The organism is Paenibacillus sp. FSL M7-1414, from assembly GCF_038003195.1.
In the GTDB taxonomy this organism is placed as follows: domain Bacteria; phylum Bacillota; class Bacilli; order Paenibacillales; family Paenibacillaceae; genus Paenibacillus; species Paenibacillus amylolyticus.
Genome location: NZ_JBBOOS010000001.1, coordinates 4,844,407 through 4,902,077 on the forward strand (window position 1 = coordinate 4,844,407; position 57,671 = coordinate 4,902,077).

At 46.5% G+C, this 57,671-nt stretch carries 50 protein-coding genes and 1 other annotated feature (2 of these 51 only partly in view); of the genes, 5 read left to right on the plus strand and 45 right to left on the minus strand.

Annotated features, from left to right (window positions below):
* The 4 genes from MHH92_RS21115 to MHH92_RS21130 form a co-directional block, all read right to left on the minus strand.
* Positions 1–197, minus strand: partial view of an exonuclease SbcCD subunit D gene (locus MHH92_RS21115; RefSeq protein ID WP_340906090.1) — the start only. It extends 988 nt beyond the left edge of the window; 197 of the gene's 1,185 nt are visible here — the first part of the coding sequence; it begins with the start codon at positions 195–197; the stop codon falls past the left edge of the window.
* A 59-nt stretch (positions 198–256) separates the two neighbouring features.
* Positions 257–4,684, minus strand: coding sequence for a helicase-exonuclease AddAB subunit AddA (gene addA / locus MHH92_RS21120; protein WP_340906092.1), 4,428 nt, complete (start codon positions 4,682–4,684; stop codon positions 257–259).
* Entirely contained in the window at positions 4,681–8,184 is a 3,504-nt protein-coding gene (addB, locus tag MHH92_RS21125; RefSeq protein ID WP_253502012.1) for a helicase-exonuclease AddAB subunit AddB, read from the minus strand. The genes addA and addB overlap by 4 nt, the downstream gene beginning before the upstream one ends.
* 203 nt (positions 8,185–8,387) lie before the next feature.
* Positions 8,388–9,764, minus strand: coding sequence for a class I SAM-dependent rRNA methyltransferase (locus tag MHH92_RS21130; protein WP_340906096.1), 1,377 nt, complete (start codon positions 9,762–9,764; stop codon positions 8,388–8,390).
* A gap of 697 nt (positions 9,765–10,461) precedes the next feature.
* Between MHH92_RS21130 and MHH92_RS21135 the strand changes: the two genes are divergently transcribed.
* Complete coding sequence (locus MHH92_RS21135) at positions 10,462–11,463, plus strand: Na/Pi cotransporter family protein (RefSeq protein WP_340906098.1); 1,002 nt, start codon at positions 10,462–10,464, stop codon at positions 11,461–11,463.
* Positions 11,464–11,520: 57 nt separating this feature from the next.
* Here MHH92_RS21135 and MHH92_RS21140 read toward each other — a convergent pair whose 3' ends face one another.
* The 18 genes from MHH92_RS21140 to gpr all read right to left on the minus strand — a co-directional run bounded on the left by MHH92_RS21140 (position 11,521) and on the right by gpr (position 29,469).
* Entirely contained in the window at positions 11,521–11,955 is a 435-nt protein-coding gene (locus MHH92_RS21140; RefSeq protein ID WP_253502020.1) for an NUDIX hydrolase, read from the minus strand.
* A 113-nt stretch (positions 11,956–12,068) separates the two neighbouring features.
* On the minus strand, positions 12,069–13,415 hold the full coding sequence (mtaB, locus tag MHH92_RS21145) for a tRNA (N(6)-L-threonylcarbamoyladenosine(37)-C(2))-methylthiotransferase MtaB (RefSeq protein ID WP_047843791.1): 1,347 nt from the start codon (positions 13,413–13,415) through the stop codon (positions 12,069–12,071).
* Between the two features lie 2 nt (positions 13,416–13,417).
* Positions 13,418–14,182, minus strand: a complete 765-nt coding sequence (locus tag MHH92_RS21150; RefSeq protein WP_036668571.1) for a 16S rRNA (uracil(1498)-N(3))-methyltransferase — start codon at positions 14,180–14,182, stop codon at positions 13,418–13,420.
* Positions 14,183–14,319: 137 nt separating this feature from the next.
* Positions 14,320–15,000 carry a site-2 protease family protein gene (locus tag MHH92_RS21155; RefSeq protein ID WP_253502023.1) on the minus strand — a complete coding sequence of 227 codons (681 nt, stop codon included), beginning with the start codon at positions 14,998–15,000 and terminating at the stop codon, positions 14,320–14,322.
* A gap of 3 nt (positions 15,001–15,003) precedes the next feature.
* Positions 15,004–15,969, minus strand: a complete 966-nt coding sequence (prmA, locus tag MHH92_RS21160; protein WP_253502026.1) for a 50S ribosomal protein L11 methyltransferase — start codon at positions 15,967–15,969, stop codon at positions 15,004–15,006.
* A gap of 190 nt (positions 15,970–16,159) precedes the next feature.
* Positions 16,160–16,552: a hypothetical protein gene (locus tag MHH92_RS21165; RefSeq protein ID WP_253502029.1), complete on the minus strand. Its 393-nt coding sequence runs from the start codon at positions 16,550–16,552 to the stop codon at positions 16,160–16,162.
* A complete protein-coding gene (locus tag MHH92_RS21170; protein ID WP_017687220.1) occupies positions 16,545–16,724 on the minus strand; it encodes a YfhD family protein in 180 nt (59 codons plus the stop codon). The genes MHH92_RS21165 and MHH92_RS21170 overlap by 8 nt, the downstream gene beginning before the upstream one ends.
* Before the next feature lie 258 nt (positions 16,725–16,982).
* Positions 16,983–17,351, minus strand: a complete 369-nt coding sequence (locus tag MHH92_RS21175) for a hypothetical protein (RefSeq protein ID WP_017687219.1) — start codon at positions 17,349–17,351, stop codon at positions 16,983–16,985.
* A 240-nt stretch (positions 17,352–17,591) separates the two neighbouring features.
* Positions 17,592–18,716, minus strand: a complete 1,125-nt coding sequence (gene dnaJ, locus MHH92_RS21180; RefSeq protein ID WP_036615086.1) for a molecular chaperone DnaJ — start codon at positions 18,714–18,716, stop codon at positions 17,592–17,594.
* A 129-nt stretch (positions 18,717–18,845) separates the two neighbouring features.
* Positions 18,846–20,693, minus strand: a complete 1,848-nt coding sequence (gene dnaK / locus MHH92_RS21185) for a molecular chaperone DnaK (protein WP_340906103.1) — start codon at positions 20,691–20,693, stop codon at positions 18,846–18,848.
* A 161-nt stretch (positions 20,694–20,854) separates the two neighbouring features.
* Positions 20,855–21,418, minus strand: a complete 564-nt coding sequence (gene grpE / locus MHH92_RS21190; protein WP_036668567.1) for a nucleotide exchange factor GrpE — start codon at positions 21,416–21,418, stop codon at positions 20,855–20,857.
* 44 nt (positions 21,419–21,462) lie between these two features.
* Positions 21,463–22,494, minus strand: coding sequence for a heat-inducible transcriptional repressor HrcA (gene hrcA, locus MHH92_RS21195; RefSeq protein ID WP_036615092.1), 1,032 nt, complete (start codon positions 22,492–22,494; stop codon positions 21,463–21,465).
* 254 nt (positions 22,495–22,748) lie between these two features.
* The gene (locus MHH92_RS21200) at positions 22,749–23,219 is read right to left on the minus strand and encodes an N-acetyltransferase (RefSeq protein WP_017687214.1); all 471 of its coding nucleotides are present in this window, start codon (positions 23,217–23,219) and stop codon (positions 22,749–22,751) included.
* A 118-nt stretch (positions 23,220–23,337) separates the two neighbouring features.
* Positions 23,338–24,522, minus strand: a complete 1,185-nt coding sequence (gene hemW, locus MHH92_RS21205; RefSeq protein ID WP_253502032.1) for a radical SAM family heme chaperone HemW — start codon at positions 24,520–24,522, stop codon at positions 23,338–23,340.
* A gap of 129 nt (positions 24,523–24,651) precedes the next feature.
* Positions 24,652–26,466, minus strand: coding sequence for a translation elongation factor 4 (gene lepA, locus MHH92_RS21210; RefSeq protein WP_036615097.1), 1,815 nt, complete (start codon positions 26,464–26,466; stop codon positions 24,652–24,654).
* A gap of 145 nt (positions 26,467–26,611) precedes the next feature.
* Entirely contained in the window at positions 26,612–26,971 is a 360-nt protein-coding gene (locus MHH92_RS21215) for a hypothetical protein (RefSeq protein WP_036615099.1), read from the minus strand.
* 54 nt (positions 26,972–27,025) lie between these two features.
* Positions 27,026–28,321: a stage II sporulation protein P gene (locus tag MHH92_RS21220; protein WP_338588009.1), complete on the minus strand. Its 1,296-nt coding sequence runs from the start codon at positions 28,319–28,321 to the stop codon at positions 27,026–27,028.
* Positions 28,322–28,467: 146 nt separating this feature from the next.
* Entirely contained in the window at positions 28,468–29,469 is a 1,002-nt protein-coding gene (gene gpr, locus MHH92_RS21225) for a GPR endopeptidase (RefSeq protein ID WP_091013937.1), read from the minus strand.
* A gap of 175 nt (positions 29,470–29,644) precedes the next feature.
* Between gpr and rpsT the strand changes: the two genes are divergently transcribed.
* Positions 29,645–29,917 (plus strand): 30S ribosomal protein S20, encoded by a 273-nt coding sequence (gene rpsT, locus MHH92_RS21230; RefSeq protein WP_024628504.1) that lies wholly within the window; start codon positions 29,645–29,647, stop codon positions 29,915–29,917.
* 187 nt (positions 29,918–30,104) lie between these two features.
* Here the strand turns inward: rpsT and holA are convergent, their stop codons facing one another.
* The 3 genes from holA to MHH92_RS21245 all read right to left on the minus strand — a co-directional run bounded on the left by holA (position 30,105) and on the right by MHH92_RS21245 (position 33,207).
* On the minus strand, positions 30,105–31,121 hold the full coding sequence (gene holA / locus MHH92_RS21235) for a DNA polymerase III subunit delta (protein WP_036668560.1): 1,017 nt from the start codon (positions 31,119–31,121) through the stop codon (positions 30,105–30,107).
* 257 nt (positions 31,122–31,378) lie between these two features.
* Positions 31,379–32,662, minus strand: a complete 1,284-nt coding sequence (locus tag MHH92_RS21240) for an anti-sigma factor family protein (RefSeq protein WP_340906111.1) — start codon at positions 32,660–32,662, stop codon at positions 31,379–31,381.
* On the minus strand, positions 32,659–33,207 hold the full coding sequence (locus MHH92_RS21245; protein ID WP_017687205.1) for an RNA polymerase sigma factor: 549 nt from the start codon (positions 33,205–33,207) through the stop codon (positions 32,659–32,661). Before MHH92_RS21245 ends, MHH92_RS21240 begins: the two co-directional genes overlap by 4 nt.
* A 351-nt stretch (positions 33,208–33,558) precedes the next feature.
* On the opposite strand from MHH92_RS21245, the gene MHH92_RS21250 reads away from it, so the two are divergent.
* Entirely contained in the window at positions 33,559–33,861 is a 303-nt protein-coding gene (locus tag MHH92_RS21250; RefSeq protein WP_076211684.1) for a hypothetical protein, read from the plus strand.
* Between the two features lie 136 nt (positions 33,862–33,997).
* On the opposite strand, the gene MHH92_RS21255 is transcribed toward MHH92_RS21250, so the two are convergent.
* From MHH92_RS21255 to MHH92_RS21280, 6 genes are all read right to left on the minus strand, one after another.
* Positions 33,998–36,016, minus strand: a complete 2,019-nt coding sequence (locus tag MHH92_RS21255) for a copper amine oxidase N-terminal domain-containing protein (protein WP_340906112.1) — start codon at positions 36,014–36,016, stop codon at positions 33,998–34,000.
* A gap of 797 nt (positions 36,017–36,813) precedes the next feature.
* A complete protein-coding gene (locus MHH92_RS21260; RefSeq protein WP_340906113.1) occupies positions 36,814–38,253 on the minus strand; it encodes a polysaccharide deacetylase family protein in 1,440 nt (479 codons plus the stop codon).
* A gap of 52 nt (positions 38,254–38,305) precedes the next feature.
* Entirely contained in the window at positions 38,306–38,452 is a 147-nt protein-coding gene (locus MHH92_RS21265) for a hypothetical protein (protein WP_340906114.1), read from the minus strand.
* A gap of 542 nt (positions 38,453–38,994) precedes the next feature.
* Positions 38,995–39,771, minus strand: a complete 777-nt coding sequence (locus tag MHH92_RS21270) for a DUF3298 and DUF4163 domain-containing protein (protein WP_051447377.1) — start codon at positions 39,769–39,771, stop codon at positions 38,995–38,997.
* A gap of 169 nt (positions 39,772–39,940) precedes the next feature.
* The gene (locus MHH92_RS21275; RefSeq protein ID WP_340906115.1) at positions 39,941–40,831 is read right to left on the minus strand and encodes a DUF3298 and DUF4163 domain-containing protein; all 891 of its coding nucleotides are present in this window, start codon (positions 40,829–40,831) and stop codon (positions 39,941–39,943) included.
* Positions 40,828–41,340 carry an RNA polymerase sigma factor gene (locus tag MHH92_RS21280; protein WP_036615117.1) on the minus strand — a complete coding sequence of 171 codons (513 nt, stop codon included), beginning with the start codon at positions 41,338–41,340 and terminating at the stop codon, positions 40,828–40,830. The genes MHH92_RS21275 and MHH92_RS21280 overlap by 4 nt, the downstream gene beginning before the upstream one ends.
* 620 nt (positions 41,341–41,960) lie before the next feature.
* Between MHH92_RS21280 and MHH92_RS21285 the strand changes: the two genes are divergently transcribed.
* The gene (locus MHH92_RS21285; RefSeq protein ID WP_340906116.1) at positions 41,961–42,413 is read left to right on the plus strand and encodes a hypothetical protein; all 453 of its coding nucleotides are present in this window, start codon (positions 41,961–41,963) and stop codon (positions 42,411–42,413) included.
* Between the two features lie 15 nt (positions 42,414–42,428).
* Here the strand turns inward: MHH92_RS21285 and MHH92_RS21290 are convergent, their stop codons facing one another.
* From MHH92_RS21290 to MHH92_RS21300, 3 genes are all read right to left on the minus strand, one after another.
* Positions 42,429–45,299, minus strand: coding sequence for a ComEC/Rec2 family competence protein (locus tag MHH92_RS21290; RefSeq protein WP_340906118.1), 2,871 nt, complete (start codon positions 45,297–45,299; stop codon positions 42,429–42,431).
* Between the two features lie 102 nt (positions 45,300–45,401).
* Positions 45,402–45,920 (minus strand): deoxycytidylate deaminase, encoded by a 519-nt coding sequence (locus MHH92_RS21295; RefSeq protein ID WP_017687196.1) that lies wholly within the window; start codon positions 45,918–45,920, stop codon positions 45,402–45,404.
* A gap of 39 nt (positions 45,921–45,959) precedes the next feature.
* On the minus strand, positions 45,960–46,508 hold the full coding sequence (locus tag MHH92_RS21300) for a ComEA family DNA-binding protein (protein ID WP_340906119.1): 549 nt from the start codon (positions 46,506–46,508) through the stop codon (positions 45,960–45,962).
* Positions 46,509–46,693: 185 nt separating this feature from the next.
* On the opposite strand from MHH92_RS21300, the gene comER reads away from it, so the two are divergent.
* The gene (comER, locus tag MHH92_RS21305) at positions 46,694–47,539 is read left to right on the plus strand and encodes a late competence protein ComER (RefSeq protein ID WP_036668550.1); all 846 of its coding nucleotides are present in this window, start codon (positions 46,694–46,696) and stop codon (positions 47,537–47,539) included.
* Here the strand turns inward: comER and leuS are convergent.
* The 11 genes from leuS to MHH92_RS21360 all read right to left on the minus strand — a co-directional run.
* Positions 47,520–49,964, minus strand: a complete 2,445-nt coding sequence (leuS, locus tag MHH92_RS21310) for a leucine--tRNA ligase (protein WP_340906121.1) — start codon at positions 49,962–49,964, stop codon at positions 47,520–47,522. The two genes, comER and leuS, sit on opposite strands and share 20 nt — an antisense overlap.
* Before the next feature lie 78 nt (positions 49,965–50,042).
* Positions 50,043–50,312 (minus strand) — a binding site (T-box leader).
* Positions 50,313–50,424: 112 nt separating this feature from the next.
* A complete protein-coding gene (locus tag MHH92_RS21315) occupies positions 50,425–51,381 on the minus strand; it encodes a phosphotransferase family protein (RefSeq protein ID WP_340906122.1) in 957 nt (318 codons plus the stop codon).
* Between the two features lie 221 nt (positions 51,382–51,602).
* Positions 51,603–52,373, minus strand: a complete 771-nt coding sequence (locus MHH92_RS21320) for a class I SAM-dependent DNA methyltransferase (protein ID WP_076328124.1) — start codon at positions 52,371–52,373, stop codon at positions 51,603–51,605.
* Positions 52,374–52,502: 129 nt separating this feature from the next.
* Positions 52,503–53,408: a CvfB family protein gene (locus tag MHH92_RS21325; RefSeq protein WP_036668546.1), complete on the minus strand. Its 906-nt coding sequence runs from the start codon at positions 53,406–53,408 to the stop codon at positions 52,503–52,505.
* The gene (gene rsfS / locus MHH92_RS21330) at positions 53,405–53,752 is read right to left on the minus strand and encodes a ribosome silencing factor (protein WP_340906123.1); all 348 of its coding nucleotides are present in this window, start codon (positions 53,750–53,752) and stop codon (positions 53,405–53,407) included. The genes MHH92_RS21325 and rsfS overlap by 4 nt, the downstream gene beginning before the upstream one ends.
* A 17-nt stretch (positions 53,753–53,769) precedes the next feature.
* Positions 53,770–54,336 (minus strand): bis(5'-nucleosyl)-tetraphosphatase (symmetrical) YqeK, encoded by a 567-nt coding sequence (yqeK, locus tag MHH92_RS21335; protein WP_340906124.1) that lies wholly within the window; start codon positions 54,334–54,336, stop codon positions 53,770–53,772.
* Complete coding sequence (locus MHH92_RS21340) at positions 54,320–54,910, minus strand: nicotinate-nucleotide adenylyltransferase (RefSeq protein WP_074095918.1); 591 nt, start codon at positions 54,908–54,910, stop codon at positions 54,320–54,322. The genes yqeK and MHH92_RS21340 overlap by 17 nt, the downstream gene beginning before the upstream one ends.
* 15 nt (positions 54,911–54,925) lie before the next feature.
* Positions 54,926–55,219 carry a ribosome assembly RNA-binding protein YhbY gene (gene yhbY / locus MHH92_RS21345; RefSeq protein ID WP_017687186.1) on the minus strand — a complete coding sequence of 98 codons (294 nt, stop codon included), beginning with the start codon at positions 55,217–55,219 and terminating at the stop codon, positions 54,926–54,928.
* 82 nt (positions 55,220–55,301) lie between these two features.
* Positions 55,302–56,171 (minus strand): shikimate dehydrogenase, encoded by an 870-nt coding sequence (gene aroE / locus MHH92_RS21350; protein ID WP_340906129.1) that lies wholly within the window; start codon positions 56,169–56,171, stop codon positions 55,302–55,304.
* A 42-nt stretch (positions 56,172–56,213) separates the two neighbouring features.
* On the minus strand, positions 56,214–57,341 hold the full coding sequence (yqeH, locus tag MHH92_RS21355) for a ribosome biogenesis GTPase YqeH (RefSeq protein WP_017687184.1): 1,128 nt from the start codon (positions 57,339–57,341) through the stop codon (positions 56,214–56,216).
* Positions 57,338–57,671: the 3' portion of a YqeG family HAD IIIA-type phosphatase gene (locus MHH92_RS21360; RefSeq protein ID WP_036668542.1), read on the minus strand. It continues 194 nt past the right edge of the window; the window shows 334 of its 528 coding nt (coding positions 195–528); its start codon lies beyond the right edge, outside the window; its stop codon occupies positions 57,338–57,340. The genes yqeH and MHH92_RS21360 overlap by 4 nt, the downstream gene beginning before the upstream one ends.

Here is a 57,671-nt window from a genome sequence, read left to right on the forward strand (position 1 = left end):
GCTTCATAAAAAAGCTGTTCCGCCGCTGCGGGAGGATTCACCGAATCATACACATCTCCGGCCATCAATATGGCATCCGCCTGCTGCTCATCAGCGACCCTGACGAGTTCATCAACGAAATCTTCCTGTTCACGCAGTCGGCTTCGTCCTTCCAGCGTTTTTCCCAAATGCCAGTCCCCTGTATGCAAAATACGCATTGTCCGTTCCACCCCTCTCCCATATGAAATCCATGGTTTTGAATTCCGATCCAGTTCCTTTACAATTCCACTGCATGTCCACCATCAAAAAAGTACAGCCATTTCCGGTCAACTTTCCGACCTAATATATCTTCAATAGCCCGTCCATACAGCTCCAGCTGGAAGCGATAATTTTTGGTGAGTTCATCCAAACCACCACGATGCTCCAATACCTGATCCGTCTTGTAATCAAGCAAGACAAGCTCGCCGTCCACCTCATACAGACAATCGATAATCCCCTGTACAAGCACGGTTTCATTTTCAATCGTTGCCTGCATTTTGTTATCTTCTTTTAGCATCTGTATATCTGAGTTCGCCGCCCGTTCATGTAGCCATTCCACAGGAGACTGATGTGCCGGAAGTCCATACACAAAAGGAATTTCCCGTTTCACCCACGCTGCACGCAATAATTCTTTCCCTGGTTCTGTATTGAAAAATCCGGCCAGTTCTTCAGGTTCGATAGCCGCAGCATGATGGGGTAGTAAAATCTGAAGCTTAATCAACCGCTCAATCGTCTGTTCAATAAGCTGTGAATCAACGGATGATCCATCTATAGGAAGATGCTGCATCAATGTATGATACACGTTCCCCCGTTCTGCCCCTGTCAGCTGCGTTGTCTCCATGAATTTCGGACGACGCAGGTGCAGTTTGAAAGACGTACCCGCAGATCCCGCATCCGAAACGTTCACCGTAAGGTTTGAATCTGACTTTAACCCAGCCTCATGCTTGATAGATTCACTGGATGCATCACGATGAGCATGGCTTGTTTCATCCTTGATGTTATTGATTCCTGAGGTGTTATAATCCAATGATTTCTCGGACTGCTCTCCCAGTTCCTCCATCACCTCTACGGACTGGATGTCCTGCATCGCAAGTAACGTTTTCAACTCCGTGACAGATGTACTGGCTGCTACTTGAGTTGCTGCTTCATAGGGGTATGTCCATGAAAGCCGTTGATCAACCTCGTTGATCAGCCGTGCCTCCTCTTGTTGAAGATCTACTGTAGCTGCACCTTCATCTCCAATGTTTTGGTTAGCCGTGACTTGTGCACTCTTCGTCAGTTCTTCTACTGTTGAGGATGTAACCAACTTCACAGGCTGAACGGCTTTTAGTGCAGCAATTCGTTCTTTCCGTACCTCAGTCATCCCGTCTTCTTCTCCGAGTGTCTGATCCACTACATGATCACGGGATACCTGATCGGCGGAAATAATAGAGACCGCCCATCGTGATTGATCATCTGCAAGACAAGCTGAGAACGAATCATTGCTTCCAGCAAGTTCACGCAGCACACCCGCATCTGGATGTCTAATCAGGGATGGCCCAATCCAGTCCAGGTAACTCCGTCCTGCAGCCAGCAGATAGTCTGGCAATGCCAGTTCAGGACTATCCTTGACCTGAGACCACGCGAGCGCTTTTTTCGCGGCATCTTTTACAGTACCCAGCAGAATCATTTTCTCTTTGGGACGGGTCAACGCAACATACAGCACACGCATCTCTTCAGCAAGCAATTCAAATTGCGCACGACGACGAATCGCCAGATTGGCTAATGTAGGATAGGCAACCCGGTTCTCACGATCCACAAACCTCGGACCAAATCCCAATTCCTTATGCATTAAAAACGGTGCGTTCAAGTCCTGCTGATTAAACATCTTGGATATGCCACCGACAAAAACAATTGGAAACTCCAAACCCTTACTCCGGTGAATCGTCATGATACGTACGGCGTTGTCCTGCTCACCAGAGCTACTTGCTACAGTCCCGAGGTCTCCCCCGTTTTCCCTCAGTCTGGAAACATAGGTCAGGAAACGGAACAAGCCGCGATTCGCAGTTGATTCCTCATATTGTCGTGCGCGATCGTACAATGCCTTAAGATTACTTTGCCGTTGCAGTCCTCCTGGAAGACCACCAACCCAGTCCAAATAACCGGTTTCCCGATACATACGCCAGATCAGTTCACTTAAACTGCCTTGTCTTGCCTCAAGTCTCCACTGCTCCAATTGACGCATAAAACGAATTAACTTTTGCTGCAACTCCGAGCCTGAGATCTCCGTTATGCCCGGATCCTCACTTGCATGTCCCGCAACACCAGCATCTTGCATTCCATCTGTATGCAATGTATGCACATCGGATTCATAGACATCATCCAGGATCTCTGCCTCGACTGAAGCTGCTGTCTCCCGCTGTCCCTCTTCCATCTCTGCCCAGGCTTCTGGCCACTGTAACTGGACGATATTGGAATCAGGATGATTATCCTGCCGGGATTGTTGTACAGCATTAGTGGAGGAATCGCTCCAATCTCCCGCAGCCGATATAACCGCATCATAGAATGATTGTCTTTTGTCACCAAGCCGAATCTGTGCCAGTTCCTCTTCATCCAGTCCAACAATCGGGGAACGAAGCACGGAAGCGAGTGGAATATCCTGCCTTGGATTATCAACAAGCTGAAGCAGAGACATCATGATTTCCACTTCTGTAGCCTGAAAATAACCCTTGCTCTGTTCTCCTCCAGCAGGAATTCCCTGCTGTCTGAACTCCTCTATCATGAGCGGAGCCCACATCAAGGTCGAACGCAGCAAGATGACCATGTCACCGTAACGTGCTGGGCGCATCGTTTGCAGAGCTTTGTCATATACATTGAGGGCAGGTTTGTCCGTGTCTCCAACCATCTCCCGAATACGCCTTGCGATTGCCCTCGCTTCCAACTGGGCTGTTTCAAGTTCGGCACTCTCCAGTTCTGCGGAGACCGATGCATCCCCATTCTCATCCGTACTCTCTGTCAGATCAGGACCACCACCCTGACGATCGATCAGCATGAGTTCAGGTGTATACGCCTCATCACCAAGTGTTTCTGACGGGAACGTAGCCCCATATGCCAGTTGAGCTCGTTCATCGTAAGCAATCTCTGCCACACCTTCGTTCATGAGTTGCCGGAATATCATATTGACTGAATGCACGACTTCTGCTCGACTACGGAAATTACGCGCAAGATCAATACGTTGACCGGTTCGATTCAGACGATCTTCCACCATTCCGTCCTCACGTGTGCTCGCTCCATACTGGCGATACTTGTTCATAAATAGACCCGGCTCAGCCAACCGGAAACGGTAGATACTCTGTTTGACATCACCGACCATGAATCGGTTACCCGGGTTTTCTCTGGAGATCAGTTTCACGATATCTTCCTGAACCGTATTGGTATCCTGATATTCATCAAGCAACACTTCATCGAATCGCGAACGGTACTCCATAGCCGCATCGGAAGGCATCGACAGTTCAGGCGTTGAATCCTCATGTCGCAAAATGTGAAGACAGTAATGCTCCAGATCACTGAAGTCAACTTGCCCACGTTCCTGTTTGGCCTGTCGATAACGTTCTCCAAATGTACTAACCAACCTCGACAACTCCTGCATGAGTGGTGCCGCTTGCTCCAACTCCTGCCAGAACGCAAACGCACTTCTTCCGAACAATGAACCTTTCAGGTCGGTAACTGCCTTTTTCGCGGCCTCACGGAGTTCCTTCACCTGATCCTGTAAAGCCGGGTCCGTCTGATCTTTTTTGCAGGGTTTCAGTTTGCCAAATGTAGCGGGTTGAAACACTTCAGGCAACCTTTCCCATGGCATAACCTGGGCCGCAGACAGCAGCTCTTCTACCATCACCAGGTCTTCTTTTAACGTTTCTGCATAAGGTGCCGGACCTTCAGGCTGCATGGAAATATGAATGCCTTGACGGAGCAGTCCTGCTGCACCACTCAAAGCAAGAGCCGCATCACGCAAAATACTCTGAACCCATGCTGAATGTCCAAGTGCCTCTACACTTTCCACCTGAAAAGCAGATGCCATCTCCGAGAGCCAATGATCCGGCCAGGAATGACTGCGGGAGAAATCATACAAACGTTGCACCAGTCGATGCATCGCATCATCGTTTCGTTCTCCACTGAACCAGTCCACTAATTCGCGGAATGTACTCCCTTCATCTTCTTCGCCATACTTTTCCTCAAATAGTTCTTCAAGCAGTTCCTGCCGCATGATTTCCGCTTCATTTTCATTCAGGATACGAAAAGCCGGGTTCAACGGAATTTGCTGATAATAACGGCGAATGACTTCCATACAGAATGAATGCAGCGTTGTAATAGATGCCCGTCCAAGCAGCGACAGCTGCTTACGCAGATGCTCTTCTCCAGGCTGTTCTTCCATCGCACGTTCCAACGCTTCCCGAATCCGTTGTTTCATCTCGGCGGCGGCCGCTTTGGTAAACGTAGCTACAAGTAAACGATCCACACTGAATCCTTGGGAGGGATCTGCGATCTTGCGAATAATTCGTTCAACCAGTACGGCTGTCTTGCCTGATCCCGCCGCTGCGGCAACCAGAATGTCTTCTCCGCTTTCCGAGATGGCACTCCACTGGTCATCACTCCAGAAGCTTCCTTCCGGTTTTGGCATATTCGTCATGATGTTTCCCCTCCCTTGGTGTGAGATAACATATCCCAGATTTGCTGTTTGCCCGGTTTGGACAACAGGTTATACTCATTTCCTTCTATATTCTCATCAAACTGACAAACAGGCTTATATGGACAGAACGTACACGCCACTTCCTGCTGAATACGATAAGGCTCAATGGCCACATCCCCATCCGTAATCCGGGTACCAATCTCGCGGATATTACTGCGAACTGAAGCAAGCAGCGTATCCCATTGCTCTGGCGTAGCTACAGCGGCGCTGCTATAAAAGCTTCCGTCCGCCTTAAGGGCAACTGGAATAATTGCTGAATACCCCTTATCCAGGGTGTTGTCCATTTGAGCGATTGCGTCCCGATCCGCCAGCAGCAAACCTTTCATTTTGAACCGTTTCAGCAGTTCTTGTCCTGCCTGCTCTGATGTCATGCCGTTTGCGGATTGCAACAGCGGGTTATGCACATGGAAATACAACGTTCCTCCCGGCATCGCCGTTTCCCCAAGCCATTCTTCGGCAGCACTAAGCAGCACCTCCAGATAGGTGAGCATTTGCAATGACAGACCATAGTACACTTCATGTAACTTGAGGTCCGTCTGGCTTGATTTATAGTCAATGACACGCAGGAGCAGACCATTCTCTCCTTCTGCGACATCTACACGGTCAATTCGACCCACGATCTCCATCACACACCCGTTCTCCAGTTCAAAACGTAGTGGCGGCAGTGTTTTATCTGGTCCAAAATCAAGCTCCAATCCAATCGGTTCAAAACTTCCACGTCTGGACTGTTCACCAAGAATAACGGATGCCCGGCTAACAATGTCCTTCAATTTGCGGAAAATATAACCGTATCGCTTGGTGCTTAGCAAAATCTCCCCTTGCAGCTGTGGTGCAATCTGCTCCACCGTTTGCTCGGCTTCCTGACGGCATTGGTCTGGAGTCAAACTGCCCCAACTACGATTTTCTTCGCGCAACCGCATAGCCAGCTGGCTTAGCGCAGCATGAAACAGCTGTCCGATATCAGGAGCCTGAAGGCGATACAATTGCCGTTCTTTGAGGCGCAGCCCATGCGAAGCAAAATGGGAGAACGGACAAGCGACGAACCGCTCCATTCGCGAGACACTCGTCCTCACCTCTGTACCATACAGTCTGCGACTGGTAACTGTACGTAGTGGTAATGCCCGATTACGATAAAAGATCGATCCCATCAACCGCTCCAGCTGAGGTCTGCTTGTCTCTCTAGATACATGCCAATTGTAGACTGCCCACCACATTTCAGGGATGTCTTCTCCGCGGCGCCATTTGCGCAATTGTCCAATGAGCGTTGACAGACTCTGACCCGGATGGGTGACATAGGACCAATGCGCTTCTTCCGAGTTCGCAACCGGCGGTTGAGCGAGCAATGGCTGTTCTTGTAAACCAAACATTTTCCGTACATGGCGGACAATCTCGGAAGGGAGCAGTGTTTTCCCCTCATCATCAGCAACCGGGTAACTCAGCCACAACTGGCTGCTTGCCGCTGTAAGTGCCGTATAGATCAGGAAACGTTCATCCAGCATCTGCCTTGTTGCACCTGGTCCAAGCGCCACGCCTCTTTCCGTCAGTAACGCTCTCTCCAGTTCCGTTAATACACCATCATCCTGAGGTACGGCGGGTAATTCACCATCAACGGCGCCAAGGATAAATACGTATTTGATGTCCTGAAGTCGTGTACGGTCCATAGAACCAACCAATACCTGATCAAGTGCTGGTGGTACCAGACCCAGCTTCAGTTCCGTCAATCCGGTCTCAATCATCCCGGCAAACAGCGTGATATCCAGCCGTTCATTCCCCATCATATCGACCATCTGATCCAATAAATCCAGCACAGCTCCCCACATCTGCCGATGTTCTCTCGACCGTTCGGGGTCACCTTGAGCCTTAGCTTCAGCAGACATGTTCTCCAGCTTCCATGGGATCTCAGCATCTTCCAGCAATCTGTATAGTGCCTCGCACTGGGCTTTGGCTGTCTTTGCCTTTTTCATTCGTTTCTCAAAAACACCCAAAGAATCTGTAATGACCGTTCGGCAGCTCTCCATTAAAGAAAGCATCTGGTCACGTCCTCGACTACGGCCATCCTGACCGTTGTCTTCGAGCGTCAGGTTTGGTACATACTTCCACGGTTTGCCGTCAGTCCAGCGATACCCGTGAATACCACAAGCCAGTACATAATTCTCAAGCTGGTCCATATCTTCACGAGTGATGGAACCATCACGCGGAAGCAGCAGATCCGTTTTGACACAGCGAAATACATCCTCGTAACGCCAGTGGCGCCGAACAATATCCAGTGCGGAACGGATAAACTCGGATAATGGATGATGAAGTTCATTTCTTCTGCGGTCCAGAAAGACGGGTACGTCATAATCCCTGAATAACGGTTCAGCTATATCAGCGTAGGTATCCAACTGCCGGACAAGTACTGCCATATCCCGATAACGCGCACCTTCGTTTTGTGCCAGGCGCCGCATCTCACGCAGTGCTCCCTCCATCTCAGCTCGTCTGTTCTCCGCTGCAACCAGTCGGATTCCGGAATCAAGGCCTTCACTTTTCCAACGAATTCGGCGGTCGAAACCAGCCTCCAGATGAGCAAGTCCCGGACGATCCTTATATCTCGGTGGAATCTCCGAATCTAGCACGGTTATATCGCTCGGTACACCCAGTTCGTCAGCCATCCCTTTGAGACGCGCGTAGGCACTTGCCGTAGGATAGAACAGTTCCAGTTCTCCAGGCAGTGCGCCGTGATCATAAGGACGATCCAATGTCAGTGCAATGGTCACGGAAGAGGACTGCAACATCAGCCGACCGATCACACTCATCTCCTGTGGTGTGAATCCCTGAAAACCATCAATCCAGATCTGGGCATCCTGCAGCAATGCACTTTCCGACAAACGATCTGTCAGCTCGGTCAACGTGTCTTCATCATCAATATATAAATTGGTCAATTCCTGTTCATAGTCACGATATATCAGATTCAAGTCATGCAACTTGTCCTCCAGAATCGGCGAAGTCGATGAGGTAATCCCTCCAGACAACCCTTCTTCCAGCAATGATGGATCAACTTCATAACGTTTAAATTCACTATATAAATCATTTAATTCGCCTATAAAACCCAGCTGGCTGCCGGATGCACCAAACAGCTTCAATTCTTCCTTACGGCGCTGGATGACCTTGTAGAGCAGCATCTTTTTGCCCTCGGCTCCAATCGGAATACGAGCAGAACCACCTGCTTCCTGCATTACACGATAGGCTAAACGGCGAAAGCCGAGCACTTCTGCACGCATGGTACCTTTAATTGCTCCAGAAGACACCAATGCCTGCTCTGTTCGAAAAGAACTCTGTTCGGGAACGAGCAAAATCAAAGGTGTGCCTTGTGGTTCTTGTTGAAGCAGGGATGTAATTTCCCGGGTAATCAGCGAGCTTTTGCCGCTGCCTGCCCGGCCAATAACAAAACGAACGGACATGTCTAATCCTCCAAACCACACGTACAAGATTTTAATTCCCAGTATAACATATCTGACTTGGTTCGGAACATACGTTTGCCACTATCCGGTAAAACCGGAGATCATCTCCGTTAACACAGCAAAACAGCAAAAAGCCCGCAGCTATCACACTGTGGACTTTTGACTTGATCTATACTTGATTGGAACGAAAATCAATCATACGATTAATTCTTTTTACTGCGCACTTCGAAAATAGCAAATTTCAGGTAATGTCCTTCATCCACGCCCAAAATTTGTGGGTGATCCTTACCGGCTGCTTTCCAGTCGATCAAACGAAGCACTTTGCCTGCATCTTCCGCTGCATCGGCAATCGTATCCAGGAAGAGGTCTGGACGCATGTGATACGAACAGCTGGCTGTTACCAAATATCCACCCTCATTGACCAGTTTCATTCCTTGCAGATTGATATCTTTATAACCGCGACATGCACCTTTAACTGCTGATTTCGTTTTGGCAAATGCAGGAGGATCAAGGATGACCACATCAAATGTTTTACCGCCAGCTGCAAGCGCTTTGGATGTATCCACTTTCTGTTCGCCTGCACGTGCACGTGCGGTACGTTCATCCAGCCCTTTCACTTGTTCACGCAAGTACTGGAATGCATCAGCAACTACGAACTCGACCCGGTCAGTGAAACCGTTCAGCTCCACATTTGTTCGTGCACTCTCAATGGCATGCTCCGAAATATCAAGACAAGTCACTTTTTTGGCTCCATACTTGCAAGCATTCAACGTAAAGCTGCCCGTGTGTGAGAAACACTCCAGTACAGTGGCACCATCCCAATATGGGAATGTAACTACTTTACCACTTTTATTCACAGGCAAAAGCTGCTCTGTGCCATCCTGCTCGGTCGTTTGTAGTGTGATTCCACTCTTGTAGCCCCAACCCTTCATAAGCGGTTCGATGGCTGCACGATTCTCGCGTTGGTCGAAGAAGTAACCTGTCTTCTGCCCTTCCACGATATCCACTTTAATGAGTAGTCCATTTTCTGTAACGGTGACATGCCGTGGGCACTCTCCGTAAAGCGGACCTTTGGTCTGCTCCAAACCTTCCAGTTCACGAATTGAGACATCACTGCGCTCATATATGCCTTCTGGCTGCATTACTTCAATGAGTGCCTGTACGATGGCTTCACGGCAACGATCCATGCCAAGTGTAAGCAACTGTACAACGAGAATGCTGCCGAATCGATCAACGATTAATCCTGGCAGAAAATCAGCTTCGCCGTAAACGAGACGATATGCCTCGCCATCCTGGATAAAACGTTCCCGATGACGCAAACAATCGCGGAAGCGAGATGCAAAAAACGCGGTGTCCATCTGTTCGGACTCCAGAGGTTGATACGCTACAACTCTTACAGTGATTTGAGATGCGGGATTGTAATATCCTGTCGCCAGATAGCGACCTTGATGATTCAATACATTGACCAGATCTCCCGGTTCCGGGTTTCCGTCAACAGAGGCAATTTCATTGTTAAATATCCATGGATGTGCATGTTCAAGCCGCTTTTTGCGACTGCGTTCGAGTGTAACTGATGGCAAGGTAGATCCACTTCTTTCATAGTTAGTTGAAAAGATAGGTTTGGTGCGGCGCGTAGGTGGCGTTTCGGTTACGAATCGATCTTCCGATCGCTGTTGTCTCCAGATTTTTTTGATTCCCTTTTTAAAGGGAAAATCCGGGGACAAAGGCGCACGCTTCGCTTCTTCAGATTCGATTTCGTCCCCTCCACTACGTTTGCACGAATCACCGTATCTTTCGAATTGGGGTGGCGCAATTAGGTGGCGCTACGGCGACGAATTGTTCCTCTGATCGCTGTTATCCCCAGAATTTTTTTGATTCCCTTTCTTAAAGGGAAAATCCGGGGATAAAGGCGAGCGCTTCGCTTCTTCGGTAACAATTTCGTCTTCTTCGCTACGTTTGCACGAATCACCGTATCTTTCGAATTGGGGTGCGGCAATTAGGTAACGTTCCGGGTTCGAATCGATCTTCTGATCGCTGTTGTCTCCAGATTTTTTGACTCCCTTTTTTAAAGCGAAATTCCGGAGACAAAGGCGCACGCTTCGCTTCTTCAGATTCGATTTCGTCTTCTTCGCTACATTTGCACGAATCTCTGTATCTTTTGAATTGAGGGGCGGGTAATTTAGGTCACTTCCCTCTGAATTCCTTTAGGCTTGTCATGGTTGTCTTTTCTTACTCATAGGATGAGTTAAGGAACCGGACGGAAGGAATGATGTTTCTATGTTTAGAGATGTTGTATTGCCCCTACTCTATGGGCTTATTATCTTTTTTGGTGGCATGAAGCTGATGGAAACGGCCTTGCAGCGCATGGCTGGGCCCATGTTGGCAGGTTGGCTCAATCGCGCCACCTCTGCTCCATGGAAAGGCATGGCCTTCAGTGCAGGTGCAACGGCCTTGTTACAGAGCAGTACTGCGGTCACCGTACTCACCATTGGACTGGCTAATGCCAGATTAATTACCTATGGACGAACACTTGGCATCATCCTTGGCACCAACATCGGGACATGCCTGACGACGGAGCTGGTGGGACTGCAGATCGGACGTGCTTCCCTACCGCTACTCGTCCTGTCGCTAACGGGCTGGGCCATGTTTGTTGTTCTTGGTGAACGCAATCTGGCCGCTCCTGAACGCACGCGTCAGACTCTGTTTAACATCCAGTACAGCTTCCTCGCAGCTGCCGGATTTGCACTTGTTATGACAGGCATTCAAGTGATGCAATCCATTGCCTTACCCTTGCGGAGCATGGGCGTATTTCAATGGTTTCTCGATCGCTCGGCCGACAGCTTGTGGTGGGGCTTCCTTGCAGGTGCCTGTCTGACAGCGCTCATTCACAGCAGCGCAGCTGTCATTAGCATGGCGATTACGCTGGCAGCCACAGGGGTATTACCTGTGGAGATCGGCATCGCCATTGTGATCGGGTCCAATGTGGGGACCTGCATCACCGCTGTGATTGCTGCCGCGGGTGGAGCATCCGCAGGCAAATTTGTCGCAGCCTCCCATGTTGTATTAAACATTGCGGGAGCGCTGCTGTTTATGCCGCTGATCGGCCAGCTGCATGCAGCTTCGGCCTGGCTGTCAGCGGACAACGGGGCACAGATTGCACATGCCCAGACCCTTTTTAACATCACCAGTTCACTGCTTGCTTTGCCATTTTGTTACTTGCCAATCTGGCACAAAAAACCACCGGTCCACGCCCCCGCGGCGAAGTCACCCGTGGCTTGATGATCTGCCTATCCAGACCCACAGAGCGCGCGGCTAACTGACTCGAACAATAGTGCGTTATACGTTAATGCCTAACTTGTTCAGGGCTACACGCAAGATATCATCGTTATTATCATATCCGCTCTGCTGCTGTAAGGACCATGCTTCTTCCGGAGCATACCAATCCACACCCTTGATTTCTTCAATCTGAGGCTGTAGATCACCACTCTCGGCTTCAACGAGATAATAATGAACTTCCTTGTCCACCGGGCCAAAGTCTGCATGTTGGTACGTGTAAGCAATGATATCAACCGACTCTACAATGCGGCCCACCATACCTGTCTCTTCCAAAATCTCGCGCAGTGCCGTCTGTTCAATTGTTTCTCCATCTTCCATTTTGCCCTTGGCGAGAGTTGTTTTACCATAACGATCTACGATAAGCTGAATTTGAAGACGTCCGTCTTCCCCTGTTCTATAAACAACTCCGCCTGCTGAAATTTCTTTTTTGTTCATCGTGCTCTCCCCCATCAACTTCGATATCTTTATCTTATTTTTTGCAAAAGAAGGACCTCATCTCCCCGGGTAAGCTCCCCAAGGAAATGAAATCCTTGTTTCTGACGCCTCGATTACATCGCGGCGGACTTAAGATTCTCTTCCAAAACACGTACCAGCGTAGCCTGACTCTCGTTGACGCCGGCTTCAACCACTTTGACTCGGCACACTTTACCGACCATATCCATCGTTCCATCAAAGACCAGTTGAATGTAGTTGTCGCTATAACCGTGCAGCTTGCCACTTCCCTCGCGGCCCTTGGCTTCCCCTTCGGGAATAACATCCAGTACCTGTCCAACAAACTGCTCAGCGTACTCCAGCTGCATCTGCTCAGACAAGTCAATCAGTTCATGCACACGTGCATTTTTGACCTCTTCGTCCACCTGATCTTCCATTCGTGCTGCTGGCGTACCCGTACGCTTGGAATAAGGGAATACGTGCATTTCGGAAAAACCGATCTTCCGCATCAACTCATAGCCATTACGGTACATCTCATCCGTCTCACCTGGAAATCCAACAATGATGTCTGTTGTAATCGCTACATCCGGCATTGCTTCCCGAATGCGAAGCATCTTGTTGTAAAACTCTTCTGTCGTATATTTGCGGCGCATGCGTTTCAACACCGTATCATCACCCGCTTGCAGCGGAATATGGAAGTGACGAACAAGTTTGTCCGAACGTTTGATCACGTCGAGCATACGGTCGTCAATCTGACTGGCTTCAATCGAGCTGATTCGAATACGCTCCAAACCCTCTACCTTATCCAAATCCCACAGCAGATCCGTCAGATCATAGTTCTCCATGTCATCGCCATACCCACCTGTATGAATACCGGTGAGAACAATCTCTTTGTATCCGGCGTGTACGAGTTGATGCGCCTGTTGAATAATGCTGTTTGCTTCCCGACTACGTGAGAGACCACGAGACCATGGAATAATGCAGAATGTACAGAAGTTATTGCAACCATCCTGAATCTTCAGGAATGCGCGGGTGCGGTCAGCAAAATCCGGTACGTCCATTTCTTCAAACACACGGGTTTTCATAATATTACGCACCGCATTAACCGGTTGACGGGACTCCTGAATTTCATTAACGTATGGTAAAATCTTGTCACGGTCCTGTGTACCGATAACCAGATCCACCCCTGGGATGTCCAGAATCTCTGCCGGAGAAGTCTGCGCATAGCAGCCTGTAACGGCCACAATCGCCTCCGGGTTGCGCCGAATGGCACGACGAATAATTTGACGGCTCTTTTTGTCGCCGGTATTGGTTACTGTACAAGTATTAATCAAGTATACATCCGCTGTCTGTTCATCAAAGTCCACTTGATCGTAACCTTCGTTTTTGAACAATTGCCAAATCGCCTCTGTATCATAGAAATTAACTTTGCAGCCTAAGGTGTAAAACGCCACGGATGGCATAATTACATTCCTCCCATTTCTCCGGATTCATATAGCACGCAAGTTAGTGCTGCCATTCCAGCTGTCTCAGCACGCAAAATGCGTTTGCCCAGTCCAACAGATACAGCACCTGCCTGATCAGCCTCTGCCGTCTCCTTCTCAGAAAATCCACCTTCCGGTCCAACCACGATCAAAACTTCTGCACTTGCATCAGGTGCAAGCTGCTCTATAAACGGCTTCAGTGCATCTCTCAGCTGTTTACCGTTTTCTTTCTCATAACAATAACATACCAGGCTATAGCCCTCAAAAGAAGATAACAGCCCTTTCCAGGAAAGCGGCTGTTCGACGGATGGAATACGATTCCGGTGACTCTGTTCGGCAGCTTCCTTGGCAATTTTCCGCCACCGCTCCAACCGTTTGCCTTCTTTCTTGGCATCATATTGCACAATCGTACGCTCTGATAGGAAGGGTACAAATGATACTGCCCCAATCTCAGTACATCTCTGGATGACTGTTTCCATCTTGTCACCCTTGGGCAAACTCTGTGCCACGGTTACACGAATCCGTGCTTCATGGTCCATCTCGAGAGGTTCCACAATATTGGCTGTCACTTGGCCCACTTCAATACTCTCAATTTCCACGAGTGCTTCTCTGGAGTTTCCGTCACTGACAATCAGTTTATCTCCAGGTTTACCACGCATGACCTTGCCAATATGGCGTGCATCATCACCTGTGATAATCACAGCGTGTTCAATAAACTGTTCTGCAGATACAAAATATCGCTGCATTAGTCAATCCACCCATTCTGTCCTGTTATGACTGGAATTCACCCCGCCTGATGACAGGCGTGAATCCAATCGCCACAGATGATCATACAACTTTTACGTGTTTCTGACCAGTATTCCGGTCCATAAACAATGCGCTTTTAGCGATATAATTCGATAATCACCTTTGCCAGATCCACATACATCGTTTGCGCAAACTCATACAAAGGTTGAATCGTCACATTTTGCAACGGAGGTATAACAAGAATCAATAGGAAGATAAAAATGGACCATTGCTCCACCCCTTGCAGCTTGCGGCTGATTGAAGGTGGCACTACATCTTCCAGAATCCGATAACCATCCAGTGGTGGCAACGGAATCAAGTTAAACAGGAACAGGAAAAAGTTGGTTAAGTTAAAGATAGCGAAGAACGTTGTGATTGCTGTCAGTAACCGCTCATTATCAATGCCACCGAGTGCTCCCGAACCAACCAGTGAAGCATAGATAATTGTACCGATGATCGCGAGCAACAGATTGCTCAGAGGCCCTGCTGCGGATACGATAATGCCCATCAATCTAGGTTTGTCGAAGTTAGCCCGATTAACTGGAACTGGACGTGCCCAACCAAAGCCGGCAATAATGAGCAGCAGCACACCTAACAAGTCAAAGTGTACAACCGGATTCAGTGTGACCCGACCCAACAGCTTCGCTGTCGGATCACCGAATTTGTTGGCAAAATACGCATGCGAGAATTCATGCACCGTAAATGCGATCAGAATGGTCAGCAGAAAAAACGGAAGCTGATCGATCGGATAACGAAAGAACGAATTCCAAAAGTCCATACGTTACCCCTTTCTGGCTACAAACGCCAGCCAGTCCTCATCACGGTGAATCGCACTCACTTCAAACCCGGAGGCTACCAGTGCATCATGCACAACCTGCTCTTTGTTCTTCCAAATGCCGGATACAATATAGGTCCCACCAGACTCAAGCGCATTATAGACATCGTCTACGAACAACAAAATGATCTCAGCCAGAATGTTCGCCACGACAACCTTAACCGGCAGTTGTACACCAAGTGCAGGGTCCTGACTCCCAAGGACGGACAACAGATCACTCTCTTTAACCGTAATTTGTTGCTCCAGCCCATTCAGTTCCACATTCTCCCTGGCACTAATTACGGCAACTGGATCAAGATCGAGCGCCAGTACATGTTTTGCCCCAAGTTTTATCGCTCCAATAGCCAAAATACCAGAGCCTGTACCTACGTCAATAACTTCCTCGCCGCCCTGAATAACCGTTTCCAGTGTGCGCAAGCAGAGGGAGGTCGTTGGGTGGGTTCCTGTACCAAAAGCCATGCCTGGATCAAGCTCAATAATTTTCTCATCCGGACTTTCTGGCGTATACTCTTCCCACGTTGGCTTGATCGTCAGACGTTCCGATACACGTACCGGCTTGAAATATTGTTTCCAGGCTGTTGCCCAGTCATTTTCATCCACTGTACGCGTCTCATAACGAACCTCACCTGTATCAATTCCGAATTCGGAGAGTTCCTCAATTCTCGGATTAACTTCAGACTGTAGTGCAACCATGTCCGTACCTTCGGAGAAGTACCCTTTGATGACTGCAAAGCCTTCCGGAATATCATTCAAAGGAACGTCGTATAACTCACCATATGTCGTGTCCCGTTTTTTATTTAAAGTACCGGACTCTTCAATCGAAACCCCTCCAGCACCCGCTTCATGTAAAAAATTTGAAATCATCTCCACAGCTTCTTCTGTGGTATGTATTGTTAGTTCATGCCATAACATACTTGGTTTTTCCTCCTCATTTTTCAAACATCCCAACTATTGTACTACACAAGCTAGCCGGAGCACAAAGCCGCACCAGTAAAAGAAAAACAAAACAGGATATCCGCAGCCTGACTGCTCGAATATCCTGTCATCTATTCATACATATCTGTTTCATTTACTTCAGCATTTTGCATAATTCGATTCTCAGTTAGCAAAAACGTCCACCATTCTGCGTGATCATCTCTGCGGCTTGCGGGAGCGAATCTTTGGATACGGACACGGTCAGCAAAATTTCTTGTTTTAGCCTGTTGGCCGAGTCCTCTTTGGGTGTATCATACACCTGACCATTGGACAACATTTCCGTTTCATCACTAATCAAGGCAAGTACATTCAGTTCGCCACTAAATCCTCCGACGACGGCCGTAGGAGAATTATCGGAGCCCGTAACATCGTTTGAGCCCAATGCAGACGCTTCATTGCCAAGGCTCTCAATGCTTAATTGGTTCGGGTGCAAAAATTCCAGGGCTCTGCGTGCAGACTCGGCCTCAGTCCAGCTTGTAAAAACAGCTTCGAGGGTCACTGCCGAGCGATCTTCAGTCATGAAGCTCCCGTCCCTGTCTTCGATCAGCCGCTTCACTGCGGCGTAGTGCTTCTATATCTTCATGATCCGCAGCTTCAGCGCTGAATTCCACGTCCTCATTTTTCGCGGATTGCATCCGTTTCATTTTTTCCGTTTTTGTTAAGATCTTGCCTGGACGTTCATGTTCTGCCATTGTAATGCTCCTCCTTCAAATTAAAATGAACTAATATTTGTTACACTGTAAGACTCCTATTGTAGCCCCATCCTCCGATCGCTGTTATCCCCAGATTCCTTCAACTCCCTCCTTAAAGGGAGAAATCCGGGGATAGCGTATGCTTCCGAAGCAGCTTTCTTGCGAAAGCTTTTAGGCGAACGCTTCGCTTCTTCAGATTGGTTCTGCACTCTCCGTTAAAGTGTAATTATCTGTCCATCTTATATGGATTTCTTGAAACTAGATCATTCCACCGGCTTGTTCGATAATAGACATAGCGCGGTGATGTACCGATTCATCTACGATGACCGTTAGTAATACATCTCTTCCTGTAGGTCCACCCTGTCCACCATCACTCATGCCGCTTGCAGAAGGGTCTGCCGCAGCCATAATTCCAGCACTGGCATTTGTTTGCATCGAATCGGGCACCCATGATGAAAAACTGCCGGAAACGCCCGGCTTGTAGGAAGCCCCGCTTGGTCCCACTCCCGCATATCGGCTGAATCGATTAATTGACAGGTCCTCCACTCGCAATGCCTCCAGTTTTTTGGCTGCCCCTTGAGCCTGCTCCGGGCTGTGAAAGTACGCCAAAATATTTTTCTCGGTCATCCGCTTCACCTGCTTCCCTAATTTCTCGCATATCAGCTATGCATATCATTCTCGCCATGCTATCTTTCCGCAAGTTCGCTCAGAATATACCGAAAGGCTCCCACAAATTGCTGTCGTTCTTTGTAGCATAAATCCAAGGATTTCACAAAAACCACTGAACCACTAAAAAAGGCGTACAAAAAAGGACACCCCGCGGTAAAAACCGCTGTGGTGTCCTTTTGGACTTGCTTTATTTTATTCTCAGTCGCCGCGGAAGGCGCGTTTCACTCTATCAAAGAAAGATTGTTCATGCTCATGTGTTTGCTCTCCATCCAGCGAAGCAATTTGGCGAAGCAGATCTTTCTGCTCGTCATTCAGCTTACTAGGTGTGACCACAACCACTTTCACATGCTGATCCCCTTGCCCCATACCGCGCAGGCGTGGTACACCTTTGCCTTTGAGGCGGAAATACGTTCCCGTTTGTGTACCAGCTGGTACTTTCAACTTCACTTTCTCGGTCAACGTTGGGATCTCAACTTCATCTCCCAGAGCTGCCTGAGCAAAGGTAAGTGGGATTTCGCAATAAATATCGTCGCCTTCACGCTCGAAGAAATCATGTGATTTCACGCGAATGACAATATACAGATCTCCCGCTGGTCCGCCACGCAGGCCGCCTTCGCCCTCACCTGTCATACGCAGTTGCGCGCCATCATCTACACCCGCTGGAATGCGGACATGGATTTTGCGTTGCTTGCGGACTTTACCGCTGCCACTGCACGTTGTACATTTTTCTTTGATAATTTGGCCCGAACCGCTACAGTTCGAACATGCACGACGATTAACCATACGACCAAACGGTGTATTTTGCACGACTTCCTGCTGACCGCTACCTTGGCAGACCGAGCAGGTTTCCGGTTTCGTTCCAGGTTTGGCACCTGAGCCATGACAGGTATCACAGCCTTCGGTACGCGGAATCGTAATATCGGTTTCTTTACCGAATACAGCTTCCTTGAACTCAATTGTCATCGTGTACTGCAGATCATTCCCGCGTTGCGGAGCATTTGGATCACGTCGTCCACCGCCACCGCCGCCAAAGAACATGTCGAAGATGTCGCCAAATCCGCCGCCGCCAAAATCACCGCCACCACCGAATCCACCTTGATTCGGATCGACATGACCATATTGATCATATTGTGCACGCTTCTGACCGTCACTCACTACGTCGTAAGCTTCTTTAACTTCTTTAAATTTAGCTTCCGCATCAGCAGCCTTGTTTACGTCAGGGTGATACTGACGGGCAAGCTTACGGTAAGCCTTTTTAATTTCATCGTCGTTAGCCGTTTTACTAACGCCAAGCACCTCATAATAATCACGCTTTTCAGCCACTCTTCCACCCCCATATCATTCACCATATCGCACATCGTGACAAAAGGAAAGCCAAAGCGCGGGAGCCCCGGCTATGACTTTCCCTCTAATTCGAACGTCACCGATGTTTAATTCGCGTAGAACTACGAATTAGTTTTGTTTTTTATCTTCATCCACAACTTCGTAATCAGCGTCTACGACGTTGTCACGTTTAGCAGAACCTTGTTGTTGCTCTTCAGCACCTTGTGCTTCTTGCTCTTGCGCCTGAGCTTGCTCATACAGTTTCACGGACAGTTGTTGAACGATCTCTGTCAGTTCTTCTGTAGCAGCTTTGATATCTTCCAGGTTGTCGGAAGCCAGAACGCCTTGCAGTTTTTCTTTGGCAGCATTTGCTTTTTCAACTTCGCCAGCATCTGCTTTTTCGCCAAGATCTTTGATCGTTTTGTCAACAGAGTAGATCAATTGATCTGCACTGTTTTTCGCTTCAACGAGTTCTCTGCGTTTTTTATCTTCTTCAGCGTGCAACTCAGCATCTTTCATCATTTGCTCAACTTCAGCATCGCTCAAACCGCTGGAAGAAGTGATTGTGATTTTTTGAGTTTTGTTCGTACCTTTATCTGTTGCAGATACGTTAACGATACCGTTGGCATCAATATCGAAGCTAACTTCGATCTGTGGAACGCCACGTGGAGCTGGTGGAATATCACCCAACATGAAACGTCCAAGCGATTTGTTACCCGCTGCCATCTCACGCTCACCTTGCAGAACATGAATCTCAACGCTTGGTTGATTGTCTGCATACGTGGAGAACACTTGAGATTTGCTTGTAGGGATCGTAGTGTTACGCTCGATCATTTTAGTGAATACGCCACCCGCTGTTTCGATACCCAGGGACAATGGCGTTACGTCGAGCAATACAACGTCTTTCACGTCACCTGTCAGTACGCCCGCTTGTACAGCAGCACCCAAAGCTACAACTTCATCCGGGTTAACGCCTTTGTGTGGCTCTTTACCCGTCAGTTTTTTGATTGCTTCTTGTACTGCTGGAATACGTGTCGAACCACCAACCAATACGATCTTGTCGATATCGTTAGGCGTCATACCCGCATCACTCAATGCACGACGAGTTGGTTCAAGCGTACGCTCAACCAGACCTTCAGAGATTTCTTCAAATTTCGCACGGCTCAGGTTCAACTCCAAATGCTGAGGAACGCCACCAGCAACTGTGATGAACGGCAAGGAGATCGTTGTAGTCAATACGCCGGAAAGTTCTTTTTTCGCTTTTTCCGCTGCATCTTTCAAACGTTGAACCGCTGCTTTATCTTTACTCAAGTCAATGCCTTGATCTTTTTTGAATTCACTTACGAGGTAATCAATGATCACTTGGTCAAAGTCATCCCCGCCTAGTTTGTTGTCCCCGCTAGTTGCTTTAACTTCGAAGAAGCCATCACCCAGTTCAAGAATGGATACGTCGAACGTACCGCCACCCAGGTCATATACGAGGATCGTTTGGTCTTCGGATTTCTCCATACCGTATGCCAAAGCTGCTGCTGTTGGCTCGTTGACGATACGCAGAACTTCCAAACCTGCAATTTTACCCGCATCTTTAGTCGCTTGGCGCTGACTGTCATTGAAGTAAGCTGGTACAGTGATAACTGCTTGAGTTACCGTTTGACCCAGATAAGCTTCAGCATCGGATTTCAATTTTTGCAGAATGATTGCAGAGATCTCTTGTGCGGAGTAGTCTTTGCTATCGATTGTTTCCTTGTGGGAAGTACCCATGTGACGTTTGATCGACATGATGGTACGATCCGGATTGGTGATGGCTTGACGTTTTGCTGTTTCACCAACAACGCGTTCTCCATCCTTTTTGAAACCAACTACGGATGGAGTTGTACGTGCGCCCTCCGGATTTGGAATTACGACAGCCTCGCCGCCTTCCATTACTGCTACGCATGAGTTTGTTGTTCCTAAGTCAATACCAATTACTTTGCTCATCCGAAAATTTCCTCCCTCAACAATTTAAAATGAATGGGTCTGATCTGACCCTTATTTAGATGTTCATGTTGCTAATCGTGCTCTATGTGTACAAACCTTTATATTAAACTTCGCCCACATTGTTCAACCATGGAGCCGACTCATTCCTTCCTATAAGGAATTTATGAGCTGACTTTAACCATAGCTGGACGAAGCACTTTATCTTTCAGCATGTAGCCTTTTTGGACTTCCTCAACAACGATACCTTCTTCGTACTCGTCGCTCTCCACTTGCATAATTGCTTGGTGGAATTCAGGATTGAACGGTTGTCCTACCGATTCCATAGCCGTCAGACCTTCATTATTCATCACGGTTTCCAATTGACGGAAAATCATTTGGATGCCCTTGGAGAAAGATTCGACCTCTGCTCCTTCCGGTACAGTAGCCATGGCGCGCTCGAAGTTATCAATAACCGGTACCAGTTCGGTGACCAGCTTCATCGAAGCGTATTTAGCCAATTCTTCTTTTTCCTTCTGCGTACGACGACGGAAGTTATCAAAATCAGCCTGTGCACGGACATAACGCTGTTGTTGCTCCTCAGCTTCTGCCTTCAGACGTGCAAGCTCATCCTGCTCCTGACCAGCCATCTCTTCAGCTTGTGCTTCTGCAGCGCCAGCTTCATTAATAGGCTCCTGCTCAGTTGCTGTTACCTCTTGTTCTTCTGTAAATGATTGCTCCTCTTTCAAGATGTTCACCTCCTTATACGAATGAAATGGTTCATTCCCGAATCTTATTTGAAACGATGTGTTAGCATCGCCGTCAAGTCACGGGATAGTGTATTTAGAATATGAATGACACGTGCATAATCCATCCGCGTGGGTCCTAGAATACCGATCGAACCCAAAGCCTCACCGTCCAATGAATAGGAGGCTGTAATCAGGCTGCAGTTGGCAAAGGCTTCATGATCATTCTCAGTGCCGATTCGCACTTGAATACCAGATCCACCCGGCACGGGCATCATCAATTTCATGAGTGTTGGTGTCTCTTCCAGCAGGTCAAGAATATCTTTTACCTTTTCGATATCTTTAAACTCCGGTTGAGTCAACATATTGGTGGCACCACTGAGGAACAGACGATTATCATGTTCATTGTCAAAGGCACTGTTCAGCACCTGCATAACTTCCTCATAACGTGTAATATGCCGTTCCATCTCTTGCCCAAGTTCGGTATAAAGACGGGATTTCAATTTGTAGATTGGTACGCCCACAAGTTTGGTATTTAACAAGCGAACCACATTTTCCATCTCGGCTACCGAGATTTCTGGTGGAATCTGAACCGTCTTGTTCTCCACTTGACCTGTATTGGTCACAATGATCGCCACAGCTTCACTCTCGTTCAGCGGAAGCAATTGGAAGTGACGTAAGGACGTATGGAATACTTCCGGTCCAAGCAGGATCGAAGTATAATTCGTCATATGTGACAAAATATTGGATGCATGCTGAATAACTTGTTCCATGACGTTCAGTTTTTCAGCAAAGAACGACTTCAGATCATCCAACTCCTGAGGCTCCACCTGATTCCAAGGGACCAAATGATCGACATAATATCGATAGCCTTTATGAGAAGGAATGCGTCCTGCCGATGTATGCGGCTGTTCCAGGAAACCCATATCTTCAAGGTCCGCCATTTCATTACGGATCGTCGCCGGACTGTATCCAACATCTCCCCTTTTGGAAATGCTCCGGGACCCTACGGGCTCAGCTGAACGGATATAGTCATCCACTATAGCGTTCAGAATCATTCGTTGACGCTCTGTTAACATGGTGAGTATCCCTCCTTCTGACTGTACTGTCCCATGTCGTTAGCACTCCGGTTAGATGAGTGCTAAGCGGTAATACAAAAATACCAAACTGACGTGAACATTGTCAAGTGAGTTTGATGAGTGGGCTCATCTATTTATAGTATAGACCAATGTCGACGAGTCCTAACAACTTTATTGAACATACTTTGAAGTAAAAAAGGACTGCATGTAGGGCAGAGGCAGACTCGGCTCGATCCATGCAGTCCATTCAGTTGTTAAGCTGAAACGTTAAGCTCTTTTAATACCGCGATCTCATCGCAACAATCCTGCTTGCTGCAATGAACACAGTCGGTCCATACTTTCTCAGGGAAAATCTCTTTTTCCACTACGGCAAAACCGTTTTTGAGGAAGAAGGATACTTCATATGTCAACGCCATAACCTTAGGAATCTGTTGTTTCTCCGCTTCTTCTACCAGTCGGTCCAGCAATCGGGAGCCAATACCGAGCCCTTTGTGTCCTTCCGAGATACCGAGTGATCTGACTTCCACCAAATCATTCCCCAGACGACAAAGCGATCCGCAACCCACCACTTCACCATCAACTTCGGCTACAACAAAGTGCTCCAGCTGTCGGTGCAGTATTTCCCGTGATCGTGGAAGCATGATCCCACGCTCTGCATAGCCCTTAATCATTTCATACAGTGGTTCAACATCTTCCGGCACGGCTTTTCTGCATATTACCGACATCCTGCTCTCCTCCTATTACCAAGCTTTCCAGAGGAAAGCTGACTTCGTAGTTGTTAAATTAACACGCTCTGTAAAATCAATATGAATAAATATACAACAGAGCGTATAGAATTTCAAGCTATGAATTCAGCGATATGGACCCGATAAACTCCGCAAAAACGTCATTTCCGAACAGGATACCCTTCTCGCTCAGTCGGAAGCCGTCTGCCGTCCGCTCAAGCAACCCTGCGTTCAACATTTTGCCCAAAGGCTTCGCAAACACTTCTTCCATGGACTCTCCGAACTGTTCGCTAAAGCGTGAGGCCGAAGCTCCCTCCAACATTCGCAGTCCAACCATCAGATAATCTTCCATGGCTTCGGGGCGAGCAATCTCAAAATGATCCAGACGAGGCAGCCCTGCTCGTGAAGCTTCAACATAAGGATTTATACCTTTAATATTCATATGCCGTTCGCGGCCCACATATCCATGTGCACCTGCACCCAGACCGTAGTAGTCCTCATTACGCCAGTAGGTAATATTGTGACGACTCTCGAAGCCCGGCTTGGCAAAGTTACTGATCTCGTATTGTCCATAGCCTGCTTCTTTCATACGTCTCATTAATAGAAGATACATCTCCAGCTCATCATCTTCATGAGGAAGTGGTAACTGGTTCTTCTGATACAGGGTATGGAAAAGTGTATTCTCTTCCACTTTCAGGCTGTAGATGGAGTAATGCGGCAGATCCAGTTCCAGCGCTTTGTCGATACTCTCATTCAACATTCCAACGGTCTGGTTTGGCAAACCAAACATCAGATCAATGGACAAGTTATTCAAGCCTGCTTTACGAGCATTCTCCAAACTGCGATATACATCATCCGTATTATGAATACGGCCAATGCCTGTCAGCAGATCATTCTGAAAAGCCTGCACGCCAAAACTGACGCGGTTGACGCCGCCTTCTTTCATCGCAGCGAGTTTCTCCGCATCCGTTGTTCCCGGGTTGGCTTCCATCGAAAATTCAATATCGTCTGCCCAATTTGGGAAATACGTCTTCACGGAACGAAGAAATACTGCCATCTCATCCGGTTTCAGTGCTGTTGGCGTACCCCCACCTACAAATATGGTCTTGATCTCACCCGGTGGATTGGCCTTAACTGTATGTTCCATCTCCCGTTCCAGCGCTTCGAGATATTGCATCACGGGCTGATCTTTCAGAACGTAGGAGTTAAAGTCGCAATAAAAACATTTATTCGTGCAAAAGGGAATGTGAAGATACACCGCTTGGGGCGCACCTGTCTTCCGGCTGTGTGCTGCCAATGTCATGGCAAGTCCCCCTCTATTTGAAAAAAGGAAAGCCATCCGGCTTCCCTTTCAGCTTAGTTATTTAATATTCTGTGTTGTAACAATTCAATTTCGATACACACACTCTGTGATGTACCCGAAATTGAATTATTAATCATCAATTTTCAGTACCGCCATGAATGCCTCTTGTGGCACCTCAACGTTACCAACCTGCTTCATCCGCTTCTTACCTTCCTTCTGCTTCTCAAGCAGTTTCCGTTTCCGCGAGATGTCACCACCATAACACTTGGCAAGTACGTTTTTACGCATTGCTTTTACCGTCTCACGAGCAACGACCTTGGTACCTACAGATGCCTGAATTGGCACCTCGAACATTTGCCGTGGAATCAGCTCGCGCAGTTTCTCACAGACAATGCGTCCGCGGTTATAGGCACGGTCACGGTGAACGATGAAGGACAGAGCATCCACCTGTTCGCCATTGAGTACAATATCCATTTTCGCCAGATTGGACTGACGGTAACCGGACAGCTCATAATCCAGAGATGCATATCCTTTGGTACCGGATTTCAACTGGTCGAAGAAGTCATATACAATCTCGGACAACGGAATCTCATAGGTAATGGTAACCCGGGTTGTGTCCAGATATTCCATATTTACATATTCACCGCGTTTAGTCTGACACAGCTCCATAATGGTACCTACATAATCATTCGGTACGATAATATCTGCCTTGACGTATGGTTCCTCGACGTAATCAATCCGTCCCACCTCAGGATAGTTGGAAGGGTTATCGATTTTCATCACTTCACCATTCGTTAAGGTGACGTGATAAATCACACTTGGTGCCGTTGTGATCAACGGAATGTTAAACTCCCGCTCGATCCGCTCCTGGATAACGTCCATGTGAAGCAGTCCAAGGAATCCGCAACGGAATCCAAAACCAAGTGCACTGGATGTTTCCGGTTCAAAGCTCAGAGACGCATCGTTCAACTGCAATTTCTCCAACGCTTCACGCAGATCAACATAGTCCGATGTTTCGATCGGATAGAGACCACAATACACCATTGGATTAATTTTACGATAACCCGGCAAAGGTTCCGGTGTTGGATTTTTGGCATCCGTTACCGTATCCCCGACTTGTGTATCGCCAACATGCCGGATACCTGCAACGATAAATCCAACATCCCCGACGTTCAGCTCGTCCACGATGGTCATACGAGGTTTGAACGCTCCAACTTCAATGACTTCAAATGATTTACCTGTTGCCATCATTTTGATTTTGGAACCGGATTTGATTTTGCCGTCAACAACACGCACATATACGATTACACCTTTGTACGGGTCGTAGTGCGAGTCAAAAATCAGCGCTTTCAAAGGCTGGTCAGGATCACCAGTTGGTGCCGGAACACTTTTCACCACTTGCTCCAAAATTTCTTTGATCCCGATTCCTGATTTGGCCGAAGCCAAAACCGCATTACTTGTGTCCAAACCAATAACATCTTCCACTTCCTGCTTCACCCGTTCAGGATCAGCGCTCGGAAGGTCAATTTTGTTGATAACCGGTAAAATTTCAAGATTGTTATCCAATGCCAGATACACGTTGGCAAGTGTTTGGGCTTCAATTCCCTGAGCCGCATCCACAACCAGCAGAGCACCTTCACATGCAGCAAGACTGCGTGATACTTCATACGTGAAGTCTACGTGTCCCGGTGTATCAATCAGATTCAATAAATACTCTTCACCATCGTCCGCTTTGTAAGTCAAGGCTACTGCTTGTAGCTTGATCGTTATTCCACGTTCACGTTCAAGGTCCATTTTATCCAGAACTTGTTCCTGCATTTCACGTGAAGTGAGCGCACCTGTGTGCTCCAAGATCCGGTCCGCAAGTGTTGATTTGCCGTGATCTATATGTGCAATAATAGAAAAGTTACGAATTTTACGTTGTCTTGCCCGAATGTCAGTCATTCCTTACCCCCAGAAACAGCCTAGTGTCAATCACTTCATTATAACAGTTGAAGCACAGTGCATCAATCCCGTGATGTCTCAACTTTATAATAAAGTGTCATCATGCACTCCCAGAGGTTATATTGTACCTTAAAATTATAGTATTTTATTCAGCAACGCCGCTAAAAAGAGAGACCACCCACTTGATTCCACTATGTGAGAGATTTTGCAGTAGTCCAGCCGTTTTGTCTGCCAACACATCAACCGGAGCCTTATCTTGATCCGCCCCAAGCACTTGGCTTGGTGACTGAACAGGTACAAATGGTGGTTCTTTAATTTCCTTTTGGACAGGTGCAGTCGGAACAGATTCGGTCACCGATGAAGTGGGCTCAGTTGTTACAACGGTTGACGTGCCTCCTGATGGATTGCCCATGTGAAAGTTGCTGCCAGCCAGCTGCATTCCAAACAGCACACCCAGCAACATTAATACAGCGATGGATAACAGTCTTTTACCGAATCTGGACATATGCTTTGCCTCCTGTCACTCTCTACTATTTTGTTCTTCATACATATATAGTCCCTATCCACCCTGTGATGACGTTTCTGCACTGGCTTTGTCCACCTTCTGATCTTCCCAATACACTTGGGCAATCATGTCTGCTAGAATCTTCGATGTCCGTTGGAGCTCAGCTCCTGTGTTGTCGATGCCGCCAATCTCAATCAAAATGCTGTTGGGTGAAAGGGTTTGGTTATACTCTCCATTGTTGGCTCCTCCACCATCTTTGCCCCACACACCACGGGATACCCCAGGATACTTGGCTTCCAGTTTCTTATGAATTTTCGCTGCAAAGGCTTCATTTTGCCGCCAATTTGGATTTTCATGCCCAATAATGAAATACACTTTGGCGTAGCCCAAGTCATTAATAGTGGTTGTTGTTTTGCCATGACGCTGTGAATCGCGATGAATGTCTATGAGATATGTCAGATCATCATTTTGAGCGAGTGCCGCTTTTACCGTTTGACGGGAGTATTTATAAGAATAGTTCCAGTTATAGTCCTTTACTTTAGTGGGGTAATCATCCTTGGCGTGTTCTACGCCGATTCCCAGCTTCTCCAGACTGTCTGAGAGGTAGGTTCCCACTTGAAATACATTGCCTGTTGATTTGCCTGATGATGGATTATCACTTTTCGTACCTAGCAGTGGATTGTAGCCTTCCCGTGGATGGGAATGATAGATAAGAATTGACTTTTTGCCTGTTGTCGGTGAGCCTGAATTGTCTTTCTCGCCATTCTTCGCTGGGGGATCTTCTTTACCTTCTCCATCTCCAGGCTCACTCGACTCAGGTGGATCCGTATTATCCTGGCCTGGAGGAATGTGCAACTCACTACCGGGTTTCCCTCCACCTGCGGAAGCCGTATCCGTAAGACCGGGACCGGGCTGATAATCTTCGGGAGCCTCGGCTTTTTCGTTACCAGATCCAGGACGGAGCAGAACAGGTTGGTTGGAACCCATGCCCGGCATTTCTCTCGCAATCAGGCTCTTTGGATCTTGAGGATTTACATTCGTTAGTAATTGGAAAACAAATGAGGTGAGATTTTCACCGGATATAGCAGAAGTTTGTTCCTTCTGGGTGAGATGGGGCATCTCCATACCGAGCATATCGACAAAAAAGCGGCTTGATACGGCACTCGCAAATCCTTTCATGGAAGAAACGGGTGAATTATTCAAGCGTTTCTCTGCCATTCCCCCGAGACCAAGTACGACAAAAAACAAGGCAGATATGATCATAAGCAACAACAACGTACGGCCCATGGCCAGCACGTGCAGACATCTTTTTTTCCACTTTCCAATATTCCAGGCCAATATCTTGTTCATTCTGCTGTCTCCTTCCCTGCTGGACAACTCTTATACTTCAACTCTATGAGCCCGCCCAATTTGATAGAACAGGAAAATGAAAGATTCCAAAAACAAAAAAAAGAAAATCCGATAGATTCGGACCTTCTTCTCAGCAGTTTTAAGTTTTAATGTGTATAAGCGGCTACGTTATCCGGATTCACTGCATCATGGAGTGCGGCGTTAAGTCCTGTAGCGATAACATTGGCAATTCCCTCAATAAACTCATCGATTTCCTTTGGGGTAACAATGAGGTCATGACCTAGTGGCTCCAGTACCTCTTTCACCAAACTCAAACGATCTTGCTCACCAATGTCGTCCAGCATACCCATGATCTGTTTGGTCTGATCCGTTTCCTGGCGAAAGTGTGAGCGCATCATCTCAATCACATTATTCACGATGGTGGACGCATAACATACGGTTGGTACTCCGATGGCGATGCAAGGCACACCTAATATCTCACGGGTCAGACCACGCCGTTTGTTTCCAATACCGGAACCAGGATGAATACCAATGTCGGCTACCTGAATGGTTGTATTGACACGTTCCAAGGAACGGGAGGCCAGCGCATCAATCGCAATAATGGCATCCGGCTTGGTACGGTCTACAATCCCCTGTACGATGTCACTGGATTCAATGCCCGTTGTACCGAGCACGCCGGGAGCAATCGCGCTGACTTCCCGATACCCTGGCGCAACCTGATCTGGCACCAATTCGAAATACTGACGCGTTACCATCAGATTTTCCACAACAAGTGGACCGAGTGAATCCGGGGTGACATTTAAGTTGCCCAAGCCAACAATCAAGACCTTGGAGGTTTTGTTAATTCCGGCCTTAACCATAAAATCTTCCATTTCACGGGTGAACTCGGCGGCAACTCGCTCCTGTAACTCGGTATCACCATTCCGTAGTGAAGGTACTTCCAAGGTGACATAGTGACCTTTCACCCGACCAATAGCCGTGGCTGCTTCTTCAGTCAGGACATCAATACGTGTAATCGTAATACCCTCTTTTTTCTCCACATCTTCCCGCAGTCCGGGAATCGTCTGTTTCTGTCCACCTTGCGCCATTTCCTTGGAGTCGATCGCCAAATCGGTACGAACTGTATAGTTTTGCAAATCCAGTGTCATTCTGTCCTTGCCTCCCTTACCGCATTTGAGCATATTGTGTGGGAAAAAGGGTTTCTTTATACAGCATGTCGAACATCGTAGGAATATCTGTTGCATTTTACATGCTAGCGTGATAGAATATTTTAAGTTGTGAAACGTTTGTATTCATGCAAATGCCTTACAGGAGGTGAATGTAATGCCAAACATCAAATCCGCTGTTAAACGCGTAAAAACGAGCGACAAGCGCCGCGCACTCAACGCTTCTCAGAAGTCTGCACTCCGTACAGCTGTTAAAGCTGCTGATGCTGCTCTGGTAAGTAACGAAGTTGATACTGCAAAAGCTGCGATTCAAGCTGCTTCCAAAAAGCTGGACAAGGCTGTAACTAAAGGTCTGGTTCATAAAAATGCTGCAGCACGCAAAAAGTCTCGCTTGGCGAAAAAACTGAACGCTCTTTCCGCACAAGCGTAAGAAGCGTTACTTATACGATCCAATGGAAAAATCCTGAACAGCATAGGCTTTCAGGATTTTTTAGTATCTGATTCGATAAGTATAAGACAAACATAAAGCGACCTTTATTCCGATGATTAACTATCATGGAGCAAAGGTCGCTTTGTTTGTTATTCACACTAGTAATCTATTACGTTTACTTGTCCATTCATGCACCAAGTCTCAATAAGAACAGCTCCAGACCAAGTACTTTATCCACCGCTCCTGTTTTCATCTGGTAATCCAGTTCGCTGAGGTGACTCAAAATCATTCTCAGACGTTCCGGCTGAAATTTACGGGCTTGCTCACCTGCAATCTTAACAGCATACGGATGCAGACCAAGCTGACTGGCAATCTGCTGCTGGGAGTAACTTTGTTGCCCCAACTCTTTCACCTGGATCATGATCCGAAACTGGCGTGCGATTAGAGCCGCAATTTTAATCGGTTCTTCCCGCTGCTTCAGCAACTCATAGAAAAGAGCCAACGCTTTCTCCAGTCGCAAATTAGCGAGTTCCTCCACTAGTGAAAATACATTCTGCTCTGTACTACGGGCAACCAGTGACTCGATATCAGCACGTTTGATTGTCCCCCCATTACCCGCAAACAAACATAACTTATCTACTTCAGCAGACAGGGTCTGAAGACCTGTTCCTGCATAGCTGATCAACGTTTCCGCCGCTCCCGTCTCCAAGGAAACATCCCGCTGCTTCGCAAGTTTCACTATCCAATTCAATAACTCTTCTCCACTGAGTGGAGCAAAAGCAAGAACTACTGCCTGTTTCTTGACAGCTTTCACCAGTTTCTTACGCTCATCCAGCTTATCCCCTTGGGCCAGGAAAACAATCGTACTGTAATCTGCCGGATTTTCCATATATGTAAGCAGACGATCAACCTGATGTTCAATCTTGGATTCTTTACCTGCGGTGAACAGGCTCGCATCCCTTACGATAATTAATTTGCGTGGAACCAGAAAAGGTACAGTCTCTGCTTCTTCAATAACAACCTCCACAGCCGTTTCAGACAAATCATATGGAATAATCGCAAAATCACGATGTTCTTCTTCAATAACCTGTTCTTTTAACATATCCGTAAATTGCTGTATCTGGTACTTCTCCGTTCCGTACAGCACATAGATCGGTGCCGTTTCTCCATTACGTATTGCCTTTGTTGCACTTTTTACATCCATTCACGGCGCCTCCTTATCCCTCTTATCCTACCAGAAAAAGCGCAAGACAACAAAGGGACCTTACATCCAGTTATGGATGAAGGTCCCCTGTCCTACATCTATATAAACGCTGACACCAGCAGTTCTAGAAAAAGCCGGTGAGCGGTCATACGACGTCAGTTGCTTGAACTGAGATAGGACGTTTTGTTACTTCCACTATATGCTTGTCATACTGAAAATGTTCTTTCGTTTTAGAGGAGCGCACTCCCCATTTTTAATTATTTCGCAGGAGCTCCACCTGAAACAGCAGGTACATTAAACGAGTTCTTCGCCGTTGTTCCGTCCTTGTCCGTTTCGTAATTAAAAAGGGTACCATCCTTTGACCAACTCGCTGACTTCAGTGTCCCCTCTATACTGCGTTGTTCAACCAAATTTAGAACATCCGGTTCGCTCACAGGTTTGGAGTATATGCTGATTTGATCACCAATAAGCATAACTACATAGGAGCCGTCAGGTGACTTCCATTCTTTTGGTGCTGCTGTTGTAGCCATTCCCTGATCCGGTCCTGCTGCGAATCCTTTGTTTCCTCCAGAAGCGTCTGCACCTGCACTGGAATCAGGTACAGTGTTACCTTCAACCGGAGCATCTTCAGTCATATTAGGTCTTGTATCCTGAGAAGTGAAGGATTGCGCATCTCCATTTTCTGTTTCTGTTACTCCATTCTCTTCCCCATCTGCAGAAGATTTAGGAGAATCTCCTGATCCCTGAATTCTCTGCTCAGAATCTTGGTTCTGAGCCGGATTCTTCTGATTATCGGTCGGAGGAGTTTTAGATGAATTATCCTGAGTTCCTTTATTCGGAGCAGGCGTTGATTCGGTAGCCGGTTGTTGAGGTGTAGGATCTGACTGAACTTCAGGCTCCTGTAACTCATCTCCACCGTTCTCTTCAGGCATTGTTTCTACGTCTTGGTTATCTGGTTTAGTTGGTGAATCATTCGATTGACCCACAAACACATCGTTGCTGCTTGGTTGGGACGAAGTGGCAGGATCATAATTTTCAATATTCTTGCTTAATGGATTCTCGTCCACATTGCCGCTCTCTTGAGAAGCTCCAGAGCTCATCAGCATGGAATCGGCATTCTCAATCTGTTCAGGCGGATTTCCCCAGATGGCAAATCCCAATATAACTGCCGCAGCCGCTGCACCCATGGACATACGTCCTGCCATCGAGTTAAGCCATTTTTGCTTCGTTTTCCGCTCACTTGAACGTTGTAAATTTTCAAATGTAGCGGGGACAGGATTCATTTCCTGTATGGTGCTACTTTGTTCCTTCCGCGCTTCGTCAATGGCATCAAGCTGTGGCATAATCGCATCAACCAGACTAAATTTCGGGCTTACTTGCGGTAATTCTTCCAGTTCTCTGGAAAGAGCTCTGAGTAAACTAAAATTCTCGGCGCACTCCGGACACTTCGCCACATGCTGTAGCATCTGCGCGGTTTCCGCCTCGCCCAGATCATGATCCAGATAGCGGTGCATCCATTCCACCACCTCTTCGCATTTCATCCTGTCACACCACCTTTCTGATATTCCTGTAGTAGATTCTGTAACTGCTGTCTGGCTCTAAATAAATAAGATTTCACCGTATTTAACGGAAGATCGAGACAATCCGCAATTTCATTGTAGGATAAGTCCTGCAAATATCTTAGAACAATAACGGTACGATGATGCTCGGGAAGCTTGTTGATCGCATCCTGAATGTCCTGGGCCACATATGTAGACATGACCTCGTACTCCACATCCTGATTATCCTGAAAAACCATGTCATGTTCGTCAATGGAGACAGACGGCTTGGTTCTTCTGAATTTATCAATACAGATATTCGTGACGATGCGTTGTACCCATGTTTTGAATTGGGCCTTTTCTTCGTATGAATTGATTTTGGTGTAAATTCGGATCAACGCTTCCTGAGCAGCATCCAAAGCGTCCTGTTCATTATTTAGAATGTAATATGCGGTCCGATAGACATGTTGTTCAATCTCCCGCAATAGGGTAATTAGAGCGTCGCGATCGCCCGATTGAGCGGCTCTGATGAGTTCCGGCTCTACCACAAAGGATCCCCCTCTCCCTGCAACCTTACAGACGTGATCATCAATAAAATTGTTGCAAAGTTAAGTATTTTTTTAATTTGCCATAACAAAATAACGGCGTATGTATTAGGGCCGCTGAAATCTTCTCTTAGAATAACAGAAATTGCATAACGAGTCACCAAACGTATCCAAAAGGGATTCCATTACTTACACGACTCAATTCAAATGCAATGGCATACATTATAGATAAGCACTTTTTTGGTTCCTAAAATAAAAAAAGTCGAAATTTGTCCAAATTTAAGCTGATTTTAATGCAATTTTCATGAAAATAGTGTATTGTAAATTTACATTCATAAACACGAGGTGATGAGCATGCCAGCTCTTGCGAAAATTCAAGCTTTAAAAGAACAAATGCCCAAAGAATACCAAAGTATTTCCCACTTTGTGGAACATGCATTGGACTCCATTGATACTCTGGTCGAGGAACATCGGAAGTACGTAGCTGCACAGGCACTATACGGCGATAAAATCGTTGGATCGGAAGAACGCTTGTACAGAGAAACCGTACTTGATGTCAGAGCACAACTATTGATGACTCTTGAGAAAACGGTAGAAGATCTGTTGCACAAGGGCGACAAACACTGGAACAAACACTTTAAGGATGGCGTAGAGTAGTTCTTATATTTCTTCTACAATTTGAAAAAATGGCCCGTTTTCCGATATTCTCCCTCGTGGAGTGTAACGGAAAGCGGGCTTTTTTTGTTCTGTGCTGTAACTTGCAATCAATTGAAGTGATTAATTGGTATATTTATCAGTAAATCGCCATCAGTTTGCCATTGAGAAACCCTAAAGCTCTTATGCCTGCGGAGCTGGCATACACCCAAACCTCGATTTTGCCTTTTGAACTCGTTTCATACGTAATGCTCGATGGATCTCCCCAAGCAAGGCGCACCTGAGTTATGTTCATTCCTAAAGCTACTTCTCCAGCAATGATTTTATTCCAAGTGGACTTGGACCAATTGTATTTCTTATACGGATCAGAAGAGAAGAATTGGTTGGAATCGGCAAGCATCTCCGTCACACTGGAAGGTGCACCTCCTGCGTAGGCAGAAACGGTTTTTCCTTTTGCATTACGGAAGATAATAGAGTAACTTCGATCACCGTATTTAATCTTTTCAATTTTGATATCTGATATGGTCACTTTACTGAAACGTTGCCCTAAACTCGTATCACTGTTGATCCAGTAGGACTTGCCAATGAAGCGAGCAAGATTCCCCAACTCTTTTTTCTTGATCAGTGCAAGTGTATCCTTCGATTCCACCAGAATAGAAGAATTTCCAACCAGCACCTTGGCCTGCTTTAGCTCAGCATCCCATCGAACCTGAATACCCGCAGCCTGTCTTAACAAGTCCGCAGGAAATACAGTTTGCCCTCCAATGGTTTGTACTTTCCCTTTCAACTTCAGCTCTTTGTTGTTTAATCGCGCAACAGCACTCCCTTTTTGCAAAACAATACTGTCATCTCCAAATTGAATTTCAAAAGATGAACCCTTCACATCAATTTTGGCTCCCAAAGTTTTGAACAACGACTGTACTGGCAAGTATACATTTCCATCCAACAATGTGGCACCTGTTAACTTTTGCTGTGAATCAACGTTCAGTTGAAGACTTGAGGCCAAATCACCTATCTTCAAAGTCACTTTGGTTGTTCCCATGCCCGTAACCTTCAGTTTGCCTCCTGCCTGAATCTGTGCAACTTGGGGCTGCTCCACTATAATTTCTTCAGGCAATGGCGCACGCTTGTTTTTGAAACCATTACTATAATTCTCCTGAACAGCAAGCGTGATCGTATCCCCAATATTAGCTTCCTTGGAAGATGCCGTAAGTGTCACTTGATTTAACGCGGGAGCTGATAGAGGAGTTAACTTTCCATTATCATATGTAACCCATGATCCATCCTGTAATTGTGCATATAGCTCATCCAGATTAGGCGCATACACCATCCGCGATACGTTACTTAAACCAGGCAGTTGCTCGCCCCTATATTTGGCAGTTCGATCGTAGCTCCAGACGCTTCCATCCTGTTTCACCGTGAGCAGCTTATGCGTACTCCCCCACCAAATCAAAGATTGCACATTATTCGCAACCGTGATGTAGTCATCCTCATACAGCATACTTACGATCACTACCGAGCCATCATTTTTCAGCACTGCTGCGTAAACACCATTCGTTGCAATTGCTTTACCATCAGGTACATTTCCAGCTTTACGTATTTTGTTGTATTTGTCATAATATATATCTCCTGATGAAGATAATGCGCTATAAGAAGAATCGCTTCCAAAACTATAAGAATCCGCATCGATAATCGATTCCAAAATCTTAGCCTGATCATCAAAATTATAAAGATTCCCATCCTGAAGCTGAACCCATCCATGGCCATAAACTTTCACAACGCCATTGAATTGTTTCGTTACTGGTTTATGCGCATTGTCCTTATTCCACCGAATCACTTGGCCATCGGCAGTCCACCCATAGATGGAATGGTCTTCTGATTTTGAAATACCAATCAGCTTCCGATTTTGTGTCCATACTCCACTTGTGATCCCTTTAGACCAAAGTGTACCATCGTCCAGCAAATAATCATTTCGGTCAAGAACTGAAGTGATGGAGTTTCCCGATCCAGATGATGCAAAAGCGGAGGACTGTCCTACGATCAAACCGATAACTAAAAGTCCAATGCATAGGGCTATCGCTTTTCTAATCCATTTTACTCTAAACTTCTGAGTTGCATTTCTGTTCTTTTTACTTTGCGACATTTCTACAAGTTCCATTTTCTTGATCCCCTCATTATTATGTATAGTGCTACGATCCCTAAGTATCTCTATCCCTCCTCTAAGGTGGGCCTAACTATTATTCGGTAAAAACAACCATAATCCTGCAACAAAAATCACCTAACAATAATAAAACCATATTTTTACATAACTTCAACAAAACAAATACAAATGATTGCATTTAATAATCTAAAATAGAAAACATATTACAAACTAAATAGAGCGTGCAACCGTAACAAAACTATAAATGGATATGCGGGAGATTAAATGAATCTAATAATATTTTTCAAATACTTCCTGGGATTTTTTCTACTCAGTAGTGTGTTATTCATTGCATTTAATATGATAATAGGGCATAAAAGTTGGGATCAAATTGATCACATACTCAACTTGTTCAGCGCAACTATAATTAGCTTGATAGTTGGCATATCAAAGGCAAGAGAGTAACTGATTTTTAGTCAACTATCCTAAGTGATAGTCTAGATGTCCTTACACTTCATGAAGTATTACTTACTTCTAGTACGAAAAGTTGAAAAAAAGATGACTGCATAACTAAAATATTATAACGCTGGAACCATCTGTCGCTAGCGAGTGAAGCAGCTTATGGACAAAATGTTCGTTAGAAAAACTCTTACATCCGTATCTGAATATAAGAAACTATGGAGAAATCGGAACAGCAAGGAATTATTTCAAATCCAAATAAAGCTCGGTTTATATAGGATAGTGCAAATCCATTCTTATAGAGAAGGTACAAACCTTAGAAAAACGAAGGTTTGTACCTCTTTTGTGTGATGAACTTATTGATTATAATAAGGGCCATTTCCTGTGGATTTATTCAAGGACAACAACTGAGACACCGTTACGAATTGGTAGCCTTGCTTTTTTAGTGATTTAAGCATGTGGGGCAGCGCATCAGCTGTAGAAGCGTGAATATCATGCATAAGTACAATCGAACCTGATCTGATGTTTTTAGCAACCTCTTTATTTACAGCTTGAGCGTTCCGGCTTTTCCAATCCAGCGAATCCACAGACCATAAAATAATGGGTGTTTTCTGTTCTTTGGTGACTTTTTTGACTGATTCATTCATAGCACCATAAGGCGGACGGAATAGGGTTGGTTTTTCCCCAGTCGCATCCTCGATTCGGTCCGATGATTCTAAGATTTGTTTGCGCACCTCACTCAGGCTCATATTCGCAAGATTTGGATGACTCTTGGAGTGATTGCCGATCTCGTGGCCGGCCTTAGCAACCTTTTTAGCCATATCAGGATAATACTCTACTTGTACGCCCAGCATGAAGAAAGTAGCTTTCGCGTTGTACTCCTTCAAAGTCTTTAGAACTCTAGGTGTCACCTTTGGGTGAGGCCCATCATCAAAGGTAAGAGCAACATATTTCCCTTTAGGATCAAGCGGAGGCTGAGTTGGCCTCTTCCCTTTTGGTTCATCGTTATTTTCATAATTAATATTCCATTTTTTAGTAAGGTCCTTCTTCAAGTAGGAATGCAAGGATTTCAGTGGAATGTTCACTTGGACCGTTCCGGCTGCACCAGCAGCGATCTCGTATTTATTAAAGTATAAAGTAAAGACTCCGTTACCTATGGACCATTTCCATCCAGATGGATTTTTTATAGATTTTTGAAGTTCTGCTTCGAATACATAAGAGTGAACGTTTTTCTGTTTCTTCAATTCTTCCTTCACGATGGACATAATATGGTTAACAGCTGCTTTGTCATAAGTCATGATATCAGATAAATTCAATATTTTATTTTCAGCTGTGTCGATATTAAAAGATTTTATTATCGATTGTCCATTAGCACCACCTGTGGTGATTTGATAGGAAGTGAACACTAAACTATATAAATGGTCATTAATTTTATTCGTATCTACTGTAATATTCAATTCAGCACGATGATCGCCTTGAAGCGTTTTTGCACCGGTTTTAACCTGGGTTAAGAATTTCTTTTCCTGATCATTGACCCACGTCTGAATAGGAGTATTAATCTCCTTGCTGTTTGTGAGAACGTTGCTAATCGACAGTATATAATGCTTCGTATTCTTCGTCCTTGTTTCGATATTTAAGCCTGGGTATGCACTGGGCGACACTTCAACGTTCTCTGTAACGCTGTGGTTTCCAGCTAGAACATTTTGCACCATTAGATTGATTCCTAGAATCCCGCCAGCTAATACAATAAATCCAACCAACCAAACGGGCCACCGTGTTTTCTTCCTTTTGTTCATTTCAAATCATCCTTATCTTTATTCTAGTCATAAAACTGCAAGTCATTGTCTATCATTTCTTCCGGCGATGGTAGGCCATGACAGCCATGACGGATAATACCCTTAAGCCATCAAGACCTGGCATATAACGATTACCGTCGCCTCGTACCGGTGCAAAGTTCCGGATTAGACTTCCGAAATGATTTGTGTTGTCATGCATTTTTCTTTCGTCCCTATCCTTTTTGATTTGTCGCTCATAGGCAGGACGCCGAGGTTGTGAAAAAAGTTTTCTCCAATTAATGTAATCAATGAAGAGAACAAAACAATTTTATGGAATTTCTACCTTTAGAACTAAAAAAAGCATCCCGTAAGAAGAGAGTCTTCGGGATGCCACATTCAGAATAATCGTCATGTTTCCAGCATAAGACTTGCATTAATGTTGTACTTGTACATTTAGAATGTCGGGCACAAATTGGATTGCACGTAAAACTGATTTTTATGAATTGCAGTGGCTGCGCCGAGCGCTTTGGGAGCCATTTTCGAGAAGAAGTAGGTATCCTCCTCGTAGGGCGCGCTTGTCCACTGTTCATTTTATGCACTTTTGCAGACTTTGCGGCTGAACCTCACTACACTTCATATAACGGAGATTCTGTGCAACGTCGAGCAAAACGATCGTCACGCCATGGGCTCCCTTAGTAAGCTGCCACCTTTTTCAGATCCAACTTTACTGCGACTTCTGGCTTCATATCATTTGGCTTTGCCTCAGAGGCTGGCATTCTTCAAATTGAAACGGAACTCCGGTGAACCCACATATCCCGGCGCGATACTGTATTTCGGGAAGACGATAACCAGTTCGCCTTTTTCAATATAAAACGACTGTTCCGTGAACGTCCCTTTGAATTCTTCCAGGAAGTATTGATCGGGATCCTTTCTCATTTGCGCAAGAATATCTGCATCAAGCTTTTCTTTATAGTTAGAACCGAGGAGATCCTCCAGTGTCACGCGCTGAGCCGCAGAGGCATTTTTCAAGTTGTAGGTATCGATCCGGGGCATGCTTGTTCCGCCCCTGTAACCTTCCGTGATTACTTCAAGCGAAACTACTCCTGCCGGGTTTCCAGTTCCGTCCGACTTTAGCTTATAGCTGACGTAAAATTCATAGGGGTGGAACTTCTGGTGATTTACTTTTGCCTTTTTGGCCGTTTTTGCGGCATCCTTCTCCCACTGAGCAAGATCCTTTTGCGCACGGGATAAAAGGATGCCATTCAGTTCATTCTGGTATCTGGTGTCCAGCATGCCGTCCAGCTGCGGTACCTTGATGTTCACAATAAGGTTCTTGCTTGTTGTGCTCAGTACCTTCTCCACGATTTTTACTCCTGTAGCCGAAGGGACGGTTGCTTGTACCTTAGAGCTGACAGTTACGTTCGCTGAAACAGGTGCCGAGGCCAGCGCATATGCAGATAAGCTCGCTGCGCCGACGCCGAGCATGGCTACACAGCCCATGGCCCCCATCTTCATGTATTTTATCGTTTTCTTTTTCATAGCTTTCATCCTCCATCTCTTTGTATGAGTGTCTAATCACGCACACTCATTGGCTAGACGCATGAGATGGTTCAGAAAGTTTTGGAAAATCAAAAACAGAACAATGTCTCTTCGACCAAAGTACTAACAAAAAAACCGGCGCGGGGTACCCCATCACCGGTCTCTTCCATTACTTAATGTATTTGTTATTAATCAGAACGTCTTTCAACACATCCGTGGGAATGACGAATTCCACAGAACCCATATAGCCTGGCGCAACGTCATATTCGTTGAAAGCAATCACCAGCTTGCCGTCGTTGTTGATATAGAAGCCTTGATCCTTCGCGATGCTCTGGAACTCACTGGTGATCGGCACGTCGGTAGCTCCCGGAGCCCAGTAAATCTTATTAGGGTCCGCTTTCATTTGCAGCTGCATCTGCTCTTTAACGTTGTCGCTGATGAGCCGTACATAACGATCGTCCTTGAACAGCATCGGCAGAGTTATGAGGATTTGGTTTTTCTTATCGATCGTATCAAACTGAAGCTCCTCCGAGGATGAAGCAGCGGTCTTGACCACGTATCTTTGTATAGATAAAATCTCGTCGTTGTCCGTCTTTACTTCATATCCGACATCAAGTCCCAGATGGCCTCCGCCTTGCTTCTTCAATTCGCTGATTTCCGCCTGGAACTTTTCGTAAAGCGCTTTGTTCTCCTTCATATATTTCTCGTTCAACCCGCTTTGCAACTGCTCATTCTCCATATCGGTAATGGAAGGCACTTTGATAATCGCATTGTAATTAGACTCGTCAACCACGTATTCCTTGAACGTGAGCACTTGGATAACCCGGTCCACACCCGGTATGGATGACAATGCTTTCGCTACAGGAGGGCTCACATTGATCGCAACAAGGAACATGACCGCAGCCGCACTGGAAACGGCTAACCATCTGTAATTTGAGCCGCGGCCCCTCCTTCCCTCCTTAGAGAATTTATGAATCGATTGGTTTACAATGCTATCCAATTCATCTGGAATGGGTATTTCTTGATATTCTTTTCGCAGCTGTTCCATGTTATTGTTCATCTTACTCGATCTCCTTTGGTTGTTTCATCATTCATTTTGATTCGCAATAGCTGATGCGCCTGATACAGCCTTGTTTTAATCGTATTCACATTCTCATCCAGCACAGCCGCAACTTCTTCGATCTTCATGTCTTCAAAATATCTCAGTATAATGACGCTCTTGTATTTATCCGGCAAGGATTCGAGCATTCGCTTCAAATCAATGTCCGTATACGTATCTTCTTCCCCGGGGCTGTAGGTTTCGATCATTTCATGATCCATCGCCTGAACCTTTTTGTTACTGCGCAGAAAATCCAGGGCGGTATTCACCACAATCCGGTAAAACCAGCTTTTGACCGCATCTGGGTTCTTCAAAAGTTCGAGATGCGTCATCGCTTTGTATATGGAGTCTTGTACGATATCCAGGGCATCATCCTTATTTTTGACATAGCTATACGCAAGTCGGTATACGTTCTCTTTATGCTCGGTAATACAGTGTGTCAGAATTTTTTCAGTTTTCCTATTGAACATGGCCGATTATTCCTTTTCTATATAAATCTTTTGTCGTAACAAGAAGTAAGACGTATACGGGTTCCCAAAAAGTTTTGGCATCCAAAATTTTTTTCACTTCTGCAAATCGTTCAAGGCCCTCACAAGCAGCTCAGCGTAAACCTCGGTGCCTCTATTAAATGCACCTCGTCCTTTTAAAAATAATCTTCCCATCCTTCACTTGCCGAATACCAGTCTACTACCGATGACCGAATTCATTTGAAACTTTCGAAGGTTTCTTTCCGAAAAAACAATGTATCACTCGGAACCGAAAGTTGTTTGGTAGTCTGTAGCGCTTTTGTCGTTGTAGGCTTTCTATAGTAACGATATTTCATATTTTTAATCCGTCTCCTTCTGATCTGTGCCGGTGGAACCACGCTCCCCTCCCTCATTTCCTACCCTGCCACTACCAAAAAATATGTCACCACCATGCAATTAAGAAAAAAGTCGTTTCGCAGCGAAACGACTTCTTTCTTTTATAGGTCAACTAAGTACTTTCTTTCTCTAATTCCCACTTTTCCTCAACCTCTGTATGTTAAAATATAGTAACGCCTTAGCCTATCTCTTATTGAATATAGTTATTTAGGGAGGTCAATTTTCGAATGACAAAAACCCATAGAATCAATAGGCCACGCGGAAAAATAGTTGCAGCTGTATTAACTGCAGTGTTCATTTCACTTGCAATGGGGATATATCACTATGTCCCTATAGATGAAAGATTAGAAAATACTTACTATTATTCATTCGGCTATAAATTTGCGGTTGGATTATTGATTAACCTCGCTATTTTACTTTTCTTAATTACGCCCCTTTCTATATTGGTGGATGGACTACTTTTATACAGAAAAAAAGATAATACATATATGAGATTGTTCGTTGCTATTGCAGCATATGGTCTATTAGGCTGCATAGGTGGTATCATCTACTCGATATTTACACTTAACTTCACTACTTTTTCCGCTCAGACTATCCACATTGTTGTATGTTCTCTTGTCTTTTTAACCTTCCAGTTGGTATTAAATCGGAGTTTTCATCACTCATCTTCACACCGATAAATAGATCGCGTGCCGTCACTCAATCCCAACCAACTTATAACGAACATCAATCTCCCCATCTTTGACCCTCATCTGTACCTCACCCATCTGATCTGTCCGATAAATATCTGACCCGGTAGCCTCCAGACGTTCCATCACTCCCGGATTGGGATGCCCATATGTATTGTTAACTCCTGCAGATATCACAGCGGTTTTGGCATTCCAGTATTGGAGCCAGGCTTCAGTGGACGACGTTTTACTACCATGATGAGCGACCTTTAGAACATCAATGGAGACAGATGCTGCTGAAGCATCTTTTGAATCAACCTGCAACGGTCGTGTAAGTACCCTTTGTACAAAGCCCTCTGTAACTCCAATATCTGCACCTTTCTGTTCAAACTGGGCAGCCAATGAGCCATCCTGAATCATATAGAGCAGGTCCTGCTCGGCCGCAGCATCCATATCTCCGGTGAACAACATGGAAGCCCCCGCCATTTCCAGCAAAAAGACAACGGAATCGTGATTCTGGTGTTCAGACACTGGTAAATTGCCTGATGCATTTACATCCATATGTGCCAGATCCGGAGCTATAAAATGTAAACTTGTCTCTTTATCAGCCTTATAGGACATGCCCTGCTGAATGGCGTACAGAGGAATTTTACGTTCCACGGCTGTGTCCAGTAATTTATCAAAGTTTTCTTTACCACTGGTTGTGCCATTAAATATGAAACGTTTAACCGGAATCTGTTCCAGCACAGCCTGCAGTCCTCCAAAATGATCCTGGTCAGCATGTGTTACAATTACGGCGTCCAGTTGATGGATGCCTCTCTTTTTCAATAGAGGAACAACCACCTTGGCTCCCACCTCATACGGATCACGCCTTGTTTTCCACGATTGTTCGTTGTTCCCAAAACTAACTGTTCCCCCGCCATCCACCAGAATGTGTTTGCCTTCCGGGGTTGTAATCAATGTACTGTCTCCCTGACCAATATCCAAAAACTGCACGATGCCGGTTCCAGCAGGCTTGGGAGTCTGATATGCCCACCATAATCCAGCAATAAAGCTGATTGCGAGCAACCCGCACAACCATTGCTGAGCTTTACTCATTCGTTCATTTGAATAATAACCTGCGCCTCGTATAGTAAATGCACTTGTATACTCCGGCCAGGCAATACTGGCTCCTAATGTCGTTAATGAAGATTCTTTTCCATCTACGCGGTTCTTACCTTGATCCTGTAACACGGTAGACATCGAAGAGCGAATGCCCATATTCGCCATTGAAACTGAAGGTTGTCGCCTCACAAGAGGAGCCGTCTCTTCCTCAACAAATGCTGTTTCTTGCTGCTCACCATTGCCACGATGCAACAGGTAGAGTAAGGCATACAACACAGCATAATAGGCAGCAATCCATAACAAGGGCGGTGTTGCCCAGATCAACACAAAACCTGGCAGGCTGTTCATCCACTCCACGCTTACAAATGTCAGTTGATTCAGTTGCATCGCAATCCATGCGAGAGGTTTCGCCAAGGGAACCCATATGAATGACAATAACATGGCGACCGTCCCCAGAGGTAATACAATGGCACTAATCAAAGAAACCAGCAGAAAGTTAGCTACAAATGAGAGTAGTGAGAACTGATTGAAATACAGAATGGTTACTGGGAACGAAATCAGCTGAGCGGTCACGGTAACGGATGACGTTGCAGCCAGAGATTTCGGCCAACTGCTGAACAGCCGGTTAATCAATGGCATGTAGATCATCAAACCTGCGGTCACGAGAAAGGATAACTGGAAGCTCACGCTTAGCAAAAAGTACGGGTCCCACCACATCATCAGCAACGCTGCTGCACTGATCATCTGAAGACCGTCTCTGGCGAGACCACGACGTGCCATATACAACCCAATCATGGACATCATTCCTGCCCGAATCACTGAAGGTGAACCTCCGGATAACAGTACATAAGCTGGCACCAGGATCAGAACAATCGTGAGTGCCGTCTCTCTTGTAAGCCTTAGCCAAGATAGAATGAGAAGCAACGACGCAACATACACAGCAACATGGGTTCCAGAGATAGCCAGGATATGCGTTAGACCCAGTTGTGAAAACTGACCATAGGTACCCGGATCGATATCAGTAGCCATCCCGATAATAAGACCCTTCATATAACCTGCATGAGGCTCTGGAAATAACTGCTCAACCGCCGAGCCCAACTTATGCCTAGTCCAATCCGTCCACCTTAGTATGTTATATTGTCCAAGTCCCTCAGGAGCAACTGCTGTGACCGAACTGGCTCCCTTCACTTTGAACAACCAGTGGATATGCAGGGTGCGCAAGTAACTGCGATAATCAAACCCGCCAAAGTTCCTGGCTTCACCAGGAAGGACAAAAGAACCATTAAGCGTAATCAAATCGCCCCTCTTCCAGCCCGCTGCTACCTGTTGTTCTTCTTCCTCCAACAGTCTGACTTGTACCATCAATTGTTCATCTATTTTGAATGCAGATGATGCTACAAGATCTGTATCTGCTAACGAATCCAATGTTGGCAATATTGAAGACATCTGAATCTTAAAGTCAGCCCGATCTCCATCAATACGTACATCTGACACCAGCTCACCCTGAATTTCAGCTGACCATCCGTCCAACTCGTGAGTAGCGATATGCATGGTCTCCGGCAGACTGCTATGATTGCTTACGTCATTCCACTCCCAATGTGCAGCACCTCCAATAAAGGCAGCGAGTAAAAATAAAACAGACAATCCACGCACATCCATAAAACGAAGCAAAAGTGGCAGACATGCCAGAGCTCCAATTAACCCCCAGATTAACGTCCAGCCTGTTAACGCGCATGCTATCCCGCTCCCGCACAACCAACAAATCGTAAAACTTAATAATGGTCTGCCTTTCATTTCTACCCCTCCTTCATTTCACCCGTTGAACGCAGAAAAACCCCCGGAAAGCCCATTCAGGCTTGCCGGAGGTTCTCCCTCACGTATTCGATCATATTTACATTAATTGCTCACGGTCATCATCGTTTCCCGCGGGGGCTGGTAATTCTCCAGCCTGCGGAACGTTATGCCCTTCTGTTCCATCATATTGGTAACCTTGCCGGTATCTTTAGGATAAGAACGATGAAACACGATTTCTGTAATCCCGCTATTCGCCAGCATATTGGCACATGTCCAGCACGGTTCGTCGGTCACATACACGGACGAGCCTTCGCGGTCGATTCGATCTGTGAATAAAAGCAAATTTTGCTCCGCATGAATTGTGCGAATGCATCTTTGCTTTTTCACCATTTCTTCTTGCCCATCGGTCACGACCAACTCATACTCTTCCGATATCATGCAACCTGCTTCAGAACAATCCGGGACGCCGGTGGGTGCACCATTATAGGCTGTTCCCAGCAGTTTCTTTCCCTGAACAAGAACGGCGCCCACATGACGACGCGAACAGCGGGAACGGGTGGAAACCATATACGCGATGTCCATAAAATACGTATCCCAGTCCTTGCGTACCTCTGTACTCATGCTGCTTTCCTCCCGCTTAATACAATTTATATTTTAATTTTACCGGATCTGCACATACGGCGCCATCTTCTCCAGCATCTTCATCCCGATTCCTTTGACCTTTGTCAGATCACTGACTTTCGCAAAAGGACCATGTGCATTCCGATAGTCCACAATAGCTTGAGCCTTCTTCTCCCCAATTCCGGGAAGCTCGATAAGCTTGGAGACAGGAGCGGTATTCACATCAATCTTGCCATTGTCGCCAGATTCCTCACGAACTACAGGTGGATTATCATTCGTCTGACTTGTAGTTTGAACAACTGAATCACCTTCAACCCCAACGCTCGCAAGCTCTTTAGACTCATCTGCCTTTACATCATTTCCAGTCTGCAGCCCACTTGCCTCGGTTCCCGAAGAAGATGCTCCTGTATTGCCCTGAACCGAAGTAGCCGACTGTACAGCAGGGAGTTCCTGCTCTATCGTCGGCTTCTCGGTGCCGAGCTGCAAGGGTTCCCAGCCACTAGGTGGTTGTTCACTTTTGCCCGACCATAATATAAGTATACTTCCAACCACCGCAGCAGCAATGGTCATCCCTTTGTTCCATCTCATTCTTCCACACCTCTCCCTGAATTCAAAATCATTCATTTCGAACACGGGCGGTGCTTCCGAACCGTTGAACTTTCCTGATGAAACAAGTTGTGCATTTTTCATGTCATGTGAAACAGGTCCTCACGCATAGAATAGAGGGAATGAACTGCGCCAGTACCGTAAAGCATGAAAGGAGGCCTCAAACAATGAAGGTTGGATTTATCGGAACCGGCAGCATGGGCAGCCTGCTAATCTATGCCCTGATCCAATCGGGTGCTCTTGAGCCCCGGCAGATCGCGGCCAGCAATCGAACCCCGTCCAAAGTACGTCAGTTATCCCTCCGTTACCCCGGTCTGCATGAATCCCAGAGCAATCGGGAAACGGTGATCCGAAGCAACATCATCTTCCTGTGCGTGAAGCCGCTTGAATTCAAACATGTTATTGACGACATACTGCCTGTCGTGAATCCCAATCATATAATTGTCTCGATCACCAGTCCCGTGCAGCTGCGACATCTGGAATCTTCACTTCCTTGCAAAGTCTCCAAGGTAATTCCCAGCGTCACACACCAAGTTGGCAGTGGAGCATCCCTCTGCATACATGGCGAACGAATGACCAGTGAAGACCGCGCTGTGTTGGAAAGTCTGCTCAGTCATATAGGCAGGCCGTACCAAGTGGATGAAGCCTGTACACGAATCACATCCGACTTCTCCAGCTGCGGACCTGCATTCATATCGTTCTTTTTGGAACAGTGGATCGAAAGTGCAGTGAAGCTGACAGGCATCAAAAGGGCAGATGCCTGCGCTCTAGCTGGCGAAATGCTCCTGGGAACAGGCAAGCTGCTCACCGAAGGAGGATACACCCCGCAAGAGCTTCAGGCTCGTGTCGCTGTACCTGGCGGTATTACCGCTCAGGCACTCGCACTGCTGAAGGTTAGTCTTGACGGTGTTTTCGACAACCTGATCCACACGACACATGACAAATATGATGAAGATTTGTTAAAGCTGGATGAACTATTCCGAGCCGGTGAGATTAACCGGCAACAATATTAACGAGTTTGCCTGGAACGGCAATGACCTTACGAATGGTCTTGCCTTCCAGCACCTGCTTAACAGGTGCCAGCTCCATCGTAAAGTCCTGCATACCCTGTGCATCCAGATCCTTCGCGATTGTAGCACGAGTTACAATTTTACCATTTACCTGAACAACGATTTCTACTTCCGCATCCACTGTCATGGACTCATCATATTCAGGCCAAGCCACGTAAGAGATTCCACCTTCATGACCCAAACGGCTCCACAGTTCCTCTGCCATATGTGGTGCCAGTGGTGACAACAGCTGCACAAATTTCTCCATCGCTTCACGAGGCAGTGTGTCCGCTTTGTATGCATCGTTGATGAAAATCATCAGCTGGCTGATGGATGTGTTGAAGCGCAGATGTTCCAGATCTTCCGTAACTTTTTGGATCGTTTTGTGAGCAGTCCGTTTGAACTCATCCGTTCCACCGTCCACCGTAATCTTGTCATTGATGGCTCCTGTGTCTTCGTTAATGAAGAGACGCCATACACGTGACAGGAAGCGGTGCATGCCTTCAACCCCGTTTGCATTCCACGGTTTTGTCGCTTCCAATGGTCCCATGAACATCTCGTACAGACGCAATGTATCTGCACCGAATTCATTCACGATTTCATCCGGGTTAATGACATTACCACGAGATTTACTCATTTTCTCATTATTGGTACCCAGGATCATACCTTGGTTGACCAGTTTGTGGAAAGGCTCTTTGGTCTCCACAACACCCAGATCATACAGCACTTTGTGCCAGAAACGAGCGTACAGCAAGTGAAGTACGGCGTGCTCTGCTCCGCCAATGTACAGATCAACTGGCAGCCACTGCTGCTGTTTCTCCTTGGAGATCAGTTCCTTGTCATTGCGCGGATCGATAAAGCGCAGGTAATACCAGCAGCTACCCGCCCATTGTGGCATGGTATTGGTCTCGCGACGTGCCTTCATTCCCGTTTCCGGATCTACCGTATTCACCCACTCCGTAACATTCGCCAGTGGTGATTCTCCTGTACCCGAAGGTTTGATCTGGTCGATATCAGGCAGCAGCAGTGGAAGTTGATCCTCAGGTACTGTCTTCATCGTTCCGTCTTCCAGATGCAGAATCGGGATTGGCTCACCCCAGTAACGCTGACGGCTGAACAGCCAATCGCGCAGACGATAGGTCACTTTCCCTTGTCCTTTACCGTTCTCTTCCAACCAAGCAATCATCTTGGCAACCGCTTCTTCATTATTCAGTCCGTTCAAGAAATCGGAATTCACATGTGCGCCATCACCCGAATATGCCTCTTGTGTAACGTCTCCACCTTGAATAACCTCGATGATATCCAGACCGAACTGCTTCGCAAATTCCCAGTCACGCGCATCATGACCCGGAACTGCCATAACCGCACCTGTGCCGTAACCTGCAAGAACGTAATCAGCAATCCAGATCGGCAGTTTTGCACCATTAACAGGGTTGATTGCATAAGCGCCAGTGAATACACCTGTTTTGTCTTTGGCCAAATCTGTACGTTCCAGATCACTCTTACGAGAAGCCTGCTCCTGATAAGCCTGAATCGCTTCACGTTGGTCATCGGTTGTAATTGCTTCTACCAATTCATGTTCTGGAGCAAGTACTGCAAAGCTCGCACCGAACAATGTGTCCGCACGGGTAGTGAACACCTTGATAACTTCCTCGCGACCCTCAATGGCAAATACAACTTCCGCACCTGTTGATTTACCGATCCAGTTGCGCTGCATATCCTTGATGCTTTCAGACCAATCCAGCTCTTCCAGGTCTTCCAACAGACGCTCTGCATACTCGGTAATTCTCAGAACCCATTGACGCATCGGTTTGCGTACAACCGGATGTCCACCACGTTCACTCTTGCCATCAATAACCTCTTCATTAGCAAGTACCGTTCCAAGGGCTTCACACCAGTTAACTGCAACTTCATCCACATAAGCCAAGCCTTTATTGTACAGCTGAATAAAGATCCATTGTGTCCATTTATAGTATTCAGGGTCCGTTGTGCTGATCTCACGATCCCAGTCATAGGAGAAACCAAGCGATTTGATCTGGCGACGGAAATTGTCAATATTACGGAATGTAATATCTCGTGGATGTTCACCTGTATCCAGTGCATGCTGCTCAGCAGGCAGACCGAAAGCATCCCAACCCATTGGGTGCAATACGTTGTAACCGCGCATACGTTTGTAACGGGAAACGATATCCGTTGCCGTATATCCTTCCGGGTGACCTACGTGCAGACCTGAACCGGATGGATAAGGGAACATATCCAGTGCATAAAATTTCGGTTTAGCAGGGTCCTCACCCGTTTTAAACGTTTTATTTGCATCCCAATATTGCTGCCAACTTTTTTCCATGACTTGTGGCTGATAGCCGTGTTTCGGCTGGTTATTCTCACTCATCTATTGTTCCTCCTTCAGGTTATTCACTTTAGCTTTAATTGCAACAAAAAAACCTCAGCATCCCGTAGCGTTTGCAGCGCTAGGGACGAGAGGTTGAATTCCCGTGGTACCACCCTAGTTAGTGGACGAACGTGCTTCGTCATCCACTCCCTTTGGACCTGTAACGGCGGTTAACCGATGCGGATTTCCATTCCTGAACCCAAGCTTTATACAAGCAGGTTAAACAGAATGGTGTAATCACCGCATTTCTCCAAGGCGAGTTCGCAAATCACTGTCAACCGGCTTGCACCAACCGCCGGCTCTCTGTTATGTACAGGAATTACTACTGATCCTTATCATCGAAATATGTATACAATATCGGGACCATTATATAAAAAAGCAAGCCCAAAGTCAATATTACACGTTATAATGACCCTTTTAAGTCACACGGTTCGTACCGTTCAATAATACTCGTTGCTGTTCAGGATAACCGAAAACGCTCAATGCCTTCCTCCAGATTATGAATGGTCCAATTCACATGTTCCTGATTATCATATTGACGATAAGCGCACTCAATGCGCAGCACCAGATCAAAGTACAAGTCATAGAGACTTCTTCTTTTCAGCTCACTTTCAGTCGTAATCTCATGCCCATACCCTTTCACAAAACCGGGTGTATAGTTAAAATGACTGAAATAATGCTCCATCAGAGGATCTGCCCACAGTGAACGTTCAAAATCAATAATCGCTGTGATACGACCTTTGTCTACTAGAACATTGCCATCCCACAGATCCCAACTCACAAGAACAGGTTCTTTTACATCGTCCAGCACATCCGATTTCTCTTCAATCAAGCGTCTCAATTCAGGATAATCGATTGAAAATTTAATTCCGGCTTCTTCCCCGTCGGTAAGAATATCATCCATCAGATTCATAAATGCTTCTTTCCATGTGGAATATTGCTGTTTTTGCTCCGAGAAATATCCAAACTTCTCGCCTTTGATTTCATTAATTCGACGATTGTACCGACCGAGCTGGTGTTCAATGGCCTCCTGCTCTTCCGCAGAATATTGATCCTTGACCTGATTATAGGGTGTTCCAGACATGTACTCCATGATAAAATAACGCGCTGAAGCCATAGTTAACGAATCATCATAAGCCAGCACTTGGGGTACGGGAACATCCTGTAGCTCCGTGATGAGGCGTAGTGCCTCAACCTCAGCAATCATGAGATCCTGCTCACAGCGCATCAGATTTGTCGAAGCCGACGGTGCAATTTTGAGTACCACTCGCTGTGCGTCACTCAGTGTAATGAGATATGCATGATTGGCCCAGCCATCCACCATTTCCTTGTAGTCCTGTATACTTGCAGAGAAATGCTGCTCTATTATGGCATTCAACTGTTCTGACGAAAGTCTTGTTTTATATGTACTTTCCATTTCTACACCTCACATTGACAATTGATTTATCTTCTCAGAAAACGCTTTCTATCCGACTATTATCGCCTTCTTTACTTTAACTGGCAATACTTTTTGTCACGTCGTTATGTCTTTTCTTGCATTCCTTTACCCTATTTAAGACTATTGCTATTCATTCTCCATAAAAAATCAAACAAAAAACTGCCCTTATGCACCATAAGGACAGTTCTCATTATTCGCTCTTACTTCACAGCCACGTAGAACAAGCGCTGTGCACTGTCTCCGGCCTCTTTCCATTCAAAATCCGCATATACCTTCACGTCTTTAAAACCTGCCTTGGATAACTCCAGCTTCATCCAGTCCGGATTATATGCACGCTGGACATGAACTTCTTCAAACCGCTGATACATATCCTTATTACCATCATCCACACGCGAAAAAATACTGAGATGATGTTCAATCTCACAGCGATCCTGGTCCAGATCACAAGTCCAAATATAAGATACGGAGCGCTCATCCAGTACAAAAGGCTGCTCCTCATCATAACGAATAAGGGTATTGGGATGATGCACATCAAACAGGAACGTTCCACCAGGCTTCAGCATTTCGTATGTCCGCTGGAAAGTACGAACGACATCTTCTTGTTCAAGCAAATAATTAACACAATCACAGAAAGATATCACCGAATCCACAGGTTCCGGAACTCGCCATTCCCGCATATCCTGCTGCACCCAACGGACACTGCCCTCGCGATACAAGCGATGACCCTGAGGCGTAGCCTCCATCTTGCTGCGCGCAACCGACAGCATATCTGATGAGAGGTCAATGCCTGTAACTTCGAAACCGGAGTTCACGAGCGGGATCGTAATGGAGCCCGTTCCACAGCCAAGTTCAGCGACACTTTTGGGCATTCCATGCTTTTCCCATGCTGTTCTTGCAAACCTTATCCAGTCCGGATAAGGCATATCTTCCATTAATTCATCATACACATAGGCAAATTTCCGGTAAGACATGTCAGGCACCGCACTTTCAATTTCATTTTCCAATCCTGTTAACAAAAGAAAAGACAGGGGCATCCGGTGTTTACCCAGCCTATCCCTGCCTTATCCGAGTTCCATATTACAACTATTTAATCAGGAAGATTACTTGTTTTCACTTTGATCCGCAGGAGCAGATTCGGACAGATACGTCCAGCTTTCCTTTTGGACCACCAATCCGTCTTTCATCAATTTGCCCAAGGCACGCTTGAAAGCAGACTTACTGATGCCAAAGCGTTGCTTGATGATATCCGGCGGAGTTGCATCCGAGTATGGCATGCCGCCCATAGGACGCTCTTTCATAAAGGCGAGCAGCTTGTCTGCATCTTCGTTACGTCCAACTTGTTTGAGTTGAGTCATGGCCAGATTCACACGTCCGTCTTCACGTACCAGTGTCACCCGACATTTAACTTTTTCACCAAGACGCAGCATATGACTACGTTCGGATGAATGAATCATACCAATCGCGCCAAAGCCCAGTACACCGCCCTCTACAAGTACAAAAGTACCCATCTGCAGTGGCTTGTATACCGTCGCTTCAACCCACTCGTTTAACCATGAAGTTGGCGCATGGAAAGACAATGGTGAAAGCTCACGTTCCCCGGCCAATTTGGCACGCAAACGTCCTTGCTTGTCATGTTCCATGATTACAAAGACTTCATCCCCCACTTGAGGACGCAGTTCTTCCAATTCAGGCAATTCACGAATAGGAAGCAGCAATTGCCGTCCAAGGCCCATTTCCAGGAAACAGCCCAGTCGTGGGTGAACATCAGCCACAACCAGTCGTGCCATTTCGCCAAGCATGAGATAAGGCTTTTTCATCGTTACGGCCAGACGATCTTCTGTATCAAAGAATACAAATACCTCAAGCGTCTCACCAATTTTAATATCCCGTGTTAACTCGGTGTAGTGAAGCAGTACATCTTCCGATCCTGTCGTCAAAAAGAAGCCAAACGGAGACACTTCACGTGAAACCGGCAAAGAGACGACTGTTCCAGCAATCAAACTCATACAGTTTCCACCACTTTGGCATCAGACCATAGTCGTTCAATGTTGTAGTATTCGCGCTCGTCACGGTGGAAGATATGAACAACAACATCGCCCATGTCCATCAATATCCAACGTGCGGAATCCATACCTTCAATACCTTTGATCGTCGCTCCGGCTGCATGAGCCTGTTTGCGAATTTCAGTGGCAATGGCTTGTACCTGTGTATCGGAATTCCCGTGACAAATAACAAAATAATCTGCCACCAGGGAAACATTAATCAGATCCAACGCTACAATGTTGGATGCCTTTTTGTCGTCAGCGGCAGCAACCGCCATATTCATAAGTTCTTTCGATGATACTGTCATGAACCAACCTCCATAATCTATAATTGTGCAATTAAGTCATTCCGCGACAGCATGGTCAAAGGATAAATGACACGTCGTTGCGAGATCAGCAAGCTGATCGTCGAATCGAATCCGGCAATTAAACCTTCCTCCAGACTACATTCAGCCTGTTCGCGAATGTGATCCACTCCCGGGAAATCTCGTCCCGGTTCAATGTAATCGGCAAGACATACCACTTTGTCCAGCAAGCTCATGCCTACCCGACCCGAGGTATGCCACCGGATGGCATTAATAACTTCGGAATCTTCCACACCGTAATCACGCATGGCTACAAAAGCACCGACTTCGGAATGCCAGAGTTGCTTGTCATGCTGCAGAAGTTCCTGGTTTAATCCGTTATCACGAATGACCGCTTCCATCTCCGCTACGGGCCAGTACTTCGCCACATCATGCAATATCGCTGCCAGATCTGCTTTCACAGGATCAGCACCGTATTTTTCAGCCAACATCACTGACGATTCCATTACACCCAGTGTATGCTTCCAGCGTTTTTCCGGCATTTGTCCGGATACGGCTTGAATCAGTTCATCACGGCTTAGTGCCATATAAACCGCTCCTTACAATGTATTGGTGCACTTCATCAGGAATCATGAAGCGTACCGAATGACCTTTGGCCAGACGTCTGCGTACGGCTGTCGATGAAATATCGACCAAGGGCATCTCGGCCAGCAGGACCCGATCCTGTAACTCGTCTGGTAAATCATCCAGATGTAACTGGAAGCCCGGCCGACCAACTCCGATAAAGGTTAAGCGTTCTGCAAGCTCTTCAATCTGCTCCCATTTGGGGAGATAGTTCACCATATCCGCCCCGATAATGAAATAAAATTCATGTTCAGGATGGCGACGCCACAGTTCCTTCATCGTATCGATGGTATAAGACACTCCGCCCAATTCCATCTCGATACCCAGCACCTCATATTGCTGCACACCCTTCACAGCCGCTTCCGTCATATCGAGACGTTGCTGTCCCGAAGCTCCGGCTCCGCGTTTGTGAGGTGGAACATGGGAAGGCATGAACCAGATCTCATCCAGTGCATGTGAATCCCTTGCCGCTTCAGCTGCCAGGAGGTGTCCCATGTGGATCGGATCAAACGTACCACCCATGATGCCGATCTTCACCTGCGTCACGCTCCCTTATCTAGGTAGTTCGATTTGTTTGTTATCGCGAGATTCTTTGTACAGGATGATTGTGTTACCGATGAGTTGTACAAGCTCACTTCCCGTTTCACGGGCAACTTCTTCTGCCATCTCTTTTCTGTCCTCGTCATTGTTGTTCAACACTTGCACTTTCATCAATTCGCGCTTCTCAATCGCATCTTCGATGTGACGGAACAGGTGCTCGTTGGTTCCACCTTTACCAATCTGAAATACAGGGGTCAGGTGATGTGCCTGTGACCGCAAAAAGCGCTTTTGTTTACCGTTTAACATGAATACTCCATACTCCTTATGTTGAGCAGACCCTGATCGACAGCGCAAAAACTGTCCGGACCTGACCATTCAATTATTATTTTCACACTTCAAAACTGTTTAGCACTGCTCGTCTCATCGTCTCCACTGGAGCCGGAATGCCGAGCCAATGCTCAAAAGCCACTGCACCCTGGTATACAAACATACCCAAACCACCGTGCACCGTGCATCCTCGCATCCGCGACTCCCGAAGCAGGCGAGTTTCCAGCGGATTATAGATCAGATCACTCACAGCTGCGCCTTCACGAATTAGTGCGGGATCAACCGGCACGTCATCAACATGAGGATGCATTCCAGCAGCCGTTGTGTTAATCACGATATCAGCCGTAGCCAGTACCGTTGCAGCGTCTTCCATGCCACTGCCCGAGATTTCTCCCAAGCCATGGCCTCGTAAATCCGAAGCAAGTGCAATAGCCCTGTCCGCTGTACGGTTCAGAATGTGGATCCGTTCAGGCTTCTCCAGTGCAAGTGCATATATGACACCTCTCGCTGCTCCACCTGCTCCTAGTACAGCAATACGTTTACCCGCAAGCTCAGGCACAGCCTCTTCCTTCAGCGATCGGACATAACCAATACCATCCGTATTGTACCCTGTCAGTGTTCCACCTTCATTGACGATGGTATTCACCGCACCAATCAGGCGAGCACTTTCATCGATCACATCCAGATACTGCATCACCTGCTCTTTGTGCGGGATGGTGACATTAACACCACGATAGCCCAGTGCCACAATTCCCCGAACTGCCGCTTCCAGTTGATCCGGATGAACATGCAGTGGCATATACATTCCATTCACTCCTGCAGCCAGCAGAGCCGCATTGTGCATTGCCGGAGACTTGGAATGAGCAATAGGATCACCCATAACACCAAGCAACACGGGAAGTGAAGAGTTGAATTTGTTCTGCTCAGACATAGGTCCGCCTCCGATCCATCTGATGTACAGCTTCTGAGATTACTAGATCAAGGATGGGCGGATCTGTACACGAATGCCTTTTGGAGCATGTACAGCAACAAGCGCTCCAATATCGCCATTTACCTTAATCCAGCCCAGACCCGAGATGAATACATCCGATTGACTGCCGCGTTTGATGCGGAATTCATGTCTGGTCCATTCAGCCATCTCTGCTGCATCCTCACGGGTTGGCGGAGACAACAATTCTCCCAGATGGTCGCGGTACAGATCATCTGCACGCTCCAGCTTCGTCCGGTGAATATCAAGCGCAGTGCTGATAAAACAAGTGAACGACTGGCGATCACCTTCCACAAAGTCAAATCGAGCCATGCCGCCGAAGAACAGCGTCTGACCGGAATTCAACTGATACACAGCCGGTTTAAGCGGTTTTTCCGGCATGATGGCAGCGAGATCCTTACGTGAAACAATCTCGCTGAAACGCCATGGATACACGATTCCAGGCGTATCAATGATATATTTTCCATCATCCAACGGAATGTTCACCATATCCAGCGTTGTTCCCGGATAACGGGATGTGGTCAGTTCCTGCTCCAGATCACTGTAATCACGAATCAGACGGTTAATCAGTGTGGATTTGCCCACATTGGTACCGCCTACCACGTACACGTCACGATCTTCGCGATACGTTCCTACAAGCTCAAGCAGTCGGTCGAAGCCCTGATTTTGCTTTGCACTGCACAAGACTACATCGACGGTACGCAAACCTTGTTCTTTGGCTTGCTTCTGTACCCAGTTGCGAACCTTGTTCCAGTTGGTGACTTTCGGAAGCAAGTCCGTTTTGTTCACAGCAAGCAATACCGGATTGTTGCCTACAAAACGTTGCAGACCAGAGATAATACTGCCATCAAAGTCAAACAAATCAACGATATGGATGACAAGTGCATCCTTATCCCCGATTTTGCTAAGCAGCGCCAGGAATTCGTCCTGATCCACCGTAACGGATGATGACTCATTGTAGTTTTTGATACGGAAACAGCGTTGGCATATAACCGGTTCACGATCCAATGCCTTCTCGGGGATAAACCCTGGTAATTCCGAATTTTCTGTTTGCAGATGCACGCCGCATCCGCTGCACCTTACGGCAAGGTTGCCGTTATGCGGTTCTGTCATTTCTTCTTTTCCTCCTCAAGCCATAAGCCTTTCTTGCGTAAACTCGTTAGAGCAATCCGTTCCACGCGTCGATTGAAGCGGGTCATAAAACCTTCGTCCCCAATGGAGATTGGCAGTACCAGAACGGTATATAACCCCATTCGGTTCCCTCCATAAACGTCCGTAAGCATCTGATCACCTACTACAATCGTTTTTTCAGGAGATAACTCCATCATTTTCATTGCTCTACGAAACGGTACATTCGATGGTTTGCGTGCACTATGCACAAACTGGATATCCAGCGGGGTCGCAAACAGGGATACACGATTCAAATTGTTATTGGACACAATC

Excerpts from the sequence above, each read along its gene's own strand:
- addA (WP_340906092.1), bottom strand. The coding sequence starts at position 4,684 with ATGACGAATATGCCAAAACCGGAAGGAAGCTTCTGGAGTGATGACCAG.
- addB (WP_253502012.1), bottom strand. The coding sequence starts at position 8,184 with ATGTCCGTTCGTTTTGTTATTGGCCGGGCAGGCAGCGGCAAAAGCTCG.
- MHH92_RS21135 (WP_340906098.1), top strand. The coding sequence starts at position 10,462 with ATGTTTAGAGATGTTGTATTGCCCCTACTCTATGGGCTTATTATCTTT.
- MHH92_RS21140 (WP_253502020.1), bottom strand. The coding sequence starts at position 11,955 with ATGAACAAAAAAGAAATTTCAGCAGGCGGAGTTGTTTATAGAACAGGG.
- mtaB (WP_047843791.1), bottom strand. The coding sequence starts at position 13,415 with ATGCCATCCGTGGCGTTTTACACCTTAGGCTGCAAAGTTAATTTCTAT.
- MHH92_RS21150 (WP_036668571.1), bottom strand. The coding sequence starts at position 14,182 with ATGCAGCGATATTTTGTATCTGCAGAACAGTTTATTGAACACGCTGTG.
- MHH92_RS21155 (WP_253502023.1), bottom strand. The coding sequence starts at position 15,000 with ATGGACTTTTGGAATTCGTTCTTTCGTTATCCGATCGATCAGCTTCCG.
- prmA (WP_253502026.1), bottom strand. The coding sequence starts at position 15,969 with ATGTTATGGCATGAACTAACAATACATACCACAGAAGAAGCTGTGGAG.
- MHH92_RS21165 (WP_253502029.1), bottom strand. The coding sequence starts at position 16,552 with ATGACTGAAGATCGCTCGGCAGTGACCCTCGAAGCTGTTTTTACAAGC.
- MHH92_RS21170 (WP_017687220.1), bottom strand. The coding sequence starts at position 16,724 with ATGGCAGAACATGAACGTCCAGGCAAGATCTTAACAAAAACGGAAAAA.
- MHH92_RS21175 (WP_017687219.1), bottom strand. The coding sequence starts at position 17,351 with ATGACCGAGAAAAATATTTTGGCGTACTTTCACAGCCCGGAGCAGGCT.
- dnaK (WP_340906103.1), bottom strand. The coding sequence starts at position 20,693 with ATGAGCAAAGTAATTGGTATTGACTTAGGAACAACAAACTCATGCGTA.
- hrcA (WP_036615092.1), bottom strand. The coding sequence starts at position 22,494 with ATGTTAACAGAGCGTCAACGAATGATTCTGAACGCTATAGTGGATGAC.
- MHH92_RS21200 (WP_017687214.1), bottom strand. The coding sequence starts at position 23,219 with ATGTCGGTAATATGCAGAAAAGCCGTGCCGGAAGATGTTGAACCACTG.
- hemW (WP_253502032.1), bottom strand. The coding sequence starts at position 24,522 with ATGACATTGGCAGCACACAGCCGGAAGACAGGTGCGCCCCAAGCGGTG.
- lepA (WP_036615097.1), bottom strand. The coding sequence starts at position 26,466 with ATGACTGACATTCGGGCAAGACAACGTAAAATTCGTAACTTTTCTATT.
- MHH92_RS21215 (WP_036615099.1), bottom strand. The coding sequence starts at position 26,971 with ATGTCCAGATTCGGTAAAAGACTGTTATCCATCGCTGTATTAATGTTG.
- MHH92_RS21220 (WP_338588009.1), bottom strand. The coding sequence starts at position 28,321 with ATGAACAAGATATTGGCCTGGAATATTGGAAAGTGGAAAAAAAGATGT.
- gpr (WP_091013937.1), bottom strand. The coding sequence starts at position 29,469 with ATGACACTGGATTTGCAAAACTATACAGTTCGTACCGATTTGGCGATC.
- rpsT (WP_024628504.1), top strand. The coding sequence starts at position 29,645 with ATGCCAAACATCAAATCCGCTGTTAAACGCGTAAAAACGAGCGACAAG.
- holA (WP_036668560.1), bottom strand. The coding sequence starts at position 31,121 with ATGGATGTAAAAAGTGCAACAAAGGCAATACGTAATGGAGAAACGGCA.
- MHH92_RS21240 (WP_340906111.1), bottom strand. The coding sequence starts at position 32,662 with ATGAAATGCGAAGAGGTGGTGGAATGGATGCACCGCTATCTGGATCAT.
- MHH92_RS21250 (WP_076211684.1), top strand. The coding sequence starts at position 33,559 with ATGCCAGCTCTTGCGAAAATTCAAGCTTTAAAAGAACAAATGCCCAAA.
- MHH92_RS21255 (WP_340906112.1), bottom strand. The coding sequence starts at position 36,016 with ATGGAACTTGTAGAAATGTCGCAAAGTAAAAAGAACAGAAATGCAACT.
- MHH92_RS21260 (WP_340906113.1), bottom strand. The coding sequence starts at position 38,253 with ATGAACAAAAGGAAGAAAACACGGTGGCCCGTTTGGTTGGTTGGATTT.
- MHH92_RS21265 (WP_340906114.1), bottom strand. The coding sequence starts at position 38,452 with ATGCATGACAACACAAATCATTTCGGAAGTCTAATCCGGAACTTTGCA.
- MHH92_RS21270 (WP_051447377.1), bottom strand. The coding sequence starts at position 39,771 with ATGAAAAAGAAAACGATAAAATACATGAAGATGGGGGCCATGGGCTGT.
- MHH92_RS21275 (WP_340906115.1), bottom strand. The coding sequence starts at position 40,831 with ATGAACAATAACATGGAACAGCTGCGAAAAGAATATCAAGAAATACCC.
- MHH92_RS21280 (WP_036615117.1), bottom strand. The coding sequence starts at position 41,340 with ATGTTCAATAGGAAAACTGAAAAAATTCTGACACACTGTATTACCGAG.
- MHH92_RS21285 (WP_340906116.1), top strand. The coding sequence starts at position 41,961 with ATGACAAAAACCCATAGAATCAATAGGCCACGCGGAAAAATAGTTGCA.
- MHH92_RS21290 (WP_340906118.1), bottom strand. The coding sequence starts at position 45,299 with ATGAAAGGCAGACCATTATTAAGTTTTACGATTTGTTGGTTGTGCGGG.
- MHH92_RS21295 (WP_017687196.1), bottom strand. The coding sequence starts at position 45,920 with ATGAGTACAGAGGTACGCAAGGACTGGGATACGTATTTTATGGACATC.
- MHH92_RS21300 (WP_340906119.1), bottom strand. The coding sequence starts at position 46,508 with ATGAGATGGAACAAAGGGATGACCATTGCTGCTGCGGTGGTTGGAAGT.
- comER (WP_036668550.1), top strand. The coding sequence starts at position 46,694 with ATGAAGGTTGGATTTATCGGAACCGGCAGCATGGGCAGCCTGCTAATC.
- leuS (WP_340906121.1), bottom strand. The coding sequence starts at position 49,964 with ATGAGTGAGAATAACCAGCCGAAACACGGCTATCAGCCACAAGTCATG.
- MHH92_RS21315 (WP_340906122.1), bottom strand. The coding sequence starts at position 51,381 with ATGGAAAGTACATATAAAACAAGACTTTCGTCAGAACAGTTGAATGCC.
- MHH92_RS21320 (WP_076328124.1), bottom strand. The coding sequence starts at position 52,373 with ATGTCTTACCGGAAATTTGCCTATGTGTATGATGAATTAATGGAAGAT.
- MHH92_RS21325 (WP_036668546.1), bottom strand. The coding sequence starts at position 53,408 with ATGAGTTTGATTGCTGGAACAGTCGTCTCTTTGCCGGTTTCACGTGAA.
- rsfS (WP_340906123.1), bottom strand. The coding sequence starts at position 53,752 with ATGACAGTATCATCGAAAGAACTTATGAATATGGCGGTTGCTGCCGCT.
- yqeK (WP_340906124.1), bottom strand. The coding sequence starts at position 54,336 with ATGGCACTAAGCCGTGATGAACTGATTCAAGCCGTATCCGGACAAATG.
- yhbY (WP_017687186.1), bottom strand. The coding sequence starts at position 55,219 with ATGTTAAACGGTAAACAAAAGCGCTTTTTGCGGTCACAGGCACATCAC.
- aroE (WP_340906129.1), bottom strand. The coding sequence starts at position 56,171 with ATGTCTGAGCAGAACAAATTCAACTCTTCACTTCCCGTGTTGCTTGGT.
- yqeH (WP_017687184.1), bottom strand. The coding sequence starts at position 57,341 with ATGACAGAACCGCATAACGGCAACCTTGCCGTAAGGTGCAGCGGATGC.